General features: G+C 33.6%; 53 protein-coding genes (2 of these 53 only partly in view). 48 read left to right on the forward strand and 5 right to left on the reverse strand.

The window, feature by feature from the left end:
• The 9 genes from T537_RS0101050 to thiI all read left to right on the forward strand — a co-directional run.
• On the forward strand, nucleotides 1-309 hold the final stretch of the coding sequence (locus T537_RS0101050) for a SufB/SufD family protein (protein WP_027437614.1). The gene continues 615 nt to the left of window position 1, outside the view; the window shows 309 of its 924 coding nt (coding positions 616-924); the start codon falls outside the window, past its left edge; it ends in the stop codon at nucleotides 307-309.
• Nucleotides 310-412: 103 nt separating this feature from the next.
• Complete coding sequence (locus T537_RS0101055) at nucleotides 413-1,324, forward strand: N-acetylmuramoyl-L-alanine amidase (protein ID WP_197018728.1); 912 nt, start codon at nucleotides 413-415, stop codon at nucleotides 1,322-1,324.
• A gap of 29 nt (nucleotides 1,325-1,353) precedes the next feature.
• A complete protein-coding gene (locus T537_RS0101060) occupies nucleotides 1,354-1,680 on the forward strand; it encodes a hypothetical protein (RefSeq protein WP_031555723.1) in 327 nt (108 codons plus the stop codon).
• Between the two features lie 145 nt (nucleotides 1,681-1,825).
• Nucleotides 1,826-3,028 carry a hypothetical protein gene (locus tag T537_RS12265; RefSeq protein WP_051637128.1) on the forward strand — a complete coding sequence of 401 codons (1,203 nt, stop codon included), beginning with the start codon at nucleotides 1,826-1,828 and terminating at the stop codon, nucleotides 3,026-3,028.
• 206 nt (nucleotides 3,029-3,234) lie between these two features.
• Nucleotides 3,235-4,620 (forward strand): aminopeptidase, encoded by a 1,386-nt coding sequence (locus T537_RS0101070; RefSeq protein ID WP_031555737.1) that lies wholly within the window; start codon nucleotides 3,235-3,237, stop codon nucleotides 4,618-4,620.
• Between the two features lie 159 nt (nucleotides 4,621-4,779).
• Complete coding sequence (gene prmA, locus T537_RS0101075) at nucleotides 4,780-5,739, forward strand: 50S ribosomal protein L11 methyltransferase (protein ID WP_027437610.1); 960 nt, start codon at nucleotides 4,780-4,782, stop codon at nucleotides 5,737-5,739.
• 16 nt (nucleotides 5,740-5,755) lie between these two features.
• Nucleotides 5,756-6,499: an RsmE family RNA methyltransferase gene (locus T537_RS0101080; RefSeq protein ID WP_031555740.1), complete on the forward strand. Its 744-nt coding sequence runs from the start codon at nucleotides 5,756-5,758 to the stop codon at nucleotides 6,497-6,499.
• A gap of 30 nt (nucleotides 6,500-6,529) precedes the next feature.
• The gene (locus T537_RS0101085) at nucleotides 6,530-7,687 is read left to right on the forward strand and encodes a cysteine desulfurase family protein (RefSeq protein ID WP_031555743.1); all 1,158 of its coding nucleotides are present in this window, start codon (nucleotides 6,530-6,532) and stop codon (nucleotides 7,685-7,687) included.
• Between the two features lie 44 nt (nucleotides 7,688-7,731).
• A complete protein-coding gene (thiI, locus tag T537_RS0101090; RefSeq protein ID WP_027437607.1) occupies nucleotides 7,732-8,913 on the forward strand; it encodes a tRNA uracil 4-sulfurtransferase ThiI in 1,182 nt (393 codons plus the stop codon).
• A 278-nt stretch (nucleotides 8,914-9,191) separates the two neighbouring features.
• Here thiI and T537_RS0101095 read toward each other — a convergent pair whose 3' ends face one another.
• The gene (locus tag T537_RS0101095; protein WP_027437606.1) at nucleotides 9,192-9,425 is read right to left on the reverse strand and encodes an HPr family phosphocarrier protein; all 234 of its coding nucleotides are present in this window, start codon (nucleotides 9,423-9,425) and stop codon (nucleotides 9,192-9,194) included.
• 107 nt (nucleotides 9,426-9,532) lie between these two features.
• Here T537_RS0101095 and mtaB point away from each other — a divergent pair, with 107 nt between their 5' ends.
• The 15 genes from mtaB (at nucleotide 9,533) to T537_RS0101170 (ending at nucleotide 23,102) form a co-directional block, all read left to right on the forward strand.
• The gene (gene mtaB, locus T537_RS0101100) at nucleotides 9,533-10,951 is read left to right on the forward strand and encodes a tRNA (N(6)-L-threonylcarbamoyladenosine(37)-C(2))-methylthiotransferase MtaB (protein ID WP_027437605.1); all 1,419 of its coding nucleotides are present in this window, start codon (nucleotides 9,533-9,535) and stop codon (nucleotides 10,949-10,951) included.
• Between the two features lie 41 nt (nucleotides 10,952-10,992).
• Complete coding sequence (locus T537_RS0101105; RefSeq protein ID WP_027437604.1) at nucleotides 10,993-11,778, forward strand: type III pantothenate kinase; 786 nt, start codon at nucleotides 10,993-10,995, stop codon at nucleotides 11,776-11,778.
• An 18-nt stretch (nucleotides 11,779-11,796) separates the two neighbouring features.
• Complete coding sequence (gene coaBC / locus T537_RS0101110) at nucleotides 11,797-12,993, forward strand: bifunctional phosphopantothenoylcysteine decarboxylase/phosphopantothenate--cysteine ligase CoaBC (protein ID WP_031555749.1); 1,197 nt, start codon at nucleotides 11,797-11,799, stop codon at nucleotides 12,991-12,993.
• A 21-nt stretch (nucleotides 12,994-13,014) separates the two neighbouring features.
• Entirely contained in the window at nucleotides 13,015-14,439 is a 1,425-nt protein-coding gene (locus T537_RS0101115; RefSeq protein WP_027437602.1) for a biotin/lipoyl attachment domain-containing protein, read from the forward strand.
• Between the two features lie 62 nt (nucleotides 14,440-14,501).
• Nucleotides 14,502-15,194, forward strand: coding sequence for a YggS family pyridoxal phosphate-dependent enzyme (locus T537_RS0101120; RefSeq protein ID WP_027437601.1), 693 nt, complete (start codon nucleotides 14,502-14,504; stop codon nucleotides 15,192-15,194).
• Between the two features lie 58 nt (nucleotides 15,195-15,252).
• Nucleotides 15,253-15,810, forward strand: a complete 558-nt coding sequence (locus T537_RS0101125) for a cell division protein SepF (RefSeq protein WP_027437600.1) — start codon at nucleotides 15,253-15,255, stop codon at nucleotides 15,808-15,810.
• Nucleotides 15,811-15,881: 71 nt separating this feature from the next.
• Nucleotides 15,882-16,976: a 3-dehydroquinate synthase gene (aroB, locus tag T537_RS0101130; protein WP_031555751.1), complete on the forward strand. Its 1,095-nt coding sequence runs from the start codon at nucleotides 15,882-15,884 to the stop codon at nucleotides 16,974-16,976.
• A gap of 23 nt (nucleotides 16,977-16,999) precedes the next feature.
• Complete coding sequence (lspA, locus tag T537_RS0101135) at nucleotides 17,000-17,500, forward strand: signal peptidase II (protein ID WP_031555754.1); 501 nt, start codon at nucleotides 17,000-17,002, stop codon at nucleotides 17,498-17,500.
• 14 nt (nucleotides 17,501-17,514) lie between these two features.
• Nucleotides 17,515-18,459: an RluA family pseudouridine synthase gene (locus T537_RS0101140; protein WP_031555756.1), complete on the forward strand. Its 945-nt coding sequence runs from the start codon at nucleotides 17,515-17,517 to the stop codon at nucleotides 18,457-18,459.
• A 26-nt stretch (nucleotides 18,460-18,485) separates the two neighbouring features.
• Nucleotides 18,486-19,013: a DUF8052 family protein gene (locus tag T537_RS0101145; protein ID WP_027437596.1), complete on the forward strand. Its 528-nt coding sequence runs from the start codon at nucleotides 18,486-18,488 to the stop codon at nucleotides 19,011-19,013.
• Nucleotides 19,014-19,064: 51 nt separating this feature from the next.
• The gene (locus T537_RS0101150; RefSeq protein WP_027437595.1) at nucleotides 19,065-19,691 is read left to right on the forward strand and encodes a cytidylate kinase-like family protein; all 627 of its coding nucleotides are present in this window, start codon (nucleotides 19,065-19,067) and stop codon (nucleotides 19,689-19,691) included.
• Nucleotides 19,692-19,696: 5 nt separating this feature from the next.
• Entirely contained in the window at nucleotides 19,697-20,425 is a 729-nt protein-coding gene (locus T537_RS0101155) for a L,D-transpeptidase family protein (protein ID WP_031555760.1), read from the forward strand.
• Between the two features lie 217 nt (nucleotides 20,426-20,642).
• On the forward strand, nucleotides 20,643-21,191 hold the full coding sequence (locus tag T537_RS0101160) for a histidine phosphatase family protein (RefSeq protein ID WP_027437593.1): 549 nt from the start codon (nucleotides 20,643-20,645) through the stop codon (nucleotides 21,189-21,191).
• A 182-nt stretch (nucleotides 21,192-21,373) separates the two neighbouring features.
• On the forward strand, nucleotides 21,374-22,066 hold the full coding sequence (locus T537_RS0101165) for an iron-sulfur cluster assembly scaffold protein (RefSeq protein WP_027437592.1): 693 nt from the start codon (nucleotides 21,374-21,376) through the stop codon (nucleotides 22,064-22,066).
• Nucleotides 22,067-22,082: 16 nt separating this feature from the next.
• A complete protein-coding gene (locus T537_RS0101170; RefSeq protein WP_027437591.1) occupies nucleotides 22,083-23,102 on the forward strand; it encodes a GGGtGRT protein in 1,020 nt (339 codons plus the stop codon).
• Between the two features lie 872 nt (nucleotides 23,103-23,974).
• On the opposite strand, the gene T537_RS0101180 is transcribed toward T537_RS0101170, so the two are convergent.
• Nucleotides 23,975-28,201 (reverse strand): 2-hydroxyacyl-CoA dehydratase, encoded by a 4,227-nt coding sequence (locus T537_RS0101180; RefSeq protein WP_027437590.1) that lies wholly within the window; start codon nucleotides 28,199-28,201, stop codon nucleotides 23,975-23,977.
• A gap of 307 nt (nucleotides 28,202-28,508) precedes the next feature.
• Between T537_RS0101180 and T537_RS0101185 the strand changes: the two genes are divergently transcribed.
• The 5 genes from T537_RS0101185 to T537_RS0101205 all read left to right on the forward strand — a co-directional run bounded on the left by T537_RS0101185 (nucleotide 28,509) and on the right by T537_RS0101205 (nucleotide 34,597).
• Complete coding sequence (locus T537_RS0101185; protein WP_027437589.1) at nucleotides 28,509-29,471, forward strand: rhomboid family protein; 963 nt, start codon at nucleotides 28,509-28,511, stop codon at nucleotides 29,469-29,471.
• A 113-nt stretch (nucleotides 29,472-29,584) separates the two neighbouring features.
• Nucleotides 29,585-31,012, forward strand: coding sequence for a pyruvate kinase (pyk, locus tag T537_RS0101190; RefSeq protein WP_031555763.1), 1,428 nt, complete (start codon nucleotides 29,585-29,587; stop codon nucleotides 31,010-31,012).
• The gene (locus T537_RS0101195; RefSeq protein WP_051554929.1) at nucleotides 31,012-31,524 is read left to right on the forward strand and encodes a VanZ family protein; all 513 of its coding nucleotides are present in this window, start codon (nucleotides 31,012-31,014) and stop codon (nucleotides 31,522-31,524) included. Before pyk ends, T537_RS0101195 begins: the two co-directional genes overlap by 1 nt.
• A gap of 489 nt (nucleotides 31,525-32,013) precedes the next feature.
• Entirely contained in the window at nucleotides 32,014-33,237 is a 1,224-nt protein-coding gene (gene tyrS, locus T537_RS0101200) for a tyrosine--tRNA ligase (protein ID WP_027437587.1), read from the forward strand.
• Between the two features lie 169 nt (nucleotides 33,238-33,406).
• Complete coding sequence (locus T537_RS0101205) at nucleotides 33,407-34,597, forward strand: hypothetical protein (RefSeq protein WP_031555769.1); 1,191 nt, start codon at nucleotides 33,407-33,409, stop codon at nucleotides 34,595-34,597.
• 112 nt (nucleotides 34,598-34,709) lie between these two features.
• On the opposite strand, the gene T537_RS0101210 is transcribed toward T537_RS0101205, so the two are convergent.
• Complete coding sequence (locus tag T537_RS0101210) at nucleotides 34,710-36,470, reverse strand: Rqc2 family fibronectin-binding protein (RefSeq protein ID WP_031555772.1); 1,761 nt, start codon at nucleotides 36,468-36,470, stop codon at nucleotides 34,710-34,712.
• 183 nt (nucleotides 36,471-36,653) lie between these two features.
• On the opposite strand from T537_RS0101210, the gene T537_RS0101215 reads away from it, so the two are divergent.
• The 13 genes from T537_RS0101215 (at nucleotide 36,654) to proC (ending at nucleotide 49,746) form a co-directional block, all read left to right on the forward strand.
• A complete protein-coding gene (locus tag T537_RS0101215) occupies nucleotides 36,654-37,532 on the forward strand; it encodes a YicC/YloC family endoribonuclease (protein ID WP_031555784.1) in 879 nt (292 codons plus the stop codon).
• 101 nt (nucleotides 37,533-37,633) lie between these two features.
• Complete coding sequence (gene gmk / locus T537_RS0101220) at nucleotides 37,634-38,272, forward strand: guanylate kinase (RefSeq protein WP_027437583.1); 639 nt, start codon at nucleotides 37,634-37,636, stop codon at nucleotides 38,270-38,272.
• The gene (gene rpoZ / locus T537_RS11885) at nucleotides 38,272-38,646 is read left to right on the forward strand and encodes a DNA-directed RNA polymerase subunit omega (protein ID WP_027437582.1); all 375 of its coding nucleotides are present in this window, start codon (nucleotides 38,272-38,274) and stop codon (nucleotides 38,644-38,646) included. Before gmk ends, rpoZ begins: the two co-directional genes overlap by 1 nt.
• Nucleotides 38,647-38,756: 110 nt before the next feature.
• Nucleotides 38,757-39,920 (forward strand): 23S rRNA (uracil(1939)-C(5))-methyltransferase RlmD, encoded by a 1,164-nt coding sequence (gene rlmD, locus T537_RS0101235; RefSeq protein ID WP_031555786.1) that lies wholly within the window; start codon nucleotides 38,757-38,759, stop codon nucleotides 39,918-39,920.
• 82 nt (nucleotides 39,921-40,002) lie between these two features.
• Nucleotides 40,003-40,689 carry a DNA alkylation repair protein gene (locus T537_RS0101240; protein ID WP_027437580.1) on the forward strand — a complete coding sequence of 229 codons (687 nt, stop codon included), beginning with the start codon at nucleotides 40,003-40,005 and terminating at the stop codon, nucleotides 40,687-40,689.
• A gap of 142 nt (nucleotides 40,690-40,831) precedes the next feature.
• A complete protein-coding gene (rimO, locus tag T537_RS0101245) occupies nucleotides 40,832-42,160 on the forward strand; it encodes a 30S ribosomal protein S12 methylthiotransferase RimO (RefSeq protein ID WP_027437579.1) in 1,329 nt (442 codons plus the stop codon).
• 105 nt (nucleotides 42,161-42,265) lie between these two features.
• Nucleotides 42,266-42,808 (forward strand): CDP-diacylglycerol--glycerol-3-phosphate 3-phosphatidyltransferase, encoded by a 543-nt coding sequence (gene pgsA / locus T537_RS0101250; RefSeq protein WP_027437578.1) that lies wholly within the window; start codon nucleotides 42,266-42,268, stop codon nucleotides 42,806-42,808.
• Entirely contained in the window at nucleotides 42,808-43,293 is a 486-nt protein-coding gene (locus tag T537_RS0101255; protein ID WP_031555789.1) for a CinA family protein, read from the forward strand. Before pgsA ends, T537_RS0101255 begins: the two co-directional genes overlap by 1 nt.
• Before the next feature lie 265 nt (nucleotides 43,294-43,558).
• The gene (gene recA / locus T537_RS0101260; RefSeq protein WP_051554927.1) at nucleotides 43,559-44,650 is read left to right on the forward strand and encodes a recombinase RecA; all 1,092 of its coding nucleotides are present in this window, start codon (nucleotides 43,559-43,561) and stop codon (nucleotides 44,648-44,650) included.
• Nucleotides 44,651-44,670: 20 nt separating this feature from the next.
• Nucleotides 44,671-45,309: a regulatory protein RecX gene (locus tag T537_RS0101265; RefSeq protein WP_027437575.1), complete on the forward strand. Its 639-nt coding sequence runs from the start codon at nucleotides 44,671-44,673 to the stop codon at nucleotides 45,307-45,309.
• A gap of 129 nt (nucleotides 45,310-45,438) precedes the next feature.
• Nucleotides 45,439-47,025, forward strand: a complete 1,587-nt coding sequence (rny, locus tag T537_RS0101270) for a ribonuclease Y (protein ID WP_420323099.1) — start codon at nucleotides 45,439-45,441, stop codon at nucleotides 47,023-47,025.
• Between the two features lie 351 nt (nucleotides 47,026-47,376).
• Nucleotides 47,377-48,660, forward strand: coding sequence for an aspartate aminotransferase type Ic (locus T537_RS0101275; protein WP_027437573.1), 1,284 nt, complete (start codon nucleotides 47,377-47,379; stop codon nucleotides 48,658-48,660).
• Nucleotides 48,661-48,948: 288 nt separating this feature from the next.
• Nucleotides 48,949-49,746: a pyrroline-5-carboxylate reductase gene (proC, locus tag T537_RS0101280; RefSeq protein ID WP_031555796.1), complete on the forward strand. Its 798-nt coding sequence runs from the start codon at nucleotides 48,949-48,951 to the stop codon at nucleotides 49,744-49,746.
• 147 nt (nucleotides 49,747-49,893) lie between these two features.
• On the opposite strand, the gene T537_RS0101285 is transcribed toward proC, so the two are convergent.
• Complete coding sequence (locus T537_RS0101285) at nucleotides 49,894-50,400, reverse strand: flavin reductase family protein (RefSeq protein ID WP_027437571.1); 507 nt, start codon at nucleotides 50,398-50,400, stop codon at nucleotides 49,894-49,896.
• A 116-nt stretch (nucleotides 50,401-50,516) separates the two neighbouring features.
• On the opposite strand from T537_RS0101285, the gene T537_RS0101290 reads away from it, so the two are divergent.
• Nucleotides 50,517-51,068, forward strand: coding sequence for an NUDIX hydrolase (locus tag T537_RS0101290; protein WP_034210241.1), 552 nt, complete (start codon nucleotides 50,517-50,519; stop codon nucleotides 51,066-51,068).
• A 133-nt stretch (nucleotides 51,069-51,201) separates the two neighbouring features.
• Here T537_RS0101290 and T537_RS0101295 read toward each other — a convergent pair whose 3' ends face one another.
• Nucleotides 51,202-52,233, reverse strand: coding sequence for a 3-deoxy-7-phosphoheptulonate synthase (locus T537_RS0101295; protein ID WP_031555799.1), 1,032 nt, complete (start codon nucleotides 52,231-52,233; stop codon nucleotides 51,202-51,204).
• 136 nt (nucleotides 52,234-52,369) lie between these two features.
• Here T537_RS0101295 and T537_RS0101300 point away from each other — a divergent pair, with 136 nt between their 5' ends.
• The 5 genes from T537_RS0101300 to T537_RS0101320 form a co-directional block, all read left to right on the forward strand.
• On the forward strand, nucleotides 52,370-53,593 hold the full coding sequence (locus T537_RS0101300) for a phosphopentomutase (protein WP_051554926.1): 1,224 nt from the start codon (nucleotides 52,370-52,372) through the stop codon (nucleotides 53,591-53,593).
• 90 nt (nucleotides 53,594-53,683) lie between these two features.
• Nucleotides 53,684-54,988, forward strand: a complete 1,305-nt coding sequence (locus T537_RS0101305) for a pyrimidine-nucleoside phosphorylase (RefSeq protein ID WP_027437567.1) — start codon at nucleotides 53,684-53,686, stop codon at nucleotides 54,986-54,988.
• Between the two features lie 226 nt (nucleotides 54,989-55,214).
• A complete protein-coding gene (gene kduI / locus T537_RS0101310; protein ID WP_027437566.1) occupies nucleotides 55,215-56,057 on the forward strand; it encodes a 5-dehydro-4-deoxy-D-glucuronate isomerase in 843 nt (280 codons plus the stop codon).
• Nucleotides 56,058-56,162: 105 nt separating this feature from the next.
• Nucleotides 56,163-56,966: a gluconate 5-dehydrogenase gene (locus T537_RS0101315; protein WP_027437565.1), complete on the forward strand. Its 804-nt coding sequence runs from the start codon at nucleotides 56,163-56,165 to the stop codon at nucleotides 56,964-56,966.
• A gap of 213 nt (nucleotides 56,967-57,179) precedes the next feature.
• Nucleotides 57,180-57,671, forward strand: partial view of an FIST N-terminal domain-containing protein gene (locus tag T537_RS0101320; RefSeq protein ID WP_027437564.1) — the 5' portion only. 600 nt of this gene lie beyond the right edge of the window; the window shows 492 of its 1,092 coding nt (coding positions 1-492); its start codon is at nucleotides 57,180-57,182; its stop codon lies beyond the right edge, outside the window.

Genomic DNA, 57,671 nt, shown 5'->3' on the forward strand with positions numbered 1-57,671 from the left:
CTTAATGGAGAAGGCGCATCTACTGATGTTATTTCACGTACTGTAGCTAAGGATGATTCGGAACAGATTTTTGAAGTCACAATTGAGGGAAATTGCGCATGTCATGGTCATGCTGCTTGTGATTCAATTATAATGGGTAATGCACATGTACTTGCAATTCCAAAGCTTGATGCTAAGAATGTAGATGCTGCATTGGTTCATGAAGCTGCTATTGGAAAAATTGCAGGAGATCAGCTTACAAAGCTTATGACACTAGGCCTTACAGAGGAAGAGGCTGAAGAACAGATTGTTGCTGGTTTCTTAAGATAGAAAGTTAATAGAGGTGCCCACAGCCAGCGGGTTGTGGGAATAACATCATTTCTTTACCGCTATTATTTTTGTAAAAATAAGACATGGGGGGGAGACTTATTTTATGAGTAGGGGAATTAAGTTAGGAATTAAGTTAGTATGGTTACTTTTGCTATGCGTTTTAGTTTTTTCGGGTTGTGGTAAAATTTTTACAAAAAAATCCGATAAGAAAGCTAACACACAAGTAAAAGCGGTGGAAGAAACTGTAGAGGCAGATGAAACTGTAGTATCAGATGAAACTGTAGAAGCAGATGAAACTGTAGAAGCAGATGAAATTGAGTATGCAGAAAAAACTGTAGAGACAGATGAAACTGATGAGGCAAGCCTTACACAGACAAGTAAAGATAACTCTTATCTTGTGGTAATTGATGCAGGACATCAAACCCAGGGGGATTCTAGTCAAGAGCCAGTAGGTCCAGGAGCTGGCACTACAAAAGCTAAGGTTACTGGCGGAACTAGGGGAGTTTATACAGGCCTTTATGAATATGAACTTAATCTATCAGTGGCGCTAAAGCTTCAAGCCGAGCTAGAATCTAGGGGCTATAAGGTTATAATGGTTAGAACGACTAATGAGGTGAATATTAGTAATAGTGAGCGTGCAGCTATAGCAAATGAAGCGAATGCCGATGCTTTTATTAGAATTCATGCAAATGGTTCTTCTGATTCTAGCGTAAGTGGTGCTATGACAATTTGCCAGACAAGTTCTAATCCATATAATGCTTATCTTTATTCCCAAAGCAAGTCACTTTCAACAAATGTGTTAGAGGAATTGGTTGCTGCTACTGGATGTAGAAAAGAATATGTTTGGGAAACAGATACCATGAGCGGAATAAACTGGTGTCAAGTTCCTGTAACTATAGTTGAGATGGGCTATATGACTAATCAGGCAGAGGATAGTTTAATGTCCACAGACAGTTATCAGAATAAAATAGTGGATGGTATCGCAAATGGAATAGATGCTTATTTTGGAATGTAAAATAATTTATGAAAAAAGGAGATATAATTATGAGTGGGGCGGTTTTTGGATTTAGCATTTGGATAATAATAGGTTTTGGAATTGTGTTGTTAGGAATAATAGATATATTTTCAAAAAAACCGGCAGCTTTTTGGGCTAACTCAAAGCCTTTTGAGGTTAAGGATGTAAAAGGCTATAATAGAGCCACAGGATTATTATTTATAGCTTACGGTTTGGTATTTAATTTACTTGGCATTCCACTTTTAATGGGACAGAATAATCCCTTTATAATACTGTCCATGGTTGGAGTTATGTTTGAAACCATTGTGATGATGGCAGTATATAGTATTGTGATTACGAAGAAATATAAGAAGTGATAAAAAAACGAAAAAAATATAATTTAGGGCTAAAGTTTTTATTAAAGCCTGTCGATATAGTTTCTAGATTAGTCTTATTAGGCTTTTCTAGAAACTTTTTTATTGGGTAAATGGATTTACCCTGGTTTACGGAAAGGAGTCCGTTATGAAGGTTGAAACAAGTAATATTTCCTTTGCTACAACACATGAAGAAAGTTCCTATAAGTTTAAGGAATCTGTGAGTATGGATGTTGCAGCATCTAAAGGAGCAGTAATTGCTATTCTTGACTTATCAAAAGAATCTAAGGGCATGACCATGAAGGAAGCCATGCTAAGTTACCAAAAACAAGAAAAAGAGAATCAAAAGAAACAGCGTGAGGAAAATGAAGCAAGAAACCTTATGGATTTGTCTAGAATTTATAAGGCTAACAAAAATTCTAATCAGTATCAGATTAGCGATGAGCTAGATATTAAGATTAAGATGATTAAGGAGATTTTAGCAGCCCTTGCGGGTAAAAAAGTAAGTGGGAATATTATGCGTAATCTTGAAAATGTTAGAAAGGAAGGAACTTCCATGGGAAATTCTAATGAAAATGTGACAGCAGCTTTTTCCCTAAGTTCTAGTAATTTTAACGAATCTTCTTTAGCTACAAGTTTAGTTTCTAGTCCTTCCTCTAATATAGGGCTAAGTAATGGCACTGCCTGGCAGAAAATCACAGCTAGTACAGGTTTTGTATCAGAACATGAAGCTAGCAGTTTTGCTAGTGTTGGAAAAGTTGTGACAGCAGATGGAAGAAGTATTGATTTTAATCTTGAGGTTAGCATGTCTAGAGCTTTTATGGCAGAGACTAATATGCTAGAGGTTAAGGACTATATAAAGATGGACCCTCTTGTAATTAACTTAGATAGCAATATTACTAGCGTTTCTGACCAGAAGTTTTTCTTTGATCTTGATATGGATGGTAAGGAGGAAAATATATCTTTTGCAGGAAAAGGCTCTGGCTTTTTAGCTTTTGATAAAAACAATGATGGAGTTATTAATGATGGTTCTGAGCTTTTTGGAACTAAATCCGGGGATGGTTTTAAGGATTTAGCAGCCTATGATGAAGATGGCAATGGCTGGATTGATGAGAATGATTCTATATTTAATAAGCTAAAGGTCTGGACAAAGGATGATGAAGGAAATGACCAGCTTATTGATTTAAAATCTGCAGATGTTGGAGCAATTTATCTAGATAGTGCTAATTTTCAGTTTAGTTTAAAGGATGCAACTAACAATCTAAATGCAGAAATTAAGAAAACTGGTGTCTATTTAAAGGAAAGTACGGGGGCTGCCGGCACAATTAGTCATGTAGATTTGGTTTTATGATAGGTTTTTGATGAAAATTTTTCATAAATTAAGAGAAATTTAATGCGGACGAACTTTACAATAATCAATCCTGATAGTAAACTTGTTAATGTCATGATTTTAAAATGACTATTGTTTCTAATATGTTTTAATACTTTAAATTAGAAACGTTTCAAAACACATTTTAAACTCGCAAGGGTTTGTACTTTTACAGGAGGAAATTGATTATGGAAAGAGCTAACGCTTGGAAAACTTATGATGAGAAGACTAAGACAGCTGTTTTTGATTTTGCAGAAGATTACAGACAGTTTATTAGTAAAGCTAAGACTGAAAGAGAATGCGTAGAAGAATCTGTTAAGCTTGCTAAGGCTGCAGGTTATGAAGATTTAAATGAAGTTATTAAGGCTGGCAAGACACTTAAGGCTGGCGATAAGGTATACGCTGTTAATATGAAGAAGGCTATCGTTCTTTTTAATATTGGTGAAGAGCCAATTGAGAATGGTATGAATATTTTAGGTGCTCATATTGATTCACCTAGACTTGATATTAAGCAGAATCCATTATATGAAGATACAGATTTAGTATTACTTGATACACACTACTATGGTGGTGTTAAGAAGTATCAGTGGGTTGCTACACCTCTTGCACTTCACGGTGTAGTTGCATTAAAGGATGGTTCAGTTGTTGATGTAACATTTGGTGAAGACCCAACAGACCCTGTACTTGGTGTATCTGACTTACTTATTCATTTAGCTGCTGAGCAGATGGAGAAGAAGGGTAGCAAGGTTGTAGAAGGTGAAGCCCTTGATGTCTTAGTTGGTAGCATGCCAGCTGAGGGTAAGGATGATGAGAAGGAATTAGTTAAGAAGAATATCCTTGCAATCCTTAAGGAAAAGTACGGCATTGAAGAAGAGGACTTCCTTTCAGCTGAACTTACAATGGTTCCTGCAGGTCCTGCTAGAGACTACGGCTTTGATAAGTCAATGATTATGGGTTATGGTCATGATGATAAGTCTTGCTCTTACCCATCACTTATTGCACTTCTTAATTCTAAGAAGTTAAAGAAGACTGGTGTTTGTATCTTAGTTGATAAGGAAGAAATCGGTTCTGTTGGTGCAACAGGTATGCAGTCTAAGTTCTTTGAAAATATGGTTGCAGAACTTATGGATAGATGCGGTGATTATTCAGATCTTAAGCTTAGAAGAGCACTTGCTAACTCATTTATGTTAAGCTCAGATGTATCAGCTGCATTTGATCCAAACTATGCATCAGTATTTGATAAGAAAAATTCAGCATTCTTTGGACGTGGTGTTGTATTTAATAAATACACAGGTGCTCGTGGTAAGTCAGGTTCTAACGATGCTTCAGCAGAGTATGTTGCTAAGGTAAGAAAAATCTGTGATGATAACAAGGTTAACTTCCAGACAGCAGAACTTGGTAAGGTAGATGCAGGTGGCGGCGGAACAATCGCTTACATCTTAGCTAACCTTGATATGAATGTAATTGATAGTGGTATTGCAGTTCTTAATATGCATGCTCCTCATGAAATTATTTCTAAGGCTGACCTTTGGGAAGCACTTAAGTGCTACGAAGCATTCTTAAAGGATGCCTAAAATTACTTGATATAACTACACTTTTAGGTTAAAATTAGATAGCTTAATTACAACAAGCCCTGATTTAGAATAATTAGGGCTTGTTATTTTGTGTAGATAGTAAAAAATTAGTTTTAAATCACATATAGGTAAAATTTAAAAATAAAAAGGAGATACGCTATGAAGTGGAATAAATATTCAATAAAGACTACAACTGAGGCAGTTGATTTAATTAGTGCTTCGTTATCAGAACTTGGCATTGAAGGAATCGAAATCTGTGACAATGTTCAATTAACACAGGAAGAGGCTAAATCAATGTTTGTTGATTTTATTCCAGATTTGCCAGAGGACGATGGAAGCGCTGTTGTTAATTTTTATTTAGATTCAGATGAAGATGACCATACAATTCTTGATAAGGTTAAGGAAGAAATTGAAGGTCTTAGAATTTTTTGTAATATTGGTGAAGGTACAATTACAGAATCTGAAACAGAGGATAAGGACTGGATTAACAACTGGAAGCAGTACTGGCATACATTTAACATAGGTGATCTTTATATTAAACCAACATGGGAAGAAGTAACTGAGGAAATGAAGGGCCATCCAATCCTTTCAATTGATCCAGGAACTGCCTTTGGTACAGGTTCCCATGAAACAACTCGTCTTGTTATTAGACAGCTTCAAAAGTATGTTAAGCCAGGAGATGAGGTTCTTGATGTAGGTTGTGGTAGTGGTATTTTATCAGTGGTTGCTCTAAAGTATGGCGCTGGTCATGCATTTGGTACAGACCTTGATCCTAATGCTATTATTGCAAGTCATGAGAATGCTGATCAGAATGATATTTCCCATGAACAGTTAGAAGTAATTGAGGGTAATATTATTGATGATAAGGCTATTAAGGACGCTTGCGGATATGAAAAATACGACATTGTCTGCGCTAACATATTAGCTGATGTTCTTGAACCTCTTTCAACATGTATTCATGAACATATGAAAGTTGGGGCTTATTTTATTACATCAGGTATTATTGATATGAAGGAAGAAGAGGTTGTTACTGCATTTAAGGCTAATCCTCATCTTGAAATTGTAGAAGTAAACCATGATGGTGAATGGGTTAATGTTACAGCTAGAAGAGCTAATTAAGGAATAGGTGTAGATTATGTATCATTTTTTTGCAGAACATGAGAATACTTTTGAAGAAGAAGGCTATATTAATATAGTTGGTGGCGATGTTAATCATATTAAGAACGTTCTTCGTTTAAAAATAGGTGACGAAGTATTAATTAGCACAGGCGATAATATTGATTATAGCTGCCTTATAGATAGTTTATCAGATGATCTTGTAAGAGTAAGCATTAAAGAGAAAAAAGAAAAAACTAACGAATTACCTATAGAGGTTTATCTATTTCAAGGCCTACCTAAGCAAGATAAGATGGAACTTATTATTCAAAAATGTGTTGAACTTGGTATGAAGGGTTTTTACCCTGTAGCCATGAAAAGATGTATTGTTAAGCTTGACAAAAAGAAGGCAGACAATAAAATTAAACGTTGGAATGATATCTCTCTTAGTGCGGCTAAACAAAGTAAGAGAAGTATTATACCAGAGGTTTATAACGTTCTTGACTTTAAGGATGCATTAAAGGAAGCTGGTAAACTTGATAAGCTAATTTTGCCATATGAGTGTGCAGATGGCATGACCCATACAAAAGATGTGGTAAATTCAATTAAGCCAGGAGATAAGGTTGGTATTTTTATCGGGCCGGAAGGTGGCTTTGATAGAGATGAGCTAGATATGGCTATGGAAGCTGGTTGTGAAATAGTTACTCTTGGTAAGAGAATTCTAAGAACTGAAACAGCTGGTTTAATGTTAATGAGCGTTTTAATGTATAATTTTGAAGAATAATAGTTTGGTAGTTAGTTTGGAGTGTGAAAAATGGAATGCTACTTAGATAATTCAGCAACTACACGTACTGCTGATGAAGTTGTTAAGATTATGATTGAAGCCATGCAGGTGAATTTCGGTAATCCTTCATCTAAGCATATGAAAGGTGTAGATGGTGAAAAATATGTTAAAGAGGCAGCAAGCATTATTGCTAAAAGCCTTAAGGTATTAGATAAAGAGATTCTTTTTACATCAGGAGGTACAGAATCTAATAATACAGCAATTATAGGAACTGCTATGGCTAATAAGCGTAAGGGCAATCATGTAATTGTATCATCTGTAGAACATGCCTCAGTAAAGGAGCCTTTTAATTTCCTTGAAAGAGAAGGCTTTAGGGTAACTTATCTTCCTGTTAATTCAGAGGGTATTGTAGAGTTAGAGGCCTTAAAGGATGCTCTAGATGATGAGACAATTCTAGTTAGCTGCATGCATGTTAACAATGAAATTGGAGCTGTTGAACCAATTGAAGAAATCGGACGTATTGTTAAGGAATATAATCCTGATATTATTTATCATGTAGATGCAATTCAGTCCTATGGTAAATATAAAATTTATCCAAAAAAACTTGGAATCGACCTTTTATCCGTAAGTGGACATAAAATTCATGGACCTAAGGGATCAGGATTTTTATTTATAAAGGATAAGACAAGAATTAAGCCGATTATTTATGGCGGTGGACAGCAAAAGGGAATGCGTTCAGGCACAGAAAATGTTCCAGCAATTGCAGGCCTTGGTAAGGCTGTAGAGCTTATTTATAACGAGTATTTTGATGAAAAAATTAATCATCTTTATGAAATTAAGGATTATTTAATAGATGGCTTAACTAAGATTGAAGATGTTAAGATAAATAGCAAAAAAGGCGATTTATCAGCTCCTCAAATAGTTTCTGCAAGCTTTAAAAATGTTAGAGCCGAAGTGCTTCTTCATGCCCTAGAAGAAAAGGAAATCTATGTTTCTTCAGGTTCTGCTTGTTCATCTAATAAGCCAGGACTTAGCAATACTTTAGTTGCTATTGGCCTTCCAAATGACTTATTAGATTCAACAATAAGATTTAGCTTTAACTATGGAACTAGCAAAGAAGAAATAGATTATACACTTGAGGTATTAAATACATTAGTTCCTCAATTAAGAAGATTTATTCGTAGATAATTGTTAGAAGTGTTTGCAAAGATACAGTAAAGAAAGGAAATAATATGTACAAGGCTTTTTTAATTAAGTATGGTGAAATTGGCGTTAAGGGTAAGAATAGATACCTTTTTGAAGACGCTTTAGTTAGACAGATTAAGCACGCCCTAAAGAATGTAGAGGGTGAATTTGATGTTATTAAAAGACAGGGTAGAGTTTATGCTAAGGTCTTATCTGAAAACTACGATTATGATGAGACAATTGAAGCATTAAAGAGAGTATTTGGTATTCATGGAATCTGCCCAGTAGTTCAAATTGAGGATAATGGATTTGAAGATTTAGCTGCTCACGTAGTTGAATATATTGATAAGGCATATGCAGATAAGAATTTTACATTTAAGGTAGAAGCTCGTCGTGCAAGAAAGAATTATCCTAAGAATTCAATGGAAATCAACATGGATTTAGGCGAGGCTATTCTTAATGCATTCCCTGAAACAAAGGTAGATGTACACAATCCAGAGGTTTTAGTTCAGGTTGAAATTAGAGAAATTATTAATATTTACTCAATTGAAATCCCAGGACCTGGTGGTATGCCAATTGGTACAGCTGGTAAGGCAATGGTTCTTTTATCAGGTGGTATTGATAGCCCTGTAGCTGCATATATGGTAGCTAAGCGTGGTGTTGAAATTGAAGCAACATATTTCCATGCACCTCCATATACATCAGAACGTGCTAAGCAAAAGGTTGTTGATCTTGCTAAAATCGTTTCTAAGTATGCAGGTCCTATTACACTTAATGTAGTAGACTTTACAGAAATTCAGTTAGCTATTTATGAAAAATGTCCACATGATGAATTAACAATTATTATGAGACGTTTAATGATGAGAATTTCAGAAGACTTAGCAAAGCAGAGTGGTTGTAACGGCTTAGTAACTGGTGAATCAATTGGTCAGGTTGCTTCTCAGACAATGGCCAGCCTTACATGTACTAACGAAGTATGTACATTACCAGTATTCCGCCCAGTTATTGCCTTTGATAAGCAGGATATTATAGATATTTCTGAAAAAATCGGAACTTATGAAACATCAATTTTACCTTTTGAAGATTGCTGTACAATTTTCGTTGCAAAACATCCAGTTACAAAACCAAATTTAAGTGTAATTAAGAAGCACGAACACAATCTTGATGAAGTAATTGATGAAATGTATGAAAGAGCAATGAGCACAGTAGAGCGCATTGTATGTGAATAATGTAATAACTAGCGAAGCTAGTTATTATGTAGCGTCAGCCCTTCGCGAAGCGAATCTAATGGCTGATGTTCCCTCTGTCGTAACTTACAAAGTAAGTTACGACCTAGCGTCATTTGTCGTAAGCACGAAGTGGTTGCGACTTTGTGCGAAGCACATCTAATGGCTGATGTTCCCCCACTTGTAATAACTAGCGAAACTAGTTATTATGTAGCGTCGCGCTGCGCGATGTTAATAAAAAAAGCCCCTGCCTTTTTAAGGGCTGGGGCTTTAATAAATTATTATTCAACGATATATGGCTTTAAAACTGAAAGAATTGTTTCGATGTCATTCTCAGCATGGATGTTTAAATCAATTGGCTTAGAAAGGTCAAGTGAGAAAATACCCATGATTGACTTAGCATCTATAACATATCTTCCTGATACAAGATCAAAGTCCACGTCAAATTTTGTTATATCATTAACAAATGACTTTACTTTATCGATTGAATTTAATGAAATCTGTACTGTTTTCAATGGACTACCTCCTACAATATTTTTTATATATTTATTCTAGCCATTTAAAAAGTCACTGTCAACAGTATTATAAAAAATGAAATGTTAGTATAAGAAAGAGGTTTATTGTGAAGAAAGTTGCATTACATAGCCTTGGATGTAAGGTTAACTCATATGAGACAGAATCAATGGAGCAATTATTTATAAAAGCTGGTTATGAGATTGTCCCTTTTAAGGATGATGTGATGGCTGACGTTTACGTAATTAATACATGTTCTGTAACTAATATTGCAGATAGAAAATCAAGACAGATGCTTCATAAAGCAAAGAAGATGAATAAGGACGCAGTAGTAATTGCCTGCGGATGTTATGTTGAATCTGATAGTGCTGGTGTAATAGCAGATGAATGTGTTGATATTGTAATTGGCAATAATAGAAAATTTAGCGTTGTAGAGGCACTTGAAGCTTACTATAATGACAGCTCATGTAATGTTTTTATGGGCGAAATTAATAAGGATCAAAATTACGAAAATTTATCAATAGATACAGTATCTGAGCATACTAGAGCCTATATTAAGGTTCAGGATGGTTGTAATCAATTTTGTTCTTATTGCATAATTCCTTATGTTAGAGGAAGAATAAGAAGTAGAGAAATTTCAGATATAGTTGAAGAAGTAAAGAAATTAGCAGCAAAGGGCTTTAAAGAAATCGTACTTACAGGTATTCATATAACATCCTATGGTTTGGATTTTGTGAAAAAAAACGACCAAGGATTAAAGAGTGATGACTATCTTGAAGGAGACAATAATAAAAAACATATAGGACTAATTGACGTAATTAAGGCGATTCATGAAATTGATGGCATTGAAAGAATTAGACTTAGTTCTCTTGAGCCAAGAGTAATCACAGATGAATTTGCAAGTGAATTACAGAAATTACCTAAGCTTTGCCCACATTTCCATTTATCATTACAAAGTGGATGTGATAAGACTCTTAAGGCAATGAATAGGAAATATACAACTAAGGAATTTATGGATGGGGTACAAAGACTTAGAAAATACCTTGATAATCCAGCTCTTACAACAGATGTTATTGTTGGTTTCCCTGGAGAAACAGATGAGGATTTTTACGAGTCTTATGAATTCCTAAAAAAAGTTAATTTCTATGAAATGCATGTATTTAAGTATTCTAGACGTAAGGGCACAGTTGCAGATAAAATGCCAAACCAGATTAACGGCAAGGACAAGAATAAGAGAAGTAATTCACTTCTTCTTATGACTAAGGTTAATTCTATAAACTATCGCAAAGATTTTGTAAAAAATACAGAGTTAAGTGATATACTAATTGAGGAATTAGTAGAAATTGATGGCAAAGAATATTATACAGGACTTACTAAGAATTATATTCGTGTAGCTATTGAAAAAGATGAATTTAAGGATTATTCTATAATAAATGGAATGAATTCGCTTATAAATACTATTGTAAATTTTAGACCTGTGGAATTATTATCTGATAATGAAACAGTTCTTGGAAAGTTAGTAAAATAGTAATAGGAGAAGTTATGAAAACTAGAAAAAATGAGGCAGGAATGATTCTTGCTATTGATATGGGTAACACTAATATTGTAATTGGATGCGTTGATAAGGAAAGAGTTATTTTTGAAGAAAGAGTTTCAACAGACCTTTCAAAGACTGAGCTTGAATATGCAATTAGTTTTAAGACAGTACTTGAATTGTATAAAATCGACCCAACTAGTATTAAGGGATCAATTATTTCATCAGTTGTTCCATCCCTTGTAAATATTATAAAGGAAGCTGTAATTAAGACAGTAGGCGTTGTTCCAATGATAGTAGGACCTGGAATTAAGACAGGTCTTAATATACTTATGGATCAGCCAAGACAGGTGGGAAGCGATTTAATAGTTGATGCAGTTGGCGCAATTCATGAATATGGCGCACCAGCAATTATTATTGATCTTGGAACTGCAACAACAATTAGTGTAGTTGATGAAAAATCTAATTATATCGGTGGAGCAATTTTACCAGGAATTAGAGTGTCTCATGATTCTTTAGTTTCACGTACAGCCCAGCTTCCAAAGATTTCTCTAGATGCACCGGAAAAAGCTATTGGAAAAAACACAGTAGATTGTATGAAGAGTGGCTTGGTTTATGGTAATGCAGCTTGCATAGATGGAATGGTAAAAAGAATTGTTAAAGAAGCTGGTTTTGGACAGAATGGTAAGCCTAGGGCTAAGGTTATTGCCACTGGTGGTCTTGCTAAGGTAGTAATTCCACATTGCGAAGAAAAGATTTTAGAGGATCCTGAACTATTAATTAAGGGACTTAAAGTTATTTATGATAAAAATGTAGATTAGGATTTAAGGAGAATAGATATGCTTAAAGGAAAAAATGTTGTACTTGGAGTAACAGGGAGTATAGCAGCTTATAAAATTGCAAATTTAGCAAGTATGCTTGTTAAACAGCATGCTAATGTTGATGTTATTATGACAAAGAATGCAACAAATTTTATTAATCCAATAACATTTGAAACATTAACAGGCAATAAGTGTATTGTAGATACTTTTGATAGAAATTTTCAGTTTAATGTTGAGCATGTATCATTAGCTAAGAAAGCTGATATTTTTATGGTTGCGCCAGCATCTGCTAACGTAATTGGTAAATATGCTAATGGAATTGCAGATGATATGCTTACAACAACCCTTCTTGCTTGCAGATGTCCTATTTATTTTTCTCCAGCAATGAATACTAACATGTATTTAAATTCAATTGTTCAGGAGAACATGGAAAAATTAAAGAGACATGGAGTTAAATTTATAACACCAGCAACAGGAAGACTTGCATGTGATGATGTGGGAATTGGTAAACTCCCATCAGAAGAGATTTTACTTAATGCAATTTTATATGAAATAGCTAAAGAAAAGGATTTAAAGGGCTTGAAAGTGGTTGTTAGTGCAGGTCCTACAAGGGAGAAAATCGATCCTGTAAGATACATAAGCAACAATTCTACAGGCAAGATGGGATATGCAATAGCAGAGGTTGCATCTATGAGAGGAGCAGATGTTACTTTAGTTTCAGGAAAAGTTAATTTGAAAAAATTGGACTATGTTGATACTATAGATGTAGTTAGTGCTAAGGATATGTATGATGCAATAATGGATAGTGCTAAGGATGCAGACATTGTTATAAAGGCTGCAGCTGTTGCAGATTACAGACCAAGCATGGTTTCTGATAACAAGATAAAGAAAAGTGATAATGATATGTCAATTGCACTTGAACGTACAGATGACATTATTGGAACTCTTGGAAAGAATAAGAGAGATGGCCTATTTTTATGTGGTTTTTCAATGGAGACAGAGAATTTATTAGAAAATTCTAGGAAAAAATTAGATAAGAAAAATCTAGATATGATAGTATGTAATAATCTAAAGGTTTCTGGGGCTGGCTTTGGAACAGATACTAATGTTGTAACTTTTATTACTAAGGATGATGTGGAAGAACTTCCAATCCTAAGTAAAACAGAGGTTGCAGACAGAATTCTAGATAAAATATTAGAGGTTAGAAATAGATAGCAAATAAAGGTGGATGGCTAAATGGCTAAAAATAAAAAGGTAATCAAATATAGACGTGGACATGAAAGGTTAATTACATGCGCTACATTTATTGTGATTTTAGTTTACATCGTCTGTTTTGTTTTTTTGTATAATACAAAAAGCGCAGTTAAGACCTATGAAACGACTTTAGGTAGTTTATATGATAGTGAAACTTTTACAGCACTAGCTATTAGAGATGAGAAGATTTATAATTCAGATTATTCTGGATATATAAACTATTACCAAAGAGAAGGAACTAAGGTGGCAAGTGGCGATATTATTTGCTCTGTTGATGAAACAGGAAGGGTTGCAGACCTTTTAGCTAATTATAAGACTGATATAAGCAATGCCTTAAATAGTGACGAACTTGCGGTTTTAAAGGAAACACTTAATAAGTATAAGGTAAATTTTAGCTCAGATTCTTTTAATGAAATTTATAATTTAAAGACTGATTTAAATGCCTCTATATTAACATCAATTAATGAGAATATTATGGCAAACCTTGATTCTTTAATTGAAAGTACAGGGGATTCAAACTTTTTTAACTGTATAAATTCACCAGCATCAGGTGTTGTTATTTATAACACAGATGGATATGAGAATTTTAATGAGGATGGTTTATCTAAGGTTAGTTTTGATAAAAGTAAGTATCAAAAAAATACATTAAAGAATGTAACTTCAAATTCAATGGTTTCATCAGGAGATAATGCTTTTAAGTTAATTGAAAGTGAAAATTGGAATCTTTATGTAGAATTAAGTAAAAATCAGATTAAGAAACTTAATTTAGATGGAACTAATAGAGTAACACTAAATTTTAAATCTGATGGAATTTCTACCGATTGTGATTTTGAAATAATTGAAGTTAACGGAAAATACTATGGAAAAATGTCGCTTTCAAAATATATGATTAGATATGCTACACAGAGATTTATTGATGTTGAAATTGTAGTTGATAGTTCATTAGGAATTAAAGTTCCTGCTTCATCAATTACAAGAAAGGATTTTTATTATCTACCAAAGTCTTATTTAACAAATAGTGGCTCTGATGTGGGCTTTTTAATTAGATATTATGATAAGAATAATTTAGTTGAAACTTTTGTTAGTACTGATATTTATTATACAGATACAGCTGCTACGGAGGATACGGGAGATGATTATGTTTATGTTGATCCTAATGTTTTCCCAAGCACGAACTTTACGCTTTTAAAGACAAATAGTACGGAAAGTTATAGTGATATAAAAATGTCTGAATTACCAGGTGTTTACTGCGTAAATTCCGGCTTTACAGTATTTAAAGTCGCAATAGTTCTTAAACAAAATGATGAATATTTTGTACTAAAGAACAATGTATCAAAGGGTGTTGAACTTTATGATAGAATTGTTTTGGATGCTTCAAAATATAGTGAAGGTCAGCTGATTTATTAGGCGATAATTAATAAATAAAAACATTTATGATGTTTTTAAAATACATATAGGAAGGGCTTAATATGTTATTAACTAATTACAAAGAAGTAGAAGAGAGGGTGAGAAAGGCAGCATCTAGGGTTAATAGAGATCCAAGTGAAGTAACACTTATTGCTGTTAGTAAGACTAAACCAAATGAAATGATTCAGACTTTGTATGATAATGGAGTAAGAGAATTTGGGGAAAATTATGTCCAGGAACTTCATACAAAAATGGAAGAATTACCAGAGGATATTAATTGGCATATGATTGGCCATCTACAAAGAAATAAAGTTAAATATGTAGTTGGCAAAGTTTCCATGATACATTCCGTTGATTCTATTAGACTTGCTAAGGCTATTAGTGATGAAGCAGTAAAGAAAAATGTTATTGTAGAAATTTTACTTGAGGTTAATGTTGGCTTAGAGGAAAACAAATTTGGTTTTAAAGTAGAAGAGGTAGAAGACGCGGTTTGTGAGATCGCTACTTTTCCTAATATTGTAATAAAAGGACTTATGACAAGTGCACCTTATGTAATGAATTCTGAAGAAAATAGACCTATTTTTAAAAAACTAAAAGAATTATTAGTTGACATCAATGGTAAAAACATACATAATGTTAGTATGAGTGTGTTATCAATGGGTATGACCAACGATTTTGAGATTGCCATTGAAGAAGGTGCAACTCACGTTAGAGTCGGTACAGCAATATTTGGAGAAAGAAACTATAATCGATAATTTATTCTTAAATTTATCAAGGTTATGGTAAACGATTTGGATTATAAGGAGAAGAAAAATGGGAGCATTAGATAAGATTTCAAATATGTTCAAATTCTCAGAAGATGATGATTTTGAAGATTACGATGATTACGAAGAAGAAGAAATTGAAGATTTTGAGCCAGGATATGAAGAAGATGAGGAAAGTTCTAAGACAAGAAATTCTTTATTTAAGAATAAAAAAGAAGATGATGTTTCTTTTGATTTAGATAAGAAGAGTAAGTCAAATTCACGAAATAAGATCGTTCCTATTAAGACTCAGATTCCTAAGGAATTAGAGGTTGTTGTGATTAAACCACAGTCAATGGAAGATGCTAAGGAAATTACAGATACATTACTTTATGGTAAAGCTGTTGTACTTAATTTAGAAGGCATTCATGTGGAAATTGCTCAAAGAATTATTGATTATTCTGCTGGTTCAACATATGCTATTAGAGGTAATTTACAGAAGATTACTAATTTTATCTTCCTTGTAACACCTCCTAACGTAGATATTTCAGGTGATATTCCTGAATTAGTTGGTGGCGGAATCGATTTAACTGGTGTTAAATCTAAGACTGAAATTGGTCAAATTTAATAGTATTTTTGCCATCTAAGCATAAGTTTGTTTAGATGGCTTTTTTAGTAAATGTGTTTTGTGGAGGAAGTATGAGTAAGTGTGTTAATGTAAGATATGAGGGAAAGCCTTGTTATGATATTGTTATTGAAAAGGATTTTTCTAAGTTAAAGGATGAATTTAATAAGCTTGGTAAGACAGGAAGAAAAATCTGTATTGTAACTGATAGTAACGTAGGTAAAATTTATTCACAGCAGGTTAAGGAAGAATTGGAAAAAACAGGAAATAGTTGTTTTGTTTATACATTTCCTGCTGGAGAAAAATATAAAGAATTAAATACGGTACAGGATATTTATGAATTTCTTATCAAGAATTCCTTTGATAGAAATGACGTGCTTGCTGCCCTTGGTGGTGGCGTTGTAGGTGACCTTACTGGTTATACAGCAGCAACATATTTAAGAGGTATTGATTTTATTCAGATTCCTACATCACTTTTAGCTCAGGTTGATTCAAGTATTGGCGGAAAGACTGGAGTGGATTTTAGAGGATATAAGAATATGGTTGGGGCTTTTTATATGCCTAAATTAGTTTATATGAATATAGCTTGCCTAAAGACCTTATCTAAGAGATTATTTAATTCTGGCTTTGGTGAAATTATTAAGCATGGCCTAATTAAAGATAAGGACTACTATGAATGGCTTAAAGAATCCTACCAGAAAATCAATGAATTAGATGATGATGCCCTAGAGCAGATGATTTATACTAGCTGCAATATTAAAAGGGATGTTGTTGAAAAAGATCCTAAGGAAAAGGGAGACAGAGCTCTACTAAATTATGGACATACATTAGGTCATGCTATTGAAAAACTACTTGACTTTAAGTGCTACCATGGAGAATGTGTAGTTTTTGGTATGATTGCAGCCCTTAAAATTGACCTAAATAGAGGAAATATAACGGTTAAGGAATACGAAGATGCCCTTAATGTCTTTAAGTCTTATGGCTTTAATTTAACTGTTGAAAATCCTAGCTTTTCAATAGATGACGTTATTCGTGTATCTAAATCTGATAAGAAGGCTGATGCTGGTAAAATTAAATTTATCCGCTTAAATAGTATTGGTGATGCAACAATAGATAAAACTGTATCAGAAGAGGAAATGAAAGCAGCATTAAAGACTGTTTTAATTTAGTGCTTGCTTGGAGGAATGAAAAAATGAAAAAGAGAAGAATTATATATTATATTTTGGCATGTGTTATTTTAACTCAAATTGATCAGATTACTAAGGTAATTACAGAAGCTAAATTAAGCTACGAAGGTTTAAGCATTATCCCTGGAGTTTTTAAGCTTTATTGCATTAGAAATCAGGGTGCTGCTTGGGGAGTTTTAAGCGGTAAGATTAGTTTGTTTGTTGTTATAACATGTCTAATTATTGCAATTGTAACTTATGTAATAATTAGACTCCCAGAAGATAAAAAATATAATTTATTGTTTTGGACATTAACTGTCTTAGTAAGCGGTGCTATTGGTAATTTTATCGATAGAATCAGATTTGGCTATGTTAGGGATTTTCTTTATTTTGAATTGATTGATTTCCCAGTATTTAATGTGGCTGATATATTTGTTACATGTTCAGTAATTGTCCTAATTATTCTTATATTTTTTGTATATAAGGATGAGGATTTTGAATTTTTAAATCTAAAGAAGAAGAACTAAATAGTGAGGTTTTAATGTTACAAGAAGGAAAGAAAGCAAATATTGTTCTTGAAGTGGATATTGAAGATAAGGGAATTAGAATTGATAAATACATTTCTGAGGAATTAGAAGATTATTCCCGTTCAAGGGTTCAAAAAGAAATAGATAATGGGAATGTGTTAGTGGATGGTAAAGTGGTTAAGGCTAATTATAAGTTAACTGGAAAGGAAACAATTAATGTGACTATTCCAGAACTTATTGTACCTGAGATTTTACCTAAAGATATTCCTCTTGATATTGTTTATGAGGATGATGACGTTATCTTAATAAATAAGCCAAAGGGAATGGTTGTACATCCAGCCCCTGGACATATTGATGATACATTAGTTAATGCTTTAATGTATCACTGTAGGGACAATTTATCAGGTATTAACGGTGTTATGCGCCCAGGTATTGTTCATAGAATTGACAGAGATACAACAGGTGTAATTATTGCTTGTAAAAATGATGTGGCCCATAATTTTATAGCAGAGCAGTTAGCCGTTCATTCTATTACAAGAAAGTATTATGCTATTTGTTATAATCAGTTTAAGGAAGAAGAGGGGGTTGTTGATGCTCCAATTGGCAGAAATCCTAACGATAGAAAGAAGATGGCTATAGATAAAAAGAATGGTAAAAGGGCTGTAACCCATTATAAAGTCCTTGAAAACTTAGGAAAATACGCCTTTATTGAGTGCCAGCTAGAAACAGGTAGAACACATCAGATTAGAGTTCATATGGCAAGTATTGGACATCCTCTTCTTGGGGATGAAGTTTATTGTAAGGCAAAATCAAACTTTAATTTAACAGGTCAAACATTACATGCAGGAGTTTTTGGATTTATTCATCCAAGGACTAAAGAATATATGGAATTTAGCGCTGAATTGCCAGAATATTTTAAAAATCTTTTGGAAATTTTAAGAAGTAAAAAAGACAAATAATTCTTTTTTATTCTAGAGGAGATAGTATGAGACGTAGAGATTATATTGATTTGATTTTAAATAGTATTTCAGATAGCTTTGATATTTATCATAACTATCATTTTAAGGATCGTAAATTTGTAGTTTATGCCTATAATAACAAATCAAATGAAAAATTTGAGAGTGCTAATATGGCTAAATTATGGGAATCTAACGCATTTGAACACTTATTTTTTATAAATTGTGATCGCCTTGATGCAGATAAATTTAACGAACTTTACAAATGGACAATTGATAATATTGAGCCCCATTTTGTAAGGGGAGACAAGAGATTCCCTGCTAAAAACCACATGTGTTCTTATATTTCATTTATCATAATTACAAAGGAACCTATAACTTATGAGGTAGAATCCCTTATTAAGAAGAGCAACTATCATAAGAATTATTTATTTGGAGCTAGAGGCTTTGTGGATATTAGAATTGCTGTTATAACTCCAAGTACTGGGGAACTTACAGTTAATAAAAATGGAGCAAAAATTGGAAATTTTCTTAGGGAGTTGTTGCCTATCTCTTAGGTAAAATGCTATAATTATTATATTAAATGAATAATAAAGGGGGTAATTAGAATGAATGAGAAGACTGTTATTACAATAGGTCGTGAATTTGGTAGCGGCGGACACGAAGTGGGTGTTAGACTAGCAAAAAAACTTGGTATAAAGTGTTATGATAAGGAACTTCTAGCAGAAGCTGCTAAAGAAAGTGGAATCGCTGAGGATTTATTCTCATCTCAGGATGAAAAACCTACAAGCTCATTTTTATATTCTTTAGTTATGGACACATATTCTTTAGGTTATTCTAATGCCTATATGGATATGCCAATTAATCATAAGGTCTTTTTGGCTCAATTTGATGCAATCAAAAAAATCGCCGAAAGAGAGTCCTGCGTCATTGTGGGACGTTGTGCAGACTATGCTCTAGAAGATAATCCATTCGCTGTTAATGTATTTATTAAGGCGGATTTAAAATCAAGAATAGAGCGTGTTAAAAAGCTTTATGAATTAAATGATAACAAGGCTGCTGATTATATCCAAAAAACTGATAAAAAGAGAGCTAGTTATTATAATTATTACTCAAGTAAAAAATGGGGAGAAGCAAAGAGTTATGATCTATGTATTAACACAGCAGATGTAGGCATAGATGGTGCTATTGAGCTGATTTTAAAATATATAGAGTTAAAGGAACAAAATATTTAGTTTTTATGTTGGATAAAGGATTTAAAGGTAAGAAAAAATTTGATTTTAAAAAATGGATAACAGGGGGTAATTCAAAACTATATCTTGGATTAATTATAGTTGTATTTTTATTCTTAATGATATCCCTTAGAACAGTAATCAGAATGCATGAAGAAAATATAAGGGATGAAGTTGAGAGTAGTACTGAGGCTGTTACAGAGGATGTTACCCAAGAAGAGAGCCAAGATTCTAATTATGTGGCTAATAACCTTGTGTACTGCATTAAGATTAATAAATCGGAGAATTTTGCAATCATTTACAAAATGGATGATAACAACGAATATACAATTCCAGTTAAGGCCTTTAGTGTTTCAGTTAACGAAGACACACCTCTTGGGGAGACATTTATTTCAAAGAAATCTCTTTGGTGGAAGGTTTCAGATGTATCTTTTTGTAGATATGCATCTAAGTTAGACAATTCGGAAGTTTTATATTCTGCGTCTTATTTTTACAATGATACACCTAATTCTCTTAACAAAAGTTCATACAATAACATTGGTAATCCTTCAATTGATGGCTCAATTCATATGACAGTAGCCAATGCTAGATGGATTTATGAGAATTGTGGAATTAATACACCTGTGTATATTTCAGATGATTTACAGTTAGATGAAGGACTTGAATTAGAGCAGTTTAATAAAGTATCATCAGGTTATGTTGATCCAACAGATGAAAAAAGCAATAGCAGAAAATAAATACAATAAAATATTATAGAATTAATATTATTGTGGTAAAAAAACAAAAATAAATTATGGAATTAATATTATGATAAAAATAGACATTCATGGAATCTGCTGCTTACAAAAAGCAAGTTTTTTAGTAGGTAGTTAAGACCTTGGGTGTCTTTTTTTATGTTTTGTGATATAATGCCATCTGTTTGTAATGAGTCTAATTATAGATTGGAGTGATTTTTTGTTATATATTATTAGACATGGTAAAACAGATTGGAATATGCAAAATAAATTACAAGGTCACATGGATATACCTTTAAATGAAGAGGGTATTCAAATGGCCATTGAATCAGGTAAGAAAAATAAAGATGTACATTTTGATATATGTTTTTGTTCGCCACTTACTAGAGCTAAGCAGACAGCTGCTTATTTTCTAGGAGATAGGAAGGTGCCGGTTATTTATGATGACCGACTTAAGGAAATGAATTTTGGTATTTACGAGGGAGCTCTAAATTATAGAACTGATGAGAATTGTCCAGTTAATGTCTTTTTTAAAGACCCTGCTAATTATAATGGGGTTAAAGATGGAGAGTCTACTAAGGATTTAATGAATAGAACTAAGGATTTTTTAGATACTGTGGTAAATCCAATGCTTAAGGAAGGTAAGGATATTCTTATTGTTGGTCACGGAGCAGCTAATTCAAGTCTTATATGCCAGTTTAGAGGCCTAGGAGTTGAAAAATTCTGGGATGAAGGAATAGAAAACTGCAGATTAATAAAACTATGCTAATTGAGATATTTTATCATATACTCATTGTAACTAATCTAAATAATGTATAGTAAAAATTGCAGCATTTATGCCTTTTTTTGTATTTTTTTGAAAAAATTTGGGATTAGGTATTGAGAAAAATTTATCAATAAATTATTATATAAAGGTAAGGTTTCTATAAATTATTATTAATGGAGGAACATATGATATATTCAACAGAAATTAAAAACATGTGCCCTGTAACACAGGGTGTACATCATGGCGCTGCTCCTATTCCAGAAGAAGCAAAATGGGTACAGGCAAAGAAAATCGAGGATATATCAGGTTATACACATGGTATAGGCTGGTGTGCACCTCAGCAGGGAGCTTGTAAGCTTTCTCTTAACGTTAAAGATGGTATTATTCAGGAAGCTCTTGTAGAGACAATCGGATGTTCAGGAATGACTCATTCAGCAGCTATGGCTTCTGAAATTCTTCCAGGACTTACACTCCTTGAAGCTCTTAACACAGACTTAGTTTGTGATGCTATTAATACAGCTATGAGAGAACTTTTCTTACAGATAGTTTATGGTAGAACACAGAGTGCATTCTCTGAAGATGGTCTTCAGATCGGTGCTGGTCTTGAAGATTTAGGTAAGGGTGCTCGTTCTATGGTTGGTACTACATACGGTACATTAGAAAAGGGTCCTCGTTATCTTGAACTTACAGATGGTTATATCACAGACATCGCTTTAGATGAAGATGATGAAATCATTGGTTATAAGTTCGTTAACTTTGGTAAGATGATGGATTTCTTAAAGGCTGGCGACGACGCAGAAACAGCTTTAAAGAAGGCATCTGGTCAGTATGGTAGAGTTGATGATGCGGTTAAGTTCGTTGACCCAAGAAGACAGTAATAGGAGGATATTAAACATGGCATTATTTGAATCATATGAAAGAAGAGAGCCACAGATCCTCGCTGCTTTAAAGGAATATGGCATCTCATCAATTGAAGAATGTAAAGAAATTACAGACGCTGCTGGTATCGATGTATATCACTTAATCGAAGGTATCCAGCCAATTTGTTTTGAAAATGCAAAGTGGGCTTACACAGTAGGTGCTGCTATTGCTATTAAGAAGGGTTGTAGAAAGGCTTCTGAAGCTGCTGCTGCAATCGGTGAAGGTCTTCAGGCATTTTGTATTCCAGGTTCTGTAGCTGATCGTCGTAAGGTTGGTTTAGGACATGGTAACTTAGGTAAGATGCTTCTTGAAGAAGATACAGAATGTTTCGCTTTCTTAGCAGGTCATGAATCATTCGCTGCTGCTGAAGGTGCTATCGGTATCGCTGAAAAGGCTAATAAGGTTCGTAAGACTCCATTAAGAGTTATCTTAAACGGTCTTGGTAAGGATGCTGCTCAGATTATTTCTCGTATCAATGGTTTCACATATGTTGAAACACAGTACGATTATAAGACTGGTGAATTAAAGGAAGTATTTAGAAAGTGCTATTCTAAGGATGCTAACTCTCCAAGAGCTAAGGTTAACTGCTACGGCGCTAACGATGTTCAGGAAGGTGTTGCAATTATGTGGAAGGAAAATGTTGATGTTTCTATCACAGGTAACTCAACTAACCCTACAAGATTCCAGCATCCAGTAGCTGGTACATACAAGAAGGAAAGACTTGAAGCTGGCAAGAAGTACTTCTCAGTTGCTTCAGGTGGTGGTACAGGTCGTACACTTCACCCAGATAACATGGCTGCAGGTCCTGCTTCATATGGTATGACAGATACAATGGGTCGTATGCATTCAGATGCTCAGTTCGCTGGTTCTTCATCAGTTCCTGCTCACGTAGAAATGATGGGTCTCATCGGTGCTGGTAACAACCCAATGGTAGGTATGACAGTTTCAACTGCTGTATCTATCGAAGAAGCTGCTAAGGCTGGTAAGTTCTAAGATTAGAACTTAAAGTTATTATTTAATTAAATTCTAGAGCACGTTATGCTATGCATAACGTGCTTTTTTTATTGTATGGGATATAAATGGGAAAAGTTTGATAGAGGGTGGATTGACAGAGTATAAGACTTGCTAGAAGGAGGTGATTTGACATAGCTGGTTGTTTGATAAAGTGGATGATTTAATACTTAGCTTGTTGGATAATAGTGTTTTATGGGAATTATACAGCAAAATCATAGGAAATTATACAATTGCTGTGTGGTTTAGGAGAATTACATGGATTAGTACAGCAAAATCATAGGAAATTACATATTTGCTGTGTGGTACGGGCGAATTGCTTGAATTGGTACAGCAAATTTGCCTCAAAGTGCAATTTTGCTGTATCCTGACTAACGAATCTAGACGTTCTAGTTAATCTGGCATTCAAGCCAAGCTAGTTATTCAAGTATTCTGGCATTCAAGCCACGCTAGTTATTCTAATTAATCTAATTATACTAACTTTTCTAATTATGTGAATTCTAATCTGTTCAATTATAAACAAGTAAATTCTAGTTGCTACAATTATAAACAAGTAAATTCCAATCCCTTCAATTATAACTACATGTATCATTCTATTTTCTTGAATCATAGTAGGTTTATATACAAAAAAAGCTCTAGCGTAAGCTAGAGCTTTTTTGTGCTTTATAGTTATAATTTAATCTTCATCCTCTTCAGCGGCAATTACACCTGAAATTACAGATATTAGAACTACGCTTGCAATAATTGCCATTGAAACACCAATAATTGGTCCAATAAATAATAAAAACATTATGTCACGACCTCCATTCATAGATTAGTTTAATTATATATCTAAATTTAGACATTTTCAAGTTTTAGAGCGCTTTTTTAAGATTTTTATTAGCTGTTGATAACATAAGTTTAATTCTATTTAGCTGGTTAACTTCTGATGCGCCTGGATCGTAATCTACTGCTATTATGTTTGATTCAGGGAATGCTGCTCTTAATTCCTTAATTACACCCTTACCAACAATATGATTTGGTAAACATGCAAATGGCTGACAACAAACAATGTTTCCTGCGCCATTATGGATTAACTCAATCATTTCACCTGTTAATAACCAACCTTCACCTGTCTGATTTCCTAATGAAACTAAATCCTTAGCTAGGTTTGCAGTATCCTTAATTGATGATGGTGCATCAAAACGCTTACTTTCTGCGAGAGCCTTGTTACCTTCTTTTCTAAACCACTCTAGGAATTTGATTAATGAATTACCAATAAATGCTGTTTTCTTTGGAGCACCAAGGTATTCATGCTTAAAGTTAGTGTTTTCAAGAGAGTAGAGTAAAAAGCCCATTAAATCTGGTACTACAGCTTCAGCACCTTCAGCTTCAAGTAAATCTACTAAGTAATTGTTAGCAGCAGGCATGAATTTAACTAAGATTTCACCTACAATACCAACTCTTGGTTTCTTAATATCAAGTAATGGTATTTCATCGAAGTCCTTAACGATTCCGTGTAAGTTCTTATTAAATTCTTTCATGTTAACTTTCTTCTTAGTTAACTGATCAATACAAATCTTCTTCCATTTTTCATGAAGAGCGTTAACAGAGCCAGGAACAGCTTCGTAAGGTCTTGTTCTATAAACAACGTTCATAAATACGTCACCGTATTCAATTGCCATCATAGCTTTCTTTAGCATTGGAACAGTTACCTTAAATCCTGAGTTTTTCTCAAGACCCTGAGCTGATAATGAAATTACAGGGACATTAGGAAGACCAGCTTTTGTAAGGGCTCTTCTAATAAATCCAATATAATTTGAAGCTCTACATCCACCACCAGTCTGTGAAATGATTATGGCTGTCTTTGTCATATCATATTTGCCAGAAAGTACAGCATCCATAATCTGACCAACTACCATAAGTGAAGGATAGCAAGCATCGTTATTAACATACTTTAATCCCACATCAACAGCAGACTTATTGTCATTATCAAGAACAACAAAATTATATCCGCATGAATTAAGTGTTGGTGCTAATAAATCAAAGTGAATTGGTGACATCTGAGGGCAAAGAATAGTGTAATTCTTACGCATCTCTTCTGTAAATTCAATCTTCTTAAATGCTGCTGATTCGATTTTTCTCTTATAATTGTGCATTTCACGTACGCGAAGGGCAGCAATAAGGGAACGAACACGAATTCTTGCAGCTCCTAAGTTGTTAACTTCGTCAATCTTAAGTACTGTATAAATTTTACCAGCCTTTGTAAGAATATCATTTACTGCATCTGTTGTAACAGCATCAAGACCACAACCAAATGAGTTAAGCTGAATTAAATCAAGTTGTTCATTAGTTCTTACATAACTTGCTGCGGCATAAAGTCTTGAGTGATACATCCACTGATCCATTACAACTAAAGGTCTATCAACCTTACCAAGGTGTGAAATAGAGTCTTCTGTTAGTACTGCAATACCATAAGAATTAATTAATTCTGGAATACCGTGGTTGATTTCTGGATCAACATGATAAGGTCTACCAGCAAGTACAATACCACGTTTACCAGTTTCTTCTAGGTATTTAATAACTTCTTCACCCTTAGTTCTAACATCAGCCTTAGCCTGCATTAATTCATCCCAAGCATGGCTAACAGCAGCCTTTACTTCTTTTGCTGGAATATCACTTAATTCCTCAATAAGTCTCTTTGTAAGAATTTCTTTATTCTCAAAAGTCATAAATGGATTTCTAAAGTCAATATGTTCTGTCTTTAATTCTTCCACGTTATTCTTGATATTTTCTGCATAAGAAGTAACGATAGGGCAGTTGTAGTGGTTGTTAGTATTTTCAATTTCCTTATGTTCATATGGGATACAAGGATACCATATGAATTTAACACCATTTTTAATTAACCATGAAATGTGACCATGGGCTAATTTGGCTGGATAACACTCTGACTCTGATGGAATTGATTCAATACCAAGTTCGTAAATCTTACGTGTTGAGCTTGGTGATAATACAACTCTGTATTTTAAGTCATTAAATAATGTAAACCAGAATGGGTAGTTCTCATACATGTTAAGAACTCTTGGAATACCTACAGTACCACGAGTTGCCTCAGCTTCGCTAAGTGGTTCGTAGTCAAATAATCTATGTAATTTATAATCAAAAAGGTTTGGAAGTTTATCTTTACTCTTTTCTTTTCCAAGACCTCTTTCACATCTATTACCTGTAATAAATCTTCTGTTACCAGAGAATTTATTAATTGTTAAATGACATTGGTTTGTACATCCCTTACATCTTGTAAGAGTAGTTTCATATGTTAAGTTGTTAATCTGATCAATTGAAAGCATTGATGTATCAGAGATTCCATCGTATCTTTCTCTAGCAATTAAAGCAGCACCAAAGGCACCCATAATACCAGCAATATCAGGTCTAATAGCTTCTACACCTGTGATTTTCTCGAAAGAACGAAGTACAGCATTGTTATAGAAAGTACCACCCTGTACAACTATATGCTTACCTAAATCACCTGGATCAGAAATCTTAATAACCTTATAAAGGGCGTTCTTAATTACAGAATATGCTAAACCTGCAGAAATATCAGCTACTTCAGCACCTTCTTTTTGAGCCTGCTTAACCTTTGAATTCATAAATACAGTACAACGTGTACCAAGGTCAATTGGGTATTTTGCAAATAATGCTTCCTTAGCAAAATCCTGAACTGTGAAGTTAAGGCCCTTAGCAAAAGTTTCAATAAATGAGCCACATCCTGATGAACATGCTTCATTTAACTGTACTGAATCTACTGTCTGATTTTTAATCTTGATACATTTCATATCCTGTCCACCAATATCGATGATACAGTCAACTTCTGGATCAAAGAATGCAGCTGCATAGAAATGAGAAACAGTTTCTACTTCGCCTTCATCAAGCATAAGAGCAGCCTTAATTAAAGCTTCACCATAACCTGTTGAACATGATGAAACAATCTTAGCCTTAGGATTAATTCTAGAATAAATCTCTTTAATAGCCTTAATTGTAGTTGCAAGTGGTGAACCGTTGTTGCTTGAATAAAATGAGTAAAGTAAGTTACCATCTTCATCAACTAAGGCAACCTTTGTAGTTGTTGAACCAGCATCAACACCTAAATAGCAGTTTCCTTCATAGCTTTCAAGAGGTGCAGTCTTTACTTTATGTGAATTATGTCTATTTAAAAATTCATCGTATTCAAGCTGATTTTTAAATAGAGGCTCCATTCTAGCTACTTCAAATTCAAGTTGAACTTTGTTTTGTAATTTTGTGATGATCTGGTCAACTGGCATAAATACATTCTCATCATAGTTCATTGCTGAACCAACTGCTGCAAAAAGATGTGAGTGGTCTGGTGCAATGATGTTCTCAGGGCCAAGGCTTAGGGTTCTAATAAAGCAGTTTCTAAGCTCTGAAAGGAAGTGAAGTGGTCCACCAAGGAATGCAACATTTCCTCTAATTGGCTTACCTTGAGCTAAACCTGAAATAGTTTGATTTACTACAGCCTGGAATACTGAAACAGCTAAGTCTTCCTTAGTTGCGCCTTCATTAATTAATGGCTGAATATCTGTTTTTGCAAATACACCACATCTAGCTGCGATAGGATATATTGATTTATAATTTTTAGCGTATTCATTAAGACCTGTGGCATCTGTATGTAGAAGAGTTGCCATTTGATCAATAAAGGAACCTGTACCACCAGCACAAATACCATTCATTCGCTGGTCAATACCGTTAGTAAAATAAATAATCTTGGCATCTTCACCACCAAGTTCAATGGCAACATCACATTGTGGAGCATAATCTTGTAATGCAGTCGAAACCGCAACAACTTCCTGTGTAAAAGGTACTCCAAGTGCCCCTGCAAGAGTAAGTCCACCAGAACCTGTAATTACGGGATAAATCTCGAACTGGCCAAGTTTTTCCTTAGCTTTTACAAGTAGTGATTGTAGGGTTTCTTGAATGTTGGCAAAGTGACGTTCATAATCTGAAAAAAGAATTGCATTAGAATCGTCCAAGATAGCAATTTTAACTGTTGTTGAACCAATATCAATACCTAATTTATATCTATTCATATCTATTCGTATCTATTGCGGCAAATTCCGCTCCTCCTAATGTATAATTTATGCTACAAATAACCTCATAGGGATAATTATATAAATATAATAAAAAAATAAGATTAATTGAGTGCAATCTGATTTATTATAGTAAAAAAAAGGTTAAATTTCAACTGTATACAATTTCTTTATTTGACAAAGGATAGATGTATTTTTTATACTAATGTTAGTGATGTCTAGTTAATGTGATTTGTTAATTAGATTTTTGTTTGCAGTAATGAATACTGCCTATTTTGACTTATATTAATACTAGAGGTGAACACATATGAATTTTATGGACAAAATGGAAAGAAAGTTTGGTAAGTATGCGATACCTAATTTGATGTATTACATCATTATCCTTTATATTGTTGGATATATATTAAGGGTATCGGCCGGTCTTACAGGTATTGACCTTTATAGTTCTTTTCTTTCATTAAACTTTAAGATGATCTTTAGAGGTCAGGTGTGGAGATTAGTTACATTTATTATTCAGCCACCAAACACTAGATTGCTGTTCATATTTTTTGCATTATACTTTTATTATATGATAGGAACAAGCCTAGAAAGATTATGGGGCTCATTTAGATTTAATGTGTATTTCTTTAGTGGTGTAATTTTTAATATTATTGCAGCACTAATTATTTACCTTGTTTGGGGTGCTAACTTCGAGCTTAATACATATTTTATCAATTTGGCTTTATTTATGGCTTATGCTGTAGAGTTTCCTGATATGGAAGTATTATTGTTCTTTATTATACCTATAAAAATCAAATGGCTTGGCATCTTAGATGCACTTTTCCTTGCATTTGAGATTATAGGTGGTTATGCAGCACTTATAGCATATAATACAGGTAATACTATTTTATTTATGAGGCTACTTTTTAATTACGGCTTACACTGGTTTTTAGCCACATCAGCATTAGTTGCTATGATTAATTTCTTTATTTTTATGATGCTTACGCTTAAAAAACCAGGAAAAACTAGAACTCAGAAAAACTTCCGCAAGTTCAATAAAGGAATGGATAAAGATTCCTTTGGAGATCGTTTTTCTAATGCTAGAAATGAAAAAACAACTTGGGAGAACACAGGTTACAGACCAATTAATCCTAAGGGAGCACGTCATAAGTGTGCACTTTGTGGTAGATCAGAGCTTGATGGTGATTTAACATTTAGATTTTGTTCAAAATGTAATGGGGAATATGAATATTGTCAGGATCATTTATATACTCATGTTCATGTTAAATAGCTTTTTATTTATATAAATAATGCTTGATTTATCGGCAGTGCTATATTATAATGACAGATGTTTTTGGTTAAATTTAAGTAGAATTAGATATTAGAAGAATTTCGGAGGAAAGTATGAAGAAGACTAAGATTATTTGTACAATGGGTCCTAATACTAACGACAGAGAACTTATTAAGAAGTTAGCATTAGCAGGAATGGATGTAGCTAGATTTAATTTTTCCCATGGTGATCATGAAGAACAGGCAGGCCGTATGGCTTTAGTTAAGAGCGTAAGAGAGGAAATCGGTAAGCCTATCGCAACACTTCTTGATACAAAGGGTCCTGAAATCAGAACAGGTTCAGTAGCAGGTGATAAGAAGGTAACTTTAGTTGCAGGTCAGAAGTATACACTTACAACTAAGGAAGTTGAAGCAACAGATAAGATTAACTGTATTACATACGCAGGTCTTCCTGAAGATGTAACAACAGGTAACACAATCCTTATTGATGATGGTTTAATTGAACTTTGCGTTGACGAAGTTGTTGATGGTACAGATATTATTTGTACAGTAGTTAATGGTGGTGAATTAGGTTCTAAGAAGGGTGTTAACGTACCTAACGTATCTATTAAGCTTCCAGGTATTACAGATAAAGATAAAGATGATATCGTATTTGGTATCGAGCAGGGATTTGATTTCATTGCAGCTTCATTCGTTCGTAATGCAGCTTGTATTCAGGAAATCAAGCAGTTATTATGGTCTCATGACGCTGATATCCCAGTAATCGCTAAGATCGAGAATGCTGAAGGTATTGAGAACTTAGATGAAATTATTAAGGTTGCTGATGGTATCATGGTTGCTCGTGGTGATATGGGTGTTGAAATTCCAGCTGAAGATGTTCCAGGTATCCAGAAGGAAATCATTGCTAAGTGTAATGCTGCATTTAAGCCAGTTATTACAGCTACACAGATGCTTGATTCTATGATTAGAAATCCACGTCCTACAAGAGCTGAAGTTAACGATGTTGCTAACGCTATTTACGATGGTACAGACGTTGTTATGTTATCAGGTGAAACAGCTAATGGTAAATACCCATTAGAAGCTCTTACAATGATGGCTAAGATCGCTGAGAAGACAGAACAGAACATCGAATACAACAGAAACTTAACTAACGTTCACACTAAGAGAAACGTATCTTCTGCAGTATGTAACGCTTCTGTTCAGACAGCAGCTAACTTAGGTGCTAAGGCAATTATTTGTCCTACTATTTCTGGTTTCACAGCTAGATTAACATCTAAGCTTAAGCCAGCAGCAGAAGTTATTGGATGCTCACCATACGATAACGTTCTTAGAAAGATGCAGCTTTACTGGGGAGTTAGACCAGTTAAGTCAGCTACAGAAACTAACACAGATAAGATTATTGAACATGCTGTAGAAGTTTCAGAGCAGGCTGGTTATATTGAAGAAGGCGATACAGTTATTATTTCAGCAGGTATTGCTACAACATCTGCTCCAACAGCTAAGCGTGGCTTAACTAATACAATGAGAGTAGTAACACTTTAATGAATATATTAAAGTTTATAGGCAGGGGGCTAATTTGGCTTCCTGCCGTTTTTGTAGCTATTGCTATTTTTTCGTTTTCTGCCCAGGACGGAGATGAATCACAGAGTTTAAGTGACAAAGCTGCTGATTGTATCTTAACTAGCTGTGACAAGATAGGATTTGTTGATTATATTAATTCAGATAATCAAGAAGAAATGATAGAAAATATTTCTACACCAATTAGAAAAATGGCACATATGACTGAATTTGGCGTGCTTACAATGTGTATTTTTATTGCATTTATGTATGATGGATTGTATTTTAAATTATCTAGAATTTGTAGTTTGCTTATGTGCGTATTATGGGCAAGTTTAGATGAGATTCATCAGCTTTATGTGCCTGGTAGAGCAGGTAGATTTTTAGATGTATGTATTGATACAGGTGGAGCTTTAGTTTTTATTTGGATTGTAAGTTTCATTCATCATCATTTGGAAGTAAAGAAGGAAAAAGCTATTTATAGCGAATTAAATTAAAAATGATAAAAGCTTGCTTTACTTTTTAAAATGTTTGTGATAATGTAGATAAAGGTTTATTTAATTAAGCCTTAATTAAATATTTAAAGCGTTGATGGAAACAAGTAGGAATTTGTGGAAGCTACAGAAAATTGCCGGTTGATGAGAGGCGTTAGGGAAAGCAGGTTTTGAATACCTTCCGGAGTGTTTAACTGAAATTATAATTCTTGTTTTGAAGATATACATTTTCTAAGGATTATAAGACTAGGAGCGACGTATTGGTACACGTTATAGTACTAAGAGTTAAGAATTAGGCTTTATTGTAACTGGCTTAATTTAAGACTTGATGAGGCAGGAAGCGTGAGCTTTTTGTGAATAAAGGTGGTAACACGGGATTTCACTCTCGTCCTTTTTTATAAAAGGGCGGGAGTTTTTTTATTTTGTATAATAAAAACTTTTCTTCACTCTCGTCCTTTACTTTGTAAAAATTAATTTTTAGGAGGTTTGTAAATGGGTATTTACGAAGAATTAGTTGCTAGAGGCTTAATTGCTCAGGTAACAGACGAAGAAAGAATTAGAGATTTAGTAAACAACGGTAAGGCTACATTCTATATTGGTTTTGACCCAACTGCTGATAGTCTTCATGTAGGTCACTTCATGGCTCTTTGTCTTATGAAGAGACTTCAGATGGCTGGTAATAAGCCTATCGCTTTAGTAGGTGGCGGTACAGGTATGATTGGTGATCCTTCTGGTAGAACTGATATGAGAAAGATGTTAACTCCAGAAACTATTCAGCACAACTGTGATTGCTTTAAAAAGCAGATGGAAAAATTTATCGATTTTTCAGATGGTAAGGCTTTAATGGTTAATAACGCTGATTGGTTAATGAAGTTAAATTATATCGATGTGTTAAGAGAAGTTGGTGCTCATTTCTCAGTAAATAACATGCTTCGTGCAGAATGCTATAAGCAGAGAATGGAAAAGGGCTTATCTTTCCTTGAATTTAACTACATGATTATGCAGGCTTATGATTTCTATATGTTATACCAGAAGTACGGTTGTAACTTAGAGTTTGGTGGCGATGATCAGTGGTCTAACATGCTTGCTGGTACAGAACTTATTAGAAGAAAACTAGGTGAAGATGCTTCAGCTATGACAATTACTCTATTACTTAACTCTGAAGGTAAGAAGATGGGTAAGACAGCTTCAGGTGCTGTTTGGCTTGATCCTGAGAAGACTTCTCCATACGAATTCTACCAGTATTGGAGAAATGTAGGTGATAATGATGTTCTTAAGTGCATCAGAATGCTTACATTCTTACCACTTGAAGAAATTGATGAGATGGATAAGTGGGAAGGCGCTCAGCTTAACAAGGCTAAGGAAATACTTGCATTTGAGCTTACAAAGTTAGTTCATGGTGAAGAAGAGGCTAAGAAAGCTGAAGAAACTGCAAAATCTATCTTTAGTGGTGCAGGTGCTGCTGCCAACATGCCAGAAGCTAAGATTGATGAAGAAAAATTTGTAGATGGCGCAGTTAATGCTATTACAGTTGTTGTTTCAGCAGGCCTTGCAACATCTAATTCAGAAGCTAGAAGAGCTATCCAGCAGGGTGGTGTAACAATCGATGGAAACAAAGTTACAGACATTAACGAAACTTATACAAAGGATAGATTTGAAGGCGAAGGAATCGTAGTTCAAAAGGGTAAGAAGAAGTTTGTAAGACTTAGTCTTTAATAACAAATAACAAATAATAAATAATAAATAACAAATAATAAACAGATGATATTTCAAGCTCCTATATAAGAGATTCATACGGGTCTTTTTTATGGGAGCTTGTTTTTATTTTTTTAATTGTGTATAATATCCATATAAATAAAGTCGTGAAATTAAACAAGGGGATATTATGGATAAAGCTAGTAAAACAATGATTAGATTAATGAGCGTTTTGGTTTTATGTAGCATTAATTTTTTCATACTTTTATTCTTTTTTGGCAGCAATTTATTTCAAAACATAATAAATCTAATAAGCTTAAATTCAGATAAATTGCCTGAAGAAGAGAAAAATCTCTACAATCTACAATATTATTTGTTCTTTAATGACATTTATAGATTTTTTTATTCGATTACTATTCTTGCGATTTTTATAGCTGTAATTGGAGTCTTTTTAAGGTTAAAATACGCAGGTAGAATCTGTGTTCTTGCAAATATCTGCGCTATTTTAACAAGTGTTGTTGTGATTATTGCTAGGATTTTAGAATCTAACAAAGGAGTGCATAAAGTTATTACAAAGCTTAGCTTAGGCCTTGTGGGTGATGATTTTGTCACAGCAGGGATACTTCCTAAAATCCCAGTGCTTGCAATAATTGTTATAGTTATAGCCATTCTTAGCTTAAGCCTTACAAAATCGAGTAATATTTTAAAAATCAAGCTTTATAATAAGGCCAATGGTCTAAGTGCAGCTACAATTTTTCTAACAGGAATGTATGGATACATTGGAATTGATGTGTTACGTAATAAAATCACTTATTTTATTATTAATTCGAAAAACTTAGGCTCATTAAATGCCCTTTATTATTTAAGAACCTATTTCCTTGAAAATAATATTGTGCTTAATTGGCCTATTTCCTATATTTTGATTGTCATTATTTTTGTTAGCCTTATGTATGATAGGATATTTAAGAAAAAAATGGCAGGGATTTTGTCAGTTCTAGTACCATCAATTCTAACCATAATAATAATTGTGATTAATTTCATAAATAAACCGGTGATATTTGGAAGAGTAACTATGGATTTAAATATCTGCGATATGGTAGATTCAGCCTATTATTCAGTGCTTGTTAATTACCTAATTACTAGTTTATGCCTTAATTTGATGTTTGTTTATATAATAAGTATTAGGGGTAATCATAAGCAGATGTTTATACTTATAACCTGCAATATAGTGCTTAATATTATCGGTCAATTAATAGCTAGAAATTTTAATGGCATTGCAATTCACTTTATTATGTGGAGTGTGGCAGATTTTATAACATCAATAGCAGTATTGCTACTAACAATTAAGACACATAAGTTTAGGAAAAAAAGACCTGAGTAAGCTTTCAAATTTGAGATTATATTATTTATCTGATTAAGATAAATAATATAATCTCATAGTAAAAAATATCTTTTGTAATATTTAATTAATCATTAACTTGCGTAATATTTAATTAGTCACTAACTTGCTTTAAATTTGAAATATCTGATTTTGCTATTAGTGAGTAGTTTGTATAATAAACTACAAAACCTGGCTTTGCACCTGCTGGTTTTTTAACTTCTTTTTTAATAATATAATCGATTTCTACTTTTTCTAGATTTTTTCCTTTAGAATAATAGGCTGCAAGGGCAGCTGCCTCTTCAAAGGCTCTATCAGGGACTTCCCTTCCGTCAGTTCGTAAAATTACGTGAGAACCAGGCATTTGCTTAGCATGGAACCACCAGTCGTTACCGTTGGCAAATTTAAAGGTTAATTCATCATTCTGATTATTATTTTTACCTACATAAATATCAAATCCATCGCTTGAAATATAGTGAAGTGGCTTTGAGTTAAGTTTTTGCTTTGCTTTTGATTTAGCACCGCTTTTAATATAACCTGTTTCATGTAGTTCTTCTTTAATGAGATTTAAGTCATCCTCAGTTGTTGCAATATCAATTGAAGTAAGGACAGATTCAAGATAGTTTATATCTTGTTTTACGTCTTCTATAAGCTTTGTGGTTGCCTCAAATGTTCTCTTTAATTTGTTATAGCGGGCAAAATACTTATTAGCATTATCAATGGCACTAAGATCAGCATCAAGAGGAATAGTAATTGGCTGGTTATCATAATAATTAATACAAGTGTATTCCTTAGAGCCACTTATTACATCATAGCTATAAGCTGACAAAAGCTCGCCATAAATTTTATAGTTTTCTCTTTTTTTGGTATCCTTTAGCTGTCTTTCCTGAAGGTCTAACTTTTTAATATCACGTTCAAGAATAGTAGTAATTACGCGGCGCATATCAGAAGATTTTTGATGGATTCTAGTGTGAATCTCTTTTTGAGAATAAAAATCTCTTATAAGTTTACTAATTGATTCATAGCTAGTAGTTTCAATATCTGCTGTCTTATTGCTTCCGCTATAAAGTGATAAAGAAAATGCAGAAAACTCTTCAGGAACATTATTAGTTTTTACAATTTCTGGCTTGTAATTTTTATCATTAATATCTTTAATAAGTTTAGCAAAAACTTGGTATATTTTATCTTTGGCTTCCTCATTTAGACAGTTAGCAGGAAGAGTAGAGTCAATGCCTGCTCTAGCACATATTTCTTCGCCAGAAAGTGAACTAAATCCTGTAAGAGTTTGGTAAATTGCCTTAGTAATTGCCACAGGTTTACTAAAAATATTATTGTAAAAATCTTCTTTAGTAATTACTAAAGGATTTAATTTGTTAGTTGTATTAGTGATAAAGTAAGGCTTTCCTGGGAAAACCTCACGAACAGAGCTCATTTGAGCCGATACGTGCTTAATACTATCTAGGATTATGTTATTAGAATCCACAAGCATTATGTTACTATACTTTCCCATGAATTCGGCTATAATATGCTTTCTACATAAATCTCCTAATTCATCTAAATGCTCAACTTCAATATCAATTATTCGCTCAAATTCAGGTTGTGTAATATTTATAATTCTACCGTTATTTAAGTGCTTTCTTAAAAGCATACAGAAATTAGGAGCTTGAATTGGGGCTTTTTTATTGCTATCAGTTAGGTAGCAAAGGGGTAGAGTTGCATTGGATGATAGACAAAGTCTATATTGTCCGCTTTGTGTTTTTACAGTTAATAATAGCTCGTCTTTTTCTGGTTGAGCAATTTTATATAGTCGACCACCCTTAATGGTTTGGTTTAATTCTTCTACGATATTAGAAATAACAATTCCGTCAAATGCCATGTTAGTCCTCCTTAATATAGATGTATTAGATAGTTTACCAAATTTATAGATAAATTCCTAGATATCACTATTAATATCCTTGTTAAATTCCCAAAGTATTGTTATAATTATAGAAGTTTGTGGGGTTATAAAATTAGTGAATTTAATAAGTTCACATCAATACATATTTACGAGGTGACATTTGTGATTAAAAGTATGACAGGCTTTGGTAGAAGCGAAATATTAAAAAACAACAGAAAAATAGTTATTGAGGTAAAATCAGTTAACCATAGATATCTAGAGGCAGGAATCAAGATGCCTAAGAAACTTAACTCCTTTGAATCAAGAATTAGAGAAACTTTAAAAAAGTATGCTAATAGAGGTAAAGTTGATATTTTTATTAATTATGAAGATAACAACGAAACTCAGGTTAATCTTAAGTACAATGATAAATTAGCTAAGGAATACATGGATATTTTTGCTAAGATGGCAGATGAATTTAAGATTGAGAATGATATTAATGTTTCAGCATTATCAAGATATCCAGAAGTAATCTCTATGGAAGATGCTGAGGTTGACGAAGAGGAATTATGGGCATTTATTGAAGAAGCTCTTAAGGAAAGTTTAGAGAAATTTGTAGAGACTAGAGTTTTAGAAGGTGAGCATCTAAAGAATGATTTACTTTTAAAACTTGATCATATGGAAAAACTTGTTGATTTTATAGAAGAGCGTAGTCCTGAAATTATGAAGGAATATAGAAGTAAGCTTGAGGATAAGGTTAAGGAAATTCTAGGAGATACAACAATTGATGAATCAAGAATTGCAACAGAAGTTGTAATTTATGCTGATAAGATCTGTGTTGATGAAGAAACAGTCAGACTTAGAAGTCACATTAATCATGCTAGAAAGTGCTTATCAGAAGACGGTGGCATTGGTAGAAAGATGGATTTTATTGCACAAGAGATGAATAGAGAATCTAATACAATTCTTTCAAAGGCTAATGACATTGAAATTTCTAATGCAGCTATTGATTTAAAGACTGAAATTGAGAAGGTAAGAGAGCAAATCCAGAATATCGAATAAATTTTGCTTGATTGTTTTTAGGCTCTTAGGTATAATAGAATTTGCGCATTGTGTAAAGTCAATTTACCTACGCAACATAATTTAAGATATGAGGTTATGTTATGAACAACAAAGGTTTACTAATTGTTTTATCAGGGTTTTCAGGAGCTGGTAAGGGAACTGTAGTTAAGAGCCTACTTTCTAACCACAATACTGAGTATTGCTTAAGTATTTCAGCTACTACTCGTAATCCTAGACCTGGAGAAGAGAATGGAAGAGAATATTTCTTTAAGTCAGTTAAAGAATTCGAATCCATGATAGACAATAATGAATTAATAGAATATGCTAAGTATGTTAACAATTATTATGGAACACCTAAGGCATATGTAGAAAGTCAGCTTGAAGCTGGTAAGAATGTAATTCTTGAAATTGAGATTCAGGGTGCACTTAATATTAAGAAGATTTATCCTGAAGCAGTATTAATCTTTATTACACCACCTAGTGCTAAGGAATTAGAGAATAGACTTCGTGGTCGTAATACAGAAGATGAAGCTACAATTCTTGCAAGACTTTCAAGAGCTTATGATGAGTCAGAAGGCTTATCAAATTATGACTACGTCGTAATTAATGATAAGGTAGAAGACTGCGTAGAGCGTATAGTTGGGATAGTTTCATCTGAGAAGATGAAGATTAATAACAACATTGAACTAATTAATAAAGTTAGAGAAGAGCTTAAAGCTTATTCGAAAGGAGAACAATAATGATACATCCATCTTATACTGAATTAATGGCAGTAATTAATAGCGAGGTTGAAGAAGGTGAGCAGCCTTTAGTACAGTCTAGATATTCAATCGTTAAGGCTACTGCAACACGTGCAAAGGAAATTATTGATGCTAGATCTATCCAGGAAAAGATCAACAAGGCTAAGGCTGATGCATCAGTAAAGGAAAAAGAAAAGGATAAGGACAAGAAGGAAGTAGAAGAGAAGAAGATTTCTGCTGAAGACGAAAGAAAGCTTGTTATTGGTACTCCTCTTATTCATTCAACAGAGAATGATAAGCCTTTATCAATTGCTGTCAGCGAACTTTACCAGGGTAAGGTTAAGATCGTTGGTAATAGTGACGAGCAGTTCTAATTAGAACTAAATAATAAGATTACAATGATAGGCAGTCATCTAGTTTTTAGGTGACTGCTTAATTTAGTATAAAGATTTATAAAGCTAATTTTAATTTGTTTGAGGTATATATGAGTAGTTATAACGAAGAAACTAAAGCAATTAATTGTCCATATTTTGAAAAATGTGGTGCTTGTGCCTATGCTGGAATGAAATATGATAATGAACTTGCTATTAAAAATAGAGATATGAACAAGCTTTTTAAGGATATTGCTAAGGTAGAGCCTATCGTGTCTATGTATCGCCCAATTTATTATAGAAACAAAGTACATGCTGTAGTGTCTGCTGATAAAAAGGGCAATGTTCTTATGGGTACATATAGGGAAAACAGTCATGATGTAGTAGATATTAAAGATTGTATGATTGAAGATGAGGTCTGTCGTAGTATCATTAATACTATTAGAGAGCTTATGAAATCCTTTAAATACAAGGCTTACAACGAAGACACAAAACAGGGCTTCATACGCCATATCCTAATTAGACGTGGGGTTGTAACTAAGGAAGTTATGCTATGTTTAGTTACAGGCGACATTGCATTTCCATCAAAGAATAATTTCTTGAAGGAAATCAGAAAACGTCATCCAGAGATTACTACAATTCTACAAAATGTAAATAATTCTAAAACTAGCATGATTCTTGGTAAAAGAACCGTAACTCTTTATGGCAAGGGCTATATTGAGGATATTCTTTGTGGCCTTAGATTTAGACTTGGCATTAGTTCATTTTATCAGATAAACCATGACCAGACGGAAAAGCTCTACAAAAAGGCTATTAAGCTTGCTAATTTAACTAAGAAGGACACAGTTATCGATGCTTATTGTGGCATTGGTACAATTGGTATGGCTATGAGCAAGGCAGCAGGCCAGGTTATTGGAGTTGAGCTTAATGAAAATGCAATCGAAGACGCGAAAGTTAATGCTAAACTTAACAATATCAAAAACATTTACTTTCAGGCAGCAGACGCAGGAGAGTTTTTAGTGGATTTTGCAGCAAGCGGCCGTAAGGCAGATGTTGTTGTTATGGACCCACCAAGATCTGGCTCAAGCCCAGATTTTCTAAAATCAATACTTAAGATTAAGCCAGATAGAGTGGTTTATATTTCTTGTAACCCAGAAACTCAAGTAAGGGACATTAAGACTTTAATTAAGGGCGGATATAAGATAAGCCCAGTGACACCTTTTGATATGTTCCCTCATACACCGCACACAGAGACAGTGTGCCTTTTGAGTAGATGAAAAACTGACGCATATGTAGGCTTGAATTAGAAGATGGAAGACTAGTAAGTGCAAAAATGGTGCATCAAACTTGGAGGGATAAATGATAGTAAATGATATTCAACATACACTTTTTGAATTAGAAGATAAAAATTATAAGGAATTTCAATCAAAGCTAATTCCTAACGTGGAAAAATCTTGTGTTATAGGGGTTAGAACCCCTGATTTAAGAAAACTATCAAAATCTCTTAAGTCAAATGAAGATATTGAAATTTTTCTTAATAGCTTGCCCCACAGATTTTTTGAAGAAAATCAGCTACATGCCTTTATTGTTTCTGATATTAGGGATTTTAATTTATGTATACAAAAAGTTAATGAATTTTTGCCTTTTATAGATAATTGGGCTACTACAGATCAGATGTCTCCATATATTTTTAAAAGACATAAAAAAGAACTTCTTAAACATATCAATATCTGGATAAAATCAAATAGATGTTATACTGTTAGATTTGCCATAGAAATGTTAATGAAGCATTATCTTGATGAAGACTTTGACCTTAATTATGTAAGAATGGTTTCTAATGTCAAATCAGATGAATATTATGTAAATATGATGATTGCTTGGTATTTTGCCACAGCACTTGCTAAACAATACGATGAAGTTCTTCCTTTTCTTACAAATAAATGTCTTGATAAATGGGTTCACAATAAAACTATTCAAAAAGCCATTGAGAGCAATAGAATTTCTACAAATCAGAAGACATTTTTAAGAACACTTAAAATAAAATAGCGCATTTAACATAAATATGTTAGAATAGCACAGTATATCTTAATCAAATAAAAAGCTTATTACATTTGTTGTAATAGGCTTTTTAAATTGTAATGAAATTAGATTTAAATAATGAAATTAGTTTTAAATAAGGAGAAATCGTATGAAGATTATGTTTGTTTCCCTTGGTTGTGATAAAAACCTAGTTGATACAGAGAATATGCTAGGTATTTTAAAAAACAAGGGCTATGAGTTTACAGATGATGAGTACAGTGCAGATATTATCGTTGTTAATACATGCTGTTTTATTGGGGATGCTAAGGAAGAAAGCATTAATACCCTTATTGAGATGGGTCAAAGAAAAGAAGATGGTCAGTGCAAGATTTTAATTGCTGCAGGTTGCTTAGCTCACAGATATAAGGACGAATTAATTAAGGAATTACCTGAAGTTGATGCATATGTAGGAACAACAAGTTTTGACAAGATTGCGGAGGCAATTGAGAGCGTATGTGCTAAGAAAAATATTAATTTTATTGATGATGATAACAGATTACCTCAGGTTAAGGATAAGAGAGTTATTTCAACTCCTGGATATTTTGAGTATTTAAAAATAGCTGAGGGCTGCGATAAGAGATGTACTTATTGTATTATTCCTTACGTTAGAGGAAGCTTTAGAAGTTATCCAGTTGAATATTTAGTTGAGCAGGCTAAGCATTTAGTAGAAAATGGTGCTAGCGAACTTATATTAGTCGCACAGGAAACAACACTTTACGGTGTTGACTTATATGGCAAGAAGTCACTTCCTATGCTTCTTCACGAACTTTCTAAGATTGAAGATTTAAAGTGGATTAGAATTCTTTACTGTTATCCTGAGGAAATTGATGATGAATTAATTCAGGCTATTAAAAATGAGCCTAAGGTCTGTCATTATCTTGATTTACCTATTCAGTCAGGCTCTGATAATATCTTAAAGAGAATGGGTAGAAGAACATCAAGACAGGATATTATTGATATAGTTAATAAATTAAGACAGGAAATACCTGATATTACTTTAAGAACAACACTTATTACAGGTTTCCCAGGAGAAACAGAGGAAGACTTTGAAACTACTTATAATTTCGTTGATGAGCTTGAATTTGATAGACTTGGTGTATTTACTTATTCTATGGAAGAGGGCACACCAGCAGCTGAATTTGAAGACCAGGTGCCAGAAGAAGTTAAGGCTAGTCGTCGTGATGAAATTATGGAATTACAGCAGGAAATCTCTATTGAGAAGTCACAGGCTATGGTAGGCAAGGAATTAGAAGTCTTAATTGAAGGCTATATCCCTGATGATGATACTTACGTAGGCCGTTCTTATAAGGATGCTCCAAATGTTGACGGACTTGTTTTTGTTTCATGTGATTATGAATTAATTAGCGGAACAATTGTAAGGGTAAAAATTACAGATGCTACAGAATATGACCTTCTTGGTGAAATTATTGAAGACTAATAAAAAATGATTTTACTATTTGATATAATCTGATAAAATAAGATAGTTAAAAGTAAATATTTTATTTTGACTTTTAAAAAAAGCTAAAATTATAGGAGGCTTAAAATGAATTTACCTAATAAATTGACTATTTTTAGAGTTATTTTAGTGCCTGTTTTCTTAGTATTTTTATACTTAGATAACATTCCAGCACATAATTTAATAGCTGCAGCAATCTTTATTATTGCCAGCTTAACAGACATGCTTGATGGAAAAATTGCTAGAAAATACAATCTAGTAACTAACTTTGGAAAATTTATGGATCCACTTGCAGATAAGTTGCTTGTATGCTCAGGACTTATTGCTCTTTCAGACCTAGGAAAAATCTATGGTTGGATTGTAATTGTTATTATTGCAAGAGAATTTATTATTAGTGGTTTTAGACTTGTTGCATCAGACAATGGTGTTGTTATTGCTGCAAGTTGGTGGGGAAAGATAAAGACAGCAGTTACAATGGTAACAATTATCTTAGTAATCCTTGAATTACCTTATCCTGGTTCAATGATTGTTAATACTGTTCTTATATATGTTTCATTAGTATTAACAGTTATTTCATTACTCGATTATATTTTTAAGAATTACAAAATCTTTTTAGAAGGTACACATTAATGAGTATTGATGAATTTATAGATGGACTAGATTTAGAGCTAGTAGAAGAGCTTAAAAAAAAGAAACTCGTATTAACTACTGCTGAGAGTTGTACTGGAGGTTTAATTAGTTCTGTAATCGTTAATATAAGCGGAGCTTCAAGTGTATTTAAACAGGGCTTTGTAACATATTGCGATAAGGCTAAAGAGGATTTGCTTGGCGTTAGACATGAAACAATGGATAAATACAAAGCTGTAAGTAGTGAAGTTGCAAGTGAGATGGCAACTGGCGCTAAGGAAGTTAGCGGTGCTGATGTAGCTGTTTCAGTAACTGGTGTTGCAGGTCCTTCAATGGAAGATGGAAAGCCAGTGGGACTTGTTTATATTGGATGTGCTTATAAAGACAAAGTTGAAGTAAGGGAATTTAATTTTGATGGTGATAGAAAAACTATTCGTTTTAAAGCCACAAAGAATGCTCTTCAATTAGTTTTAGATTGTATTAAATAAAGAATTAGCATAGGAAAGATGATTCTTTTCTATGCTTTTTGTTTTGTTAAGGTTTACAAAAATAAAAAGCTATGGTAATATTTTTGTTGTTCCAGTATATATAATTTAATTATATTCTAGGCTATATGCCTATCATTTTAGAGTTTCATCTAATATTCCGAATACATGTTCGAAAAACTATTGACAAAGAATTGTTATGGTATTATTATTATTTTAGACGAACGAATGTTTCGAAAAAACGTTTTGATATAAGGAGATTGAAATTATGGTTAACAATGATGAGAAGCTTAAAGCATTAGACGCTGCTATTTCTAATATTGAGAAACAATTTGGTAAAGGTTCAGTTATGAAGCTTGGAGAACAGGCAGCATCTCTTAATGTTGAATGTGTTCCTACAGGTTCACTTAGCTTAGACATTGCCCTTGGTGCCGGTGGTGTTCCAAAGGGAAGAGTAGTTGAAATATATGGTCCAGAATCAAGTGGTAAGACAACTGTTGCTCTTCATATGGTAGCAGAAGTTCAGAAGCGTGGTGGAATTGCAGGCTTTATTGATGCTGAACATGCCCTTGATCCTGTTTATGCTAAGAACATTGGTGTAGATATAGATAATTTATATATTTCTCAGCCTGATAGTGGTGAGCAGGCTCTTGAGATTTGTGAGACAATGGTACGTTCTGGTGCTATTGATATTGTTATTGTGGATTCAGTTGCAGCTCTTGTACCAAAGGCTGAAATTGATGGTGATATGGGTGATTCACATGTTGGTTTACAGGCTAGACTTATGTCACAGGCTTTAAGAAAGCTTACTCCAGTTGTAAGTAAGAATAACTGTGTTGTTATCTTCATTAACCAGTTACGTGAGAAAGTTGGTATTATGTTTGGTAACCCTGAAACAACAACAGGTGGTAGAGCACTTAAATTTTACGCTTCTGTACGTTTAGATGTTCGTCGTATTGAGACATTAAAGCAGAATGGTGAAGTAATCGGTAATAGAACAAGAGTTAAGGTTGTTAAGAATAAGATTGCTCCTCCATTTAGAGAAGCTGAATTTGATATTATGTTTGGTAAGGGTATTTCAGCAGTTGGTGATTTATTAGATTTAGCATCTAATGCTAACATTGTTAATAAGGCGGGTGCTTGGTTCTCATACAATGGTGAGAAGATTGGCCAGGGTAGAGAGAATGCTAAGCAATTCTTAACTGAGAATCCAGCTCTTTACGAGGAAATTGACCATAAGGTAAGAGTATTCTATGGTATTGAGCCTGGAGAAGAGGAAGCTACAGAAGCAAGCCCTGAAGCTACTGAGCCAGAAACTAAGGCAACTAAGGGTAAGAAGAAGGCTGCTACAGAAGAATAATAAGATTAGGACACTAGATTATGGTTGAATTATTGATTACCTCAATTAAAGAATTAAATTCTAAGAAGGTAATTATTTGTTTAAATTATGATGAAAGTTTTGCCCTTTATAAAGGTGAATTAAGAAGATTACATCTTAAAGAAGGAGATGTCCTAAATGAGAGCGCTTATAACGAGATTGTAAGCGCTCTTTCTAAAAGGGCAACTAAGAGGGCTATGTCTTTATTACAAACTAGAGACTATTTAAAAGAAGAACTTAAATCTAAACTAAGACAAAGCTATTATCCTGAAGAATCAATAGAATCTGCTATTAACTATATAAACAAGTATGGCTATTTAGATGATAGAAGGTATGTATATAACTATTTCCACTTTAAATCAGCTAATAAATCACGCAAAGTATTAGAATTAAAGCTAATTCAAAAGGGAGCTGATTTAGCTCTAATCAAAGAAATAGCTGATGAATTCTATGAAGACAATGATAGTGAAATTAAGCAGATAGTAAAGCTTGTACGAAAGAAATTAAAGCTATCAGAGGATGAAAGCTTAGAATCTATAGACTATGCATCTAAATCTAAACTAATAGCTTATCTCTTTCGTAGAGGCTATACAATGGATATAATTAATAAAGCACTTAGAATTGTAATTATTAATTATTGATAAATGCACCCTTTGTGCGGGCTTAATAATAGTGCAATATTCTTGACAATAATTGAATTAAAAGGTAATATGTAATTGTTGTATGTTTGGTACAATAAAACTAAATAAGGAGGCGCTCCTGTGGATCCTATTTTGATAGTAGCGCTTGTTGTAGTTTTAGTTGTTATAGTTGCAGTTGTAGCTTATAACGTTGGCAATAAATCTAAGATTAGTAAAGCTAACAAGAAAGCTAGAGAAATTGTTGATGAAGCAATTAAAGAAAAGCAAGCGGCCAAAGAAGCTAAGGACGCCGCAATCGCAGATAGGGAAGCAGCTGTCAGAGAGAAGGAAGCTGCTAAGAAGGAAGCTCTTTTAGAAGTTAAGGAAGAGTCAATTAGAGCTCGTAATGAACTTGAGAAAGAGACTAGAGAGAGAAGAAACGAACTTCAGAAATATGAGAAGAGAGTTACTTCTAAAGAGGAATCCCTTGATAAGAAGATTGAGGCTGTTGAAAAGCGTGACGCTAGCATTACTAAGAGAGAAGAGGAACTTAGTAGAGCTAGAGTTAAGGTAGAAGAACTAGAGAAACAGAGACAACAGGAACTTGAAAGAATCTCAGGCTTAACCTCCGAACAGGCAAAAGAATTTCTATTAAAGACTGTTGAAGATGAAGTAAAACATGATACTGCTGTAATGATTAAGACATTAGAAAGCAGAGCTAAAGAGGAAGCAGATAAGAAGGCAAGAGAATACGTTGTTAATGCAATTCAGAGATGCGCTGCAGATCACGTAGCTGAGACAACTATTTCTGTAGTTCAGCTTCCTAACGATGAAATGAAGGGTCGAATCATTGGTAGAGAAGGTCGTAATATAAGAACTCTTGAAACAATGACTGGTGTTGAATTAATTATTGATGATACTCCAGAGGCTGTAGTTTTATCAGGCTTTGATCCAGTTCGTAGAGAGATAGCTAGAATCGCTCTTGAGAAGTTAATTCTTGATGGACGTATTCATCCAGCTAGAATCGAAGAAATGGTTGAGAAAGCACAAAAAGAAGTAGAGGCATTAATTAAAGAGGAAGGTGAGGCTGCAACCCTTGAGGTTGGTGTTCATGGAATTCATCCTGAATTGGTTCGTTTACTTGGTAAACTAAGATATAGAACTAGTTACGGACAGAACGTTTTAAAGCATTCTATTGAGGTTGCTCAGTTAGCTGGTTTACTTGCTGCTGAGATGGGTCTTGATGTTAAGACTGCTAAGAGAGCTGGTTTATTACATGATATTGGTAAAGCAGTAGATCATGAGATGGAAGGATCTCACGTTCAATTAGGTGTGGATTTATGTAGAAGATATAAGGAATCACCAATTATTATTAATGCGGTTGAAGCACATCATGGAGACGTTGAACCAGAAAGCTTAATAGCTTGTTTAGTACAGGCTGCTGATACTATTTCAGCTGCAAGACCTGGTGCTAGAAGAGAGACGTTAGAAACTTATACAAACAGACTAAAACAATTAGAAGACATTACAAATTCATTTAAGGGAGTTGAAAAGTCCTTTGCCATTCAAGCAGGTAGAGAGGTTCGAGTAATGGTTGTTCCTGAAGTCGTAAGTGATACTGATATGGTACTTATGGCAAGAGATATTTCTAAGCAGATCGAAGATCAGATGGAATATCCAGGTCAGATTAAAGTAAGTATTATTAGAGAATCACGAGCTGTTGATTACGCTAAGTAATCAGATTTCAAACCGAGAAAGAATTTAACTAAGGTGATTAAAGAGAAATCTTTAATCACCTTTTTTGACGTTTTGAAATATAATTTGCAAACTGCTAACTTAATAAAAGAAAGAATTTTCAAATTTTTCTTAATTTTAGTTGCAATAGGTGGCTTTATTGTGTATTATACTAGTGACTTGAATAAGTTTTTTGACAAATAACTTAATTTTATTAAGTTTGAGAAGGATTTCTTATTTAGAAAGTAAAGTCACAGGCATGTAAGCTCATTTATATCGTGAACCTATGGTATTTCTTGAGATTACATATGCTAGAAATTAAGTAATAATGTGACATGTTTTAGGAGGAAGTTTATGAATTATACTGAATTAAGTAAAGAGGAATTACTTAAATTAAAGGATGAGTTAAACAAAGAATATCAGGAAGCTAAATCTAAGGGTTTAAGTCTTGATATGTCTAGAGGTAAGCCATCAGCAACACAATTAGATGTTTCACTTGATATTTTAGATGCAATTAATTCTAAATCACTTCTTAAGGCTGAAGATGGTACTGATTGTAGAAATTATGGCGTTCTCGACGGTATTCCAGAAGCTAAGAAGTTAATGGCTGATATGATTGGAACTACTCCAGATCATGTTATTATTTATGGTAATGCTTCACTTAGCATTATGTATGATCAGGTATCACGTGCTTATACACATGGTTTATTAGGTAATACACCATGGTGTAAATTAGACAAGGTTAAGTTCCTATGTCCAGCACCTGGATATGATAGACATTTTGCTATTACAGAAAGATTTGGTATTGAAATGATTACAATTCCAATGACAGAGAATGGTCCAGACATGGATTTAGTTGAGCAGTATGTTAATAACGATGAATCTGTTAAGGGTATTTGGTGTGTACCTAAGTATTCTAATCCACAGGGTTACTCTTATTCAGATGAAACTGTTAAGAGATTTGCTAACTTAAAGCCAGCAGCAGCTGATTTTAGAATTTTCTGGGATAATGCATATGTTATTCATCATTTATATGATGATAATCAAGATGAAATCCTTGATATTCTTGCAGAATGTGAGAAGGCTGGTAATCCAGATATGGTATTTGAATTTGCATCAACATCTAAGGTTTCATTCCCAGGTAGTGGTGTTGCAGTATTTGCATCTTCACATGCTAATATCGCTGATGTTAAGAAGCAGCTTACAATTCAAACAATTGGTCACGATAAATTAAACCAGTTAAGACATGTAAGATATTTTAAGAACATCGATGGCTTAAAGGCTCATATGAAGAAGCATGCTGATATGATGCGTCCTAAGTTTGAAGCTACATTAGAAGTTTTAGACAGAGAATTAAAGGATACAGGAATTGGTACATGGACAAAGCCTCATGGCGGTTACTTTATTAGCTTTGAAAGCTTAGATGGATGTGCTAAGGAAATCGTAGCTAGATGTAAGGAAGCAGGAGTTAAATTAACAAATGCTGGTGCAACTTTCCCATATGGTAAGGATCCTAAGGATAGCAATATTAGAATTGCTCCTTCATTCCCAACACCTGAAGAAATGGCTCAGGCTGCTGAGTTATTCGTACTTTGCGTAAAGCTTGTATCAGTTGAAAAATTACTTGAAACAAAATAATCAATTTAAATTGATATTTATTAAAAGGCAAACTAAGAACTATCCGAATTTAACTCAGTCGGAGTACAAGACTCGCTCGCGAGTCTTGACTAATATCTAAGTAAGGCTTTCGCTTTTTAAGCGGGGATTGCTTACACAAAGATTAACAAACAATTTTAAATTTAAACAAAAACAAATCAAAAACAAAACCAAAAACAAAAACATTTATCTGTAGGTAATCATTTGGTATAATCTAAATGTTACCTGCAGATTTTTTATAAAAATTAATTAAGGGTTAAAGGAGAGAAAATGAGTAAAATTGGTTTTATTGGCGTAGGAAATATGGGTTATGCTATGCTAAAGGGAGTTGTTTCACACTTTAATTTAGAGGACATTGTTATTACTAGTCATAGTAAAGAAAAATACGAAAGAATCGCTAAAGAAGTTAATGTATCTTGTGTAGATAGTAATGCTGAACTAGCAAAGACTGCAAAATATGTAATTTTAGCTGTTAAGCCGGTTATATACAATGCTGTAATTGAGGAAATTAAAGATTATGTAAGTTTAGAAACAGTTATTATTTCTATCGCACCGGGCATTAGTATAGATTCATTAAAGAAAAGTTTTGATAATAAGGTTAAGGTGGTACGTGCAATGCCTAATACACCTGCAATGGTGGGAGAAGGTATGACAGGTGTTTCTCTTAATAAAGATGAATTTAGTAAAGAAGAATTAGAAGTAATTGATAAATTCTTTAATTCTTTTGGTAAGGTAAGCTATGTAGAAGAAAGATTAATGGATGCAATTGTTTGCGGAAGTGGCAGTTCACCAGCTTATGTATACATGTTTATTGAAGCTCTTGCAGATTCAATAGTTAAATATGGAATAAAAAGAGATGACGCTATAAAAATTGTTGCACAAACAGTTCTTGGCTCAGCAAAAATGGTACTTGAAACTAATACACATCCTGCCATATTAAAAGATAATGTATGCTCACCTGGTGGTACAACAATTTGTGGAGTTACAGCACTTGAAGAGTATGGCTTAAGAAATGCTATTATTAAAGCAACAGATGCATGTTACGATAAATGTACTAAGATTAAATAAAAAGATAGTATATAGATAAAAAAATACAAAATCATAATACAAAATTATACTATTAAATTTATTATAAATAAAAATGGGAAGAATAAAGCTTTTTGTAAATAAAAGCATTTATTCTTCCCTTAATTTTTATCTGAAATTTACTAAAAACTATCTTGCCATTGCATCCATAATTTCGCCAATGTACATATAGTGATAGTCCCCATTTTCATAGAATTTCTTGTTAATTTCATTATCTGTAAAAGTATCACTTGTCATTGGAATGCATGCAAGTTTTTTACAAAGAAATACAAGACTTGATTCATCAGGAAATGGAATTCCTAAGCGGCTATTAAGTGTTAAGCCTGATTCTTCCCATTTATCACAATCCTTACCAGAAACAGAGCCACATACACTAAGTGCGTTACGATTCTCATTAGGCAAGAAACTTAGTGAGAAAAAATCATTTTTATCAAGATATTCCTTAGTATATCGTGATTCTCTAATATAAATAGTGATTACGCTTTTATTCCATAAAGTACCAAGTCCACCCCAGCTTACAGTCATAGGATTAGCTTCTTTTTTAGTACCTGCAGTTACAATAGCCCATTCTTTATTTAATTTAGTAAATGGATTGAGTTCGAATAAATCTAGTGGTAATGGTTGAAATACGTGCATAATTCCCCTCCAAATATTTATTGATTATTTAAATTTAAACGTTTAATATATAGATTATATCACATTTGCATTTAAATGTGACAAAAAATAGAGGAAAGGAGCATAGGATTTTTCCTATGTATAAATTAATGGAAGGTGTAAAAAGGATAGAAAGAGAATTGGTTTATAAGGGAGCAATTCTTGATATGTACAAGGATACAATGCAATTTCCAGATGGTCATACATCAAAGTGGGACTATTTAGATCACAGAGGAAATGCAGCAGCAGTAATTCCAATAACCAATGATGGCGAAATATTAATGGTGAGCCAGTACAGAAATTCTGTGGATGGTAAGACCCTAGAAATTCCAGCAGGTTGTCTTGATTTTAAGGATGAGCCAACTGTTAGAGCTGCTGCAAGAGAGCTTGAAGAAGAGACAGGATTTAGAGCTGGTAAGATTGAAAAGCTCCTTACAATTGTAACAGCGGTTGCTTACTGTAATGAGTTAATTGATATTTATATTGCAACAGATCTTACAAAAGGTGAAAGACATTTAGACGATGATGAAGATATTAATGTTTTAAAATTCCCAATTAAAAAAGCCAAGGAAATGATTAAGAATGGTGAGATTATTGATGCTAAGACTGTAGCTGCAATTCTTGCAATCCCTGATGACTTAATTAAATAAAAACTAGGATGGATGATTCCTGTTCAATACAGGCTTAGCCTCTTGGCTGCATAAAAATAGCGTAGCAGCCAAAAACTGCTACGCTAAAAAATTCTAACTTTTTGGGGTCACCTCAATTTCGGACCTTATTTGTTTAGATTAATCTATCAGCAATTTCGTATAATAATTCTTCTGACTGATTCCAGCCAAGACAAGCATCAGTAATGGATTTTCCATAGATGCCTTCTCCAACTTTTTGAGCTCCTTCTTCAATGTAGCTTTCAATCATTACACCCTTAACTAATTCGCGAATATTTGGATTGTATTTACAATTGTGAAGCACTTCCTTGCAAATTCTAACCTGTTCTTTGTATTGTTTACCTGAATTAGAATGATTGGCATCAATGATAACTGCTGGATTCTGTAATTCTCTTGTTTTATACATGTTATATAGACGAACAATGTCCTCATAGTGATAATTAGGGTTATTTTGGCCATGTTTATTAACAGCACCACGTAAGATACAGTGTGTTAGGGCATTACCATTAGTTGTAACTTCGTTAGTACGATAAATAAAAGTCTGCTTAGACTGTGCAGCAACTACAGAATTTAACATAACGCTAAAGTCTCCAGATGTTGGATTTTTCATACCAACAGGTACATCAATACCACTAGATACAAGGCGGTGTTCCTGGTTTTCTACAGATCTTGCTCCAACTGCAACATAAGATAGAACATCCTCTAAATACCAGTAATTCTCTGGATAAAGCATTTCATCTGCTGGAGTAAGGCCAGTTTCTTTAATAATGTCTATGTGCATTTTTCTAATGGCTACAAGGCCACCATAAAGGTCTGATTTTTCTTCAGGATTTGGCTGATGAAGCATGCCCTTATAGCCAATGCCTGTGGTTCTAGGCTTGTTAGTGTATACACGTGGAATAATAAGGATTTTATCCTTGATTTTATCCTGAATTTTAGCAAGTCTAGTAGTGTAATCAAGAACAGCTTCTTCGTTATCTGCAGAACAAGGTCCAATAATTACTATAAATTTATTAGATTCTCCCTTGAAAATCTTAGCGATTTCTTCATCTCTTTCTCTCTTAATCTTGGCAAATTCTTCAGCTAATGGATAGGCAGCCTTGATTTCTGTTGGTGTTGGTAATTTTTTTAAAAATTCAAAACTCATTATATACATCTCCTACATATTTATCAAATTTTAAGATTATAATATAACAAATTAGAAAAGTTTTCTAGGATTTTAAGTATCTTCATGATAAAATAATCCTAAATATGAGTGGGAATTAATACATAGGAGGACTATTATGAATAATTTAGACAACAAAAGTAAAGAAAATGCATCTGGCATTAATAGAGTAATTTGGATTGTGCTTGATAGTGTAGGAGTTGGCGAAGCCCCAGATTCAAAGGATTTTGGAGATGTTGGCGTTGATACATTTGGCCATACCTATAAAGCTAATAAGGGACTTAATATTCCTAATTTAATTTCCCTTGGAATTGGAAAAATTGACGGAATTGATTATATAGATAACCCTAGTGATGATAAAATCATTGGTATTTATGGTAAATTACAAGAAAAATCTGCAGGTAAGGATACAACTATAGGTCATTGGGAAATGGCAGGAATATATTCTTCAAATCCATTTCCAACTTTCCCTAATGGATTTAGTGATGAAACAAATGCTGAGATTATTAAAAGAGCCAATTTACCTGGAATTTTATGTAACGAACCAGCATCAGGAACTGAGGTAATTAATAGACTAGGAGATGAGATGGTAAAAAGTGGAAAACCAATTATTTATACATCTGCTGATTCAGTTTATCAAATAGCTGCCCATGAAGATGTAATTAGCCTAGATAGATTATATGAAATCTGCCAAATTGCAAGGGATTACCTTCAGGGCGATTTAGGAGTTGCAAGAGTAATTGCAAGACCATTTATTGGAGAAAATGGACATTATGTAAGAACTTCTAATAGACGAGATTTTTCTTTAGCACCGTCAAAGGATAACATCCTTAATAGAATTAGAGATGACAAGGGATTAGGGGTTTATGCCGTTGGAAAAATCGAAGATATTTTTGCAGGAGAAGGCATAAGCGAGGCAGTTCATACTAAGGACAATATGGATGGCGTTGATAAAACCCTAGAATATATGAGACAGGATAATAAAGGTCTTATTTATACAAATCTTGTTGAATTTGATTCTGCATGGGGACATAGAAGAGATGCAGTTAAATACGGCAAGGGCTTAGAAGATTTTGATAGTAGATTGCCAGAAATTTTTGATGCCATGAGAGATGATGATATCTTAATTATTACAGCTGATCATGGTTGTGATCCAACATATACAGGAACAGATCACACAAGAGAATATGTACCTGTTCTTATGTATGGTAAAAAATTAAAGAAAAATGTAAATCTACACACAGGAGATACTTACGCAGATATAGCACAGACAATTGCTGAAATCTTTAATACAAGAAAGACTCAAATTGGAACTAGTAGATTAAAGGATATCTTAGCATAAAAGATACTTAGCATAAAGGATATTCTAGTTTAAGCTTTGTAAGCAAAGATTAATCTAAGCTAAAAGTAAATAGATTAGGGGGGAAGAAATATGCGAATGATAGATTTAATTGCCAAAAAAAGAGATGGTCTTCCTTTAGAAAAAGAGGAAATTGATTTTATAATAAAGGGCTTTACATGTGGAGAAATCCCTGATTATCAAATGTCATCTCTTCTTATGGCGATTTATTTTAATAAAATGAATGAAGAAGAAACCATTAATCTTACCATGTCTATGAGAGATAGTGGCGACATTCTTGATTTAAGTAGCATTAAGGGAATTAAGGTCGATAAGCATTCCACAGGAGGAGTAGGAGATAAGACCACTCTAGTACTTATGCCTATGGTTGCAGCCCTTAATATCCCTTGTGCTAAGATGAGTGGAAGAGGCCTTGGACACACTGGTGGAACAATAGATAAGATGGAGAGTATACCAGGCTTTACTACAAGTCTTAGTTTGGATGAATTTACTAAGCAAGTTAATGAAATAGGACTTGCAATTACAGGTCAGACAGGTAATTTGGCTCCAGCAGATAAAAAGATATATGCCTTAAGAGATGCAAGCGCAACTGTTGAGAATATATCTTTAATAGCAAGCTCAATTATGAGTAAAAAACTAGCAAGTGGAGCTGATGCTATATGTCTTGATGTTAAGGTTGGAAGCGGTGCCTTTATGAAGACAATGGAGGATGCCACTAAATTAGCTAAATTAATGGTAAAAATTGGAAATTCCCTAAATAAAAAAACAATAGCAGTAATTAGTGAAATGGATGAACCCCTTGGAATGGCTGTGGGAAATAGTCTTGAAATAATAGAGGTAATTGAAGCTTTAAAGGGCAGGGGACCTAAAGACTTAATGGAACTTGTTATGTGTCTTGGCACTCAAATGTGTAAGTGTGCAGGCCTTAATAAAAGCGATAATGAAATAAAAAGAATGTTAGAAGAAAGCATAGCTAATGGCAGCGCCCTAAATAAATTCAGGGAATTTTTAAATGCACAAGATGGAAATGTGGATGTTATAAATGATTATTCTATTTTACCAACTGCTAAATCAAAATATGAAGTTAAGTCAGTAAAAGAGGGCTGTATAAAGCATATAAAAGCTGATGTTATTGGGCATGCATCCATGATTCTTGGCGGCGGCAGAGAGAAAAAAGAAGACTCAATTGATTTTGGAGTAGGTGTTGTCCTAAATAAAAAACGTGGCGATTACTGTAAAAAAGGAGAGCTGCTTGCAACAGTTTATGTAAATGATGAAAAAAATAAAGAGCAGGCATTATCTGAAGTATTATCAGCATTTACTATAGTTAATCATGAAGTTTTAAAAGAAAGTATGATTAAAAAAATAATAGAATAAAAGAACGTAAATCTCTAACTAGTATTTTTAGGGCAATTGCCAAAAAACTAACAAAATATCTAGACTTTGTTAGAAAAGTAACGGGCTTTTTTACTTGTATCTAGGTATTTTTTATGCTAACATAACTATTGCGGTTTAGATTTTTTAACTTTTAGTATTTGTATTAAAACTAAACAGCTATCTATATCGCAAATTCTATTTTTAAAAAAAGTAAGGGAGAATAAAAATGGAAGTAAGACCAGGAGCAAATCCTGTGGACGTAAAAACTTACGACACAGCAAGATTAAGACACGATTTTTTAATTGAGAACGTATTCGTTCCAGACGAAATTAAGTTAACTTATAGTCAGATTGATAGAATCATTGTTGGTGCAGCAACACCAGTTAACAAGGAATTAAAGCTTGAAGCAGGTGATGAGCTTAGAGCTAATTATTTCCTTGAAAGAAGAGAATTAGGTATTATTAACATTGGTGGTAACGGTACAGTTACTGTTGATGGTAAGGAATACAATTTCAAGTATAAAGATGGTATGTATATTGGAATGGGTTCTAAGGATATTACATTTAAGAGTGCAGATCCTAAGAATCCTGCTAAGTTCTATTTAAACTCAGCTCCAGCACATAAGACATATCCAACAGTATTCATCGATCCAGCTAAGGATATCTTACCTGAGAATAAGAAGGAGCTTGGTTGCCTTGAATCAGCTAACCACAGAACAATTAACAAGTATATCCTTCCAGGTCAGGTTGAAAGCTGCCAGTTAGAGATGGGTATGACTTGCCTTGAGCCAGGTTCAGTATGGAACACAATGCCATGTCATACACATGATAGAAGAATGGAAGTTTATCTTTACTTCGAAGTTCCAGAAGATGCTGTTGTATTCCACTACATGGGCGAGCCTACAGAAACTCGTCATATCGTAATGAGAAACGAAGAAGCTGTTATTTCACCAAGCTGGTCAATTCATTCAGCTTCAGCTACACATGCATATACATTTATCTGGGGTATGGTTGGAGAAAATCAGGACTTCGATGATATGGATGATGTTGATATGAAGGATTTAAAATAATTATTCATACTAGTTAGCCAAATTTACAGGCTAATTTTTGAGCTTTATCTTTTGGAATGACATCTAGTTTTTAGATTTCATTTATATATCAAAAAAAAGGAGATTATGAAAATGTCAGTTAATTTTTCACTTGAAGGCAAGATTGCATTCGTAACAGGTGCATCATACGGTATTGGTTTTGCTATCGCTTCAGGCATGGCAAAGGCTGGTGCTAAAATCGTTTTCAACGATATTAATCAGGATTTAGTAAATAAGGGTTTAGCAGCTTATAAGGAAGCTGGTATCGACGCAGCAGGTTATGTTTGTGACGTTACAGATGAAGAAGCTGTTAACGCTACAGTAGAAAAGATCACAAAGGAAGTTGGTCCTATCGATATCTTAGTTAACAACGCTGGTATCATTAAGAGAATTCCTATGATCGAAATGTCAGCAGCAGACTTTAGAAAGGTTATCGATGTTGACTTAAACGCTCCATTCATCGTATCTAAGGCTGTTATTCCTTCAATGATCGAAAGAGGTCATGGTAAGATTATTAACATCTGCTCAATGATGTCAGAATTAGGTCGTGAAACAGTTTCAGCTTATGCTGCAGCTAAGGGTGGTTTAAAGATGCTTACAAGAAATATTTGTTCTGAATATGGTAAGTACAACATCCAGTGTAATGGTATCGGACCTGGTTATATTGAAACTCCTCAGACAGCTCCACTTCGTGAGAGACAGGCTGATGGTTCAAGACATCCATTCGATGCATTCATCGTTGCTAAGACTCCAGCTGAAAGATGGTTAAAGCCAGAAGAACTTGCAGGTCCTGCAGTATTCTTAGCTTCAGAAGCAGCTGATGCAGTAAATGGTCACATCCTTTACGTTGATGGTGGTATTCTTGCTTACATCGGAAAGCAGCCACAGTAATTTAACTCAGTCGGTGCGCAAGACTCGCGAGTGAGTCTTGACATTATTATTTAATTAAATAAAAAAAGTGTTTTCATTGGGACTAAGTATATTTATATACTTAGTCCTTTTTTTATGAAAAAAATTTGTGGTATTTACTTAACAAATACTAATTATTGTGTTAAAATACTACTAGTATAAGTTCGTAACAAATTAATACAATTAGGAGGCTATATGAAAACTAAATTTGGAATTAGTAAAAATATGGATCCCTCTAAGGCTGTAACTGAGGCTTTGGGGGGAGTGTCAAATCCCATAGGTTTAATTTATGTTAGTTCATATGACATGATGACTGCTGTTGGCGATGAACTAACAAAACGATTTCCAGGCATTCCGATTTTAGGAACTAGTGGTATTGGTTATATGAATGATGTAGTAGATAATAAGCATTTGCAGATTATGGCAATTACAGGTGGCGCTAAATTATCTGCTGGTATAATTAAGCATATATCAAGAGCTCCATTATCAGAAATCTATACTTTGGAAAAAAGTATTCAAGAAGTTGGCGCGGGTAATGATAATACAGTATGTGTAGAATTTTGTCCATATAATGAGGAAATTGCAACATCAACAATTAATATCGTTCTTAGTAGCCATAAGGTAAACCTTATTGGTGGTTCAATTTTTGATGTGCCAGAAGGTAAAGATCCCTTAGTTTATGTAAAT

It is taken from the genome of Lachnospira multipara LB2003 (genome assembly GCF_000702205.1).
Classification (GTDB): domain Bacteria; phylum Bacillota; class Clostridia; order Lachnospirales; family Lachnospiraceae; genus Lachnospira; species Lachnospira multipara_A.

Bases quoted from the DNA above. Each gene is read 5' to 3' on its own strand.
- T537_RS0101150 (WP_027437595.1), top strand. From the start codon at position 19,065: ATGAATGAGAAGACTGTTATTACAATAGGTCGTGAATTTGGTAGCGGC.
- T537_RS0101295 (WP_031555799.1), bottom strand. From the start codon at position 52,233: ATGAGTTTTGAATTTTTAAAAAAATTACCAACACCAACAGAAATCAAG.
- pgsA (WP_027437578.1), top strand. From the start codon at position 42,266: ATGAATTTACCTAATAAATTGACTATTTTTAGAGTTATTTTAGTGCCT.
- aroB (WP_031555751.1), top strand. From the start codon at position 15,882: ATGAGTAAGTGTGTTAATGTAAGATATGAGGGAAAGCCTTGTTATGAT.
- T537_RS0101115 (WP_027437602.1), top strand. From the start codon at position 13,015: ATGGCTAAAAATAAAAAGGTAATCAAATATAGACGTGGACATGAAAGG.
- T537_RS0101305 (WP_027437567.1), top strand. From the start codon at position 53,684: ATGCGAATGATAGATTTAATTGCCAAAAAAAGAGATGGTCTTCCTTTA.
- T537_RS0101085 (WP_031555743.1), top strand. From the start codon at position 6,530: ATGGAATGCTACTTAGATAATTCAGCAACTACACGTACTGCTGATGAA.
- pyk (WP_031555763.1), top strand. From the start codon at position 29,585: ATGAAGAAGACTAAGATTATTTGTACAATGGGTCCTAATACTAACGAC.
- T537_RS0101265 (WP_027437575.1), top strand. From the start codon at position 44,671: ATGGTTGAATTATTGATTACCTCAATTAAAGAATTAAATTCTAAGAAG.
- T537_RS0101210 (WP_031555772.1), bottom strand. From the start codon at position 36,470: ATGGCATTTGACGGAATTGTTATTTCTAATATCGTAGAAGAATTAAAC.
- T537_RS0101300 (WP_051554926.1), top strand. From the start codon at position 52,370: ATGAATAATTTAGACAACAAAAGTAAAGAAAATGCATCTGGCATTAAT.
- T537_RS0101145 (WP_027437596.1), top strand. From the start codon at position 18,486: ATGAGACGTAGAGATTATATTGATTTGATTTTAAATAGTATTTCAGAT.
- T537_RS0101120 (WP_027437601.1), top strand. From the start codon at position 14,502: ATGTTATTAACTAATTACAAAGAAGTAGAAGAGAGGGTGAGAAAGGCA.
- T537_RS0101290 (WP_034210241.1), top strand. From the start codon at position 50,517: ATGTATAAATTAATGGAAGGTGTAAAAAGGATAGAAAGAGAATTGGTT.
- T537_RS0101165 (WP_027437592.1), top strand. From the start codon at position 21,374: ATGATATATTCAACAGAAATTAAAAACATGTGCCCTGTAACACAGGGT.
- prmA (WP_027437610.1), top strand. From the start codon at position 4,780: ATGAAGTGGAATAAATATTCAATAAAGACTACAACTGAGGCAGTTGAT.
- proC (WP_031555796.1), top strand. From the start codon at position 48,949: ATGAGTAAAATTGGTTTTATTGGCGTAGGAAATATGGGTTATGCTATG.
- T537_RS0101205 (WP_031555769.1), top strand. From the start codon at position 33,407: ATGGATAAAGCTAGTAAAACAATGATTAGATTAATGAGCGTTTTGGTT.
- T537_RS0101180 (WP_027437590.1), bottom strand. From the start codon at position 28,201: ATGAATAGATATAAATTAGGTATTGATATTGGTTCAACAACAGTTAAA.
- T537_RS0101070 (WP_031555737.1), top strand. From the start codon at position 3,235: ATGGAAAGAGCTAACGCTTGGAAAACTTATGATGAGAAGACTAAGACA.
- T537_RS0101140 (WP_031555756.1), top strand. From the start codon at position 17,515: ATGTTACAAGAAGGAAAGAAAGCAAATATTGTTCTTGAAGTGGATATT.
- rpoZ (WP_027437582.1), top strand. From the start codon at position 38,272: ATGATACATCCATCTTATACTGAATTAATGGCAGTAATTAATAGCGAG.
- lspA (WP_031555754.1), top strand. From the start codon at position 17,000: ATGAAAAAGAGAAGAATTATATATTATATTTTGGCATGTGTTATTTTA.
- T537_RS0101285 (WP_027437571.1), bottom strand. From the start codon at position 50,400: ATGCACGTATTTCAACCATTACCACTAGATTTATTCGAACTCAATCCA.
- rimO (WP_027437579.1), top strand. From the start codon at position 40,832: ATGAAGATTATGTTTGTTTCCCTTGGTTGTGATAAAAACCTAGTTGAT.
- tyrS (WP_027437587.1), top strand. From the start codon at position 32,014: ATGGGTATTTACGAAGAATTAGTTGCTAGAGGCTTAATTGCTCAGGTA.
- T537_RS0101170 (WP_027437591.1), top strand. From the start codon at position 22,083: ATGGCATTATTTGAATCATATGAAAGAAGAGAGCCACAGATCCTCGCT.
- thiI (WP_027437607.1), top strand. From the start codon at position 7,732: ATGTACAAGGCTTTTTTAATTAAGTATGGTGAAATTGGCGTTAAGGGT.
- T537_RS12265 (WP_051637128.1), top strand. From the start codon at position 1,826: ATGAAGGTTGAAACAAGTAATATTTCCTTTGCTACAACACATGAAGAA.
- T537_RS0101195 (WP_051554929.1), top strand. From the start codon at position 31,012: ATGAATATATTAAAGTTTATAGGCAGGGGGCTAATTTGGCTTCCTGCC.
- T537_RS0101080 (WP_031555740.1), top strand. From the start codon at position 5,756: ATGTATCATTTTTTTGCAGAACATGAGAATACTTTTGAAGAAGAAGGC.
- gmk (WP_027437583.1), top strand. From the start codon at position 37,634: ATGAACAACAAAGGTTTACTAATTGTTTTATCAGGGTTTTCAGGAGCT.
- coaBC (WP_031555749.1), top strand. From the start codon at position 11,797: ATGCTTAAAGGAAAAAATGTTGTACTTGGAGTAACAGGGAGTATAGCA.
- T537_RS0101240 (WP_027437580.1), top strand. From the start codon at position 40,003: ATGATAGTAAATGATATTCAACATACACTTTTTGAATTAGAAGATAAA.
- T537_RS0101055 (WP_197018728.1), top strand. From the start codon at position 413: ATGAGTAGGGGAATTAAGTTAGGAATTAAGTTAGTATGGTTACTTTTG.
- T537_RS0101275 (WP_027437573.1), top strand. From the start codon at position 47,377: ATGAATTATACTGAATTAAGTAAAGAGGAATTACTTAAATTAAAGGAT.
- recA (WP_051554927.1), top strand. From the start codon at position 43,559: ATGGTTAACAATGATGAGAAGCTTAAAGCATTAGACGCTGCTATTTCT.
- T537_RS0101125 (WP_027437600.1), top strand. From the start codon at position 15,253: ATGGGAGCATTAGATAAGATTTCAAATATGTTCAAATTCTCAGAAGAT.
- T537_RS0101105 (WP_027437604.1), top strand. From the start codon at position 10,993: ATGATTCTTGCTATTGATATGGGTAACACTAATATTGTAATTGGATGC.
- kduI (WP_027437566.1), top strand. From the start codon at position 55,215: ATGGAAGTAAGACCAGGAGCAAATCCTGTGGACGTAAAAACTTACGAC.
- T537_RS0101185 (WP_027437589.1), top strand. From the start codon at position 28,509: ATGAATTTTATGGACAAAATGGAAAGAAAGTTTGGTAAGTATGCGATA.
- T537_RS0101255 (WP_031555789.1), top strand. From the start codon at position 42,808: ATGAGTATTGATGAATTTATAGATGGACTAGATTTAGAGCTAGTAGAA.
- T537_RS0101060 (WP_031555723.1), top strand. From the start codon at position 1,354: ATGAGTGGGGCGGTTTTTGGATTTAGCATTTGGATAATAATAGGTTTT.
- rlmD (WP_031555786.1), top strand. From the start codon at position 38,757: ATGAGTAGTTATAACGAAGAAACTAAAGCAATTAATTGTCCATATTTT.
- T537_RS0101315 (WP_027437565.1), top strand. From the start codon at position 56,163: ATGAAAATGTCAGTTAATTTTTCACTTGAAGGCAAGATTGCATTCGTA.
- T537_RS0101155 (WP_031555760.1), top strand. From the start codon at position 19,697: ATGTTGGATAAAGGATTTAAAGGTAAGAAAAAATTTGATTTTAAAAAA.